The sequence below is a fragment of the Streptomyces sp. NPDC048277 genome (genome assembly GCF_040652235.1).
Lineage (GTDB): Bacteria > Actinomycetota > Actinomycetes > Streptomycetales > Streptomycetaceae > Streptomyces.
Window position 1 is genome coordinate 96,768 of the sequence record NZ_JBEZLQ010000024.1, and the last position, 57,296, is coordinate 154,063.

The window sequence follows — 57,296 nt, forward strand, 5'->3', positions numbered from 1 at the left end:
TTTGTTGTTGTTCCCGCCTCCGCCGTTGTTGTTGTTATTGTTGTTGTTGTTCCCGCCTCCGCCGTTGTTGTTGTTATTGTTGTTGTTGTTCCCGCCTCCGCCGTTGTTGTTGTTATTGTTGTTGTTGTTCCCGCCCCTGCCGTTATTGTTGTTGTTATTGTTGTTGTTCCCGCCTCCGCCGTTGTTGTTGTTATTGTTGTTGTTGTTCCCGCCCCTGCCGTTGTTGTTGTTGTTATTGTTGTTGTTGTTCCCGCCCCTGCCGTTGTTGTTGTTATTGTTGTTGTTGTTCCCGCCTCCGTTGTTGCTCGGCACCGCCACGTGAGCGACTGTCGGCGTCGGGGCCGCGAAGGCGGTGGAGGGGGCCAGAGCGCCTCCTGCGGCCAGAGCCGCCGACGCGGTCAGCACCGCGGTACGCTTTGCGATCTTCTTGAGCATGGTGATCCCTTTTCGATGGCCTGACGACTCGATTGAGCCGCGTCGATTCGCCCGCGATCAGCCCCCGAAATCTCGGGACCGGCAATTTCTGCCGAAGTCGTCCCGGAGACGCTGGTTCGATACCCGCAGACCGGTAATCCCGGCTGCGAGACACATTCGCCAGCATGCCCCTCCCGCAGTCGGGGGCACATCGGGTGGACACCCCAAGTTCCACCCCGTCACACCCCATGTCCCGGTCCGGAATTCCCCGCATCACCCCACCTGCCGACCTGTCCCGATCGGTCTGGATCTTTTGCGCGGCTGCGACCGCGGAGGGAAAATGGCTGGTGATGGACCTGCTAGAGCGAGAGGCCGTACTTCAGGACCTCACCGGTCACCTGCAGGAAGCCGTGACCGGCCCAGGACGACTCGCCCTTGTGCGCGGTGAGGCCGGCATAGGGAAGACGAGCGTCGTCAACCGTCTGGCCCAGCTCGCCGATCCCCGGACCCGGATACTGGTCGGCGCCTGTGACCCACTGGCCACACCTCGTCCCCTGGGCCCTCTGATGGACCTGGCCCCGCGCCTGGGCGAGGCGGTGCGCACGGCCCTGAGCGGCGCACTGTCCGGCACCTGCCGTTCCGACGAGGTCTTCGACTGTCTGCTCGCCGATCTGAGCTCGTACCCCAGCCTGCTGGTCGTGGAGGACGTCCACTGGGCCGACGAGGCCACGATGGACCTGCTGCGCTACCTGGCCCGGCGCCTGCCGAGCGTTCCGGCGCTGGTGGTGGCCACCTACCGCGACGACGAGGTCGGCCGTACCCACAACGTGACCGCTCTCCTGGGCACCCTGGCCGGTTATCCGTGGGTGTACCGCCACGACCTGACCCCGTTGAGCCGTCGGGCCGTGGCCCGCCTGGCCGGCGGACACACCGTCGACGCCGAGCAGCTGTACCGCGTCTCCGCCGGCAACCCGTTCATCGTCACCGAGATCCTGGCCGCGCCTGCGGAGTCCATCCCCGCCACGGTGCGCGAGGCCGTCGCCGGCCGCCTGGCGGGCCTGTCGGCTGCGGCGCGCAGGGCCGTCGACGTGCTGGCGGTCCTGGGGCGCCGGGCCCCGCTGCCGCTGCTGGCCGCCATGCTGCCCGCCTCGGAGGAGGCGCTCGACGAGGCACTGGCCGGTGGAATCGTGCGGACCGACGGGCAGGTGACCGAGTTCCGCCACGAGCTGACCCGGCTGGCCGTGCTGGATTCCGTGCCCGCCGCCTATCGTCTGCTGGTGCACCGGCAGGTGCTGGCGGCGATGCGGTCCCGCCCGGTCGCCGCGGACGATCTGACGCTGCTGGCCGACCATGCCGAGGGTGCCGGGGACCCGGCCGCCGTACTGGAGTACGCACCCGCCGCGGCCGCCCACGCCGCCGCGTTGGGCGCGCACCGGGAGGCAGCCGCCCAGTACGCCCGCGCCCTGCGCTACGCCGACCTTCTGCCGCTCGACCGAAGGACCTCTCTGCTGGAGGGCCATTCGCAGGCCTGTCTGCTGTCCAGCTGGCTGGACGAGGGGATCGCCTCCCGTCGTGAGGCGGTGACACTGCGCCGTGCCCTGGGCGACCGGCTGCGCGAGGGCGAGGACCTGCGCTGGCTGTCGTGCTGGCTGTGGCCGTTCGGGCGGACCGTCGAGGCCGGACGGACCGGCCTGGACGCGGTGCGGGTACTCGAAGGGCTGGGGCCGAGCCGGGAGCTGGCCCGGGCGTACCTGAACCTCTGCCAGCTGGCCTGCTACGAGCACGAGGAGGTGCGGGTGACCGCCGCCTACGCCGAGAAGGCGATCGCTCTGGGCGAGCGCTTCGGCGATACGGGGGTGGTCACCCAGGCCCGTTTCCATGCCGCGGCGGCAGGCATGCTGAGCGAAGGGTCCGGCTGGGAGGACTGCGAACAGGCGGTCGCCTGCGCGATGGCGCAGGACCTGCCGGAGGACGCGGGCTTCCTGGCGCTCATCATGTGCTGGTTCACCGCGCTGCAGCGCGATGCCGCCCGGACGGCCGCGGCCGTGAACCGGGCGGAAGCCTATTGCCTCGATCACGATCTGCTGTCCTACCTGCTGTGCACGAGGGCCTGGGGCAGCTGGGGACTGCTGAGCCGGGACCGGTGGGCCCAGGCCGCCCATGCCGCGCAGGAGGTCCTTTCCCATCCCAGCTCACCGCCGGTCGTCCGGGCCCTGGCCCTGACCGTCCTGGGCCTGGTGCGGGCCCGCCAGGGCAAAGCCGACGCATGGCCGCTGCTGGAACAGGCGGCGAGCCTGGTCGACTCGGACTGCCTGCTCGACACGGGGCTGGGGTGGGAGGCCCGGGTCGAGGCGGCCTGGCTGGCCGGCGACCACGAGCTGGTGCGGACGGAGGCACAACGCGGTCTGGACGCCCTGGCGGAGCGCAGCCATCCCTGGCTGTCCGGGCCCCTGGCCTGCTGGATCCGCCGCGCCGGAGGAGCACCCCCGCAGGTGCCCAGCGCCGGACCCTACGCGCTGGAACTGGCCGGCGACTGGGCCGGCGCGGCGGCCCAGTGGGACCGGCTCGGCTGCTCGTACCAGGCCGCGCTGGTCCGGCTGTCCGGCGACGCGCCGGCGCTGCACCAGGCGCTGGCCGCCTTCGAGGCCCTCGGCGCCCGGCCGGTCGTGGCGCGTACCCGCGCCGTGATGCGCAGCCGCGGTGTCCGCCCGGTCCGGCGGGGCCCGCGGGCGGCCACCCTGGCCAATCCGTACGGGCTGACCATCCGGGAAATGGATGTCCTCAAGTTGCTGAACGAGGGCCTGTCGGACGCCGAGATCGCCGCCCGCCTCTACATCACGCCCAAGACCGCCGGGCACCACGTGGGCGCGGTCCTGGCCAAACTCGGCGTCCACTCCCGTCAGGAAGCCGCCCGTAAACTCCACGATTCAAAACGCTGACAGGTCTCCCGAAAGGGGAGGGCGAGAATGCGGAAAACAGCCTTGCTGAGCGCCAGCCTTGTGACCGCGGTCTTCTGCTGCTGTACGGCGCTTTCCCCGTCGGCACTTCAGTGTTATGCGACACACCGCAGTCCGGACGTGATCGTGTGTTACCGGAATTCATGGAAGGCCGAGTACAGGCACGGCGACATGGTCTATGTCCCCATCCTCATCCAGGTGCCCACGCCCGCCCATCCGTCCCCCGTGACGATCGTCGACAGCCTGAACGACATCCGCCCCAGTCAGACATGAACAGAGGGCCCGTGGATCTCTCCACGGGCCCTCCGACTTACTGTGCACTCGGCAGGATTCGAACCTGCAACCTTCTGATCCGTAGTCAGATGCTCTATCCGTTAAGCTACGAGTGCTTGTTTTTTTGTTTCTTGCCTTCGCTTTCGGCCCTTCCGGTCCGCTCGCGGCGACAGGAAGAACATTACATGACTGCCGCCGCCATGTGAAATCCGTTAGGTGCACCCCTTGTGACCTGCGGAAACGCCGCATCCTGGGGGCCGCGCACGGAGCGGCGGGGCGCACGCGGGCGCCAGCGCGGGGTTCGGTGCGCCCACGACGTGACGGTGCTTCAGCCCTCGGCGGACGTGGGGGACGTCGCGGCCATGAAACGACTCAGGGAGTCCAGCGCGAAATCACTGGACTCCCTGAGTCGTGTGGCGGAGGCGGAGGGATTTGAACCCTCGATGGGCTTTAAGGCCCAAACCGCATTAGCAGTGCGGCGCCATAGACCGGACTAGGCGACGCCTCCAGCACAGCCGCCCGCGTGAGCGCGAGTGGTGCGTGCAGATGATGACACAGTCGAGCGTGCTGTCACCAATCGGCTCCCACGGTACTAGCCAGCCGGGCCGCAGGGCAAAGCCCTTCCCGTCGGCGGGGGCGCCACGCAACGTCCGGCCGGGCGCCGCGTTGGGCAGGGCATGTCTCGACTTTCGCCCCAGATCCCGTCCCAAGTCAGGCCTCAGGGCAGGTCTCGTGCCGCCGTGCGAGGCGTCCTCGGGGCCGTCGCCGCCGTCCTCGGGGCCCTCCCCGCCCAGGCCGCGTCCGCCGCCGTGACGGGCGACCACCTCACCGTCACCGTCCGGCACGCCGGGGACGGGCGCGACGGGACGTACGAGCTGTTCTGTCACCCCGGCGCCGGGAGTCACCCGGACGTGGACGGGGCGTGCCGCGTGCTGGACCAGAACACGCACTGGGGGCGCGACACCTTCGCCCCGGTCGCCCCGGGCACCGCCTGCACCATGCTCTACGGCGGTCCGGCCACCGCCCATGTCACCGGCACCTGGGCCGGCCGCCCCGTCGACGCGGCCTACGACCGCAGCAACGGCTGCGAGATCGGCCGTTGGGACCGCTTGGTCCCTCTGCTGCCCGACCTGGGCTCATGACGGCGGGGAGGGCCCGGCGCACGCAGCTCGGCGCACGCAGCCCGGCTCATCGACGACGGCTCAGGAAACACAGCCCATGAAGCCCGGCTCATAAAGTCGGCACAGATGTTCCATGGCAGAAGCCCCGCTCCCGTAAATGTCTCGCGAAGGTATGGCGGAGGTGAGGCGCGTCGGTCACATGTTCGCCGTCACTTCGTCGTGCGACCTCCCTCTCATCCGGCGCCGCGACCGGAACCCGTGCCCTTAGACTCCCTCGCGTGACACGCTGCGAGCCGATTGGCAAGATGGCACGAGCGGTCGGCAAGGTGCGGTAACAGGGAGGAAGCGTCTCGTGAGCAGCAGGCCATCCCGAGGCGCTGCTCGCCTCGCAGCCATACTGGACGCGCTGCCGGATGCGTTGGTGCTGGTCAACGCCAACGGAACCGTCGTCAACGCGAACACCATCGCCCTGGAGGCCTTCGAGACGCCGGGGACGGCGCTGGTGGGGCGCGGGCTGCTCGATCTGCTGCCGCAGTTCGACTCGCGGCTCATCCCGGGGTCCATGCGGCGGCCCGACCACATGGATCCGCGCGGGCGGACCAAGCCGACCCGGATGGTCGCGCGGCGGACCGACGGGACCGAGTTCCCGGTCGAGGTCACCAGCGCCAACCTGGAGAACGGACAGCAGGCCTACGACGGCTACGGCTACAGCAGCGACGAACTGCTGATGCTCGTCGTGCGCGACCTGACCGGCACCGTCGACACCGAGGCCGAGCTGGCCCGCTCCCAGCGGCAGACCGAGATGATCCTGCGGGCCGCGAGCGAGGGTGTCGTAGGCACGGACACCGACGGCCGGATCGTGCTCGTCAACCCGGCGGCCGCCCAGATACTGGGTTACCGGGCCGGTGAGCTCGGCGGCAAGGAGCTGCACAACCTCGTGCTGCACTCGCGCGCCGACGGCTCCCCGTTCCCGTACGCGGAGTCGCCGCTCGCCGACACCCTGCGCTCCGGGCGCAAGCACCGGGTGCGCGGACAGGTGCTGTGGGCCAAGGGCGACAAGAAGGTTCCGGTCGACCTGACGACCGCGCCGGTGCGCGACGGCGACCAGCTCGTCGGCGCCGTGATGACCTTCACCGACCGGCGGCCGTACGACATGGTCGTCGACGAGAAGGACGCCCTGGAGACGGCGCACGCCGACGAACTGGAGAAGCTCTCCGAGGAGCACGCCTCCGACCTGACCGCGCTGCGCCAGAAGCACGTCACCGAGGTCGAGGAGCTGCGCGAGCGGCAGGCCGAGGAGCTGGCCTCCGGCGAGGAGCGGTACGCGGCCCTCGGCGAGCGCGAGAAGGACCGGTACGAGGCCCTGTCCGGGCGGCACGAGCAGCTGCTGACGCTGCTCGCGCAGTCGCTGCGCGGCCCGCTCGACGAGCTGCGCCGGGAACTGGCCACGCTCGCCGCCGACGACGCCGGGCAGCTGTGGCCCGAGGCCAACCAGGTGCTCCACCACCTCTCGGCCGGCTACTCGCGTATCACCCAGCTCATCGACAACGTGCTCGGCTACCAGGCGCTGGACGCCGGCACCGAGGACATCACCCGCACGAAGGTGATGCTGGACGCCGTCGTCGCCGCCGGTGTGGACGGCGCGGTGGAGCTGATCGGGCCCGGCCGGGTCCAGTTCGCCGTGCACGCGCCGCCCATCGAGGCCGAGGTGGACCCGCAGCGGCTCGCCGTCGCGCTCGCGCATCTGATCGCGGACGTGGCCGGTGTCGACGCGACCGGCAACGCGCCGGTCTCGGCCGGCGGGTACATGGACAACACCGTCGTCGTCGCGGCGGCGCAGCGCGGCGAGGTCGTCCGTATCGAGGTGCGCGGGCCTTATCCCGGAGGCGATCCGGTGCACGAGCCGATCGTGCGCGGGATCGTGCGCGCGCACGGCGGTGTGCTGCAGACCCACGAGGTGCCGGGCATGAGCGGCAGCGCGTTCGTGCTGGAGGTGCCGATCGGGGACGGCGCCGGGGCCGTCCCCCCGCCGGCCGGTATGGAGCTGGAGCTCGCCCCTGCCGTCGAGGAAACCGGTGCCGGTGGGCGGCGCCGGGCCCGGCGGTCCTCCGTGGACGCCTTCCTGGAGAGCGACGTTCCCGGCGAGGGCGGCGAGGGCGAGGTCCCGGTCCCGCCGACCGGGCGCAGGCGTCGGCGTGCCGCCGAGGCGGAGGGCCAGGAGAGCGGGCCCGCCGCGATCGAGAGCGCGGAGTCGGCGTCCGGCGGTACCGGGCGGCGCCGCGGGCGTCCCGGCGACGGTGACGCGGGGGTGGCCGAGGGTGCCGTGGTGACCGCGGCCGAACAGGGCGCCGGGGCCGCCGCATCGGCTACGGGACTGGGCGCCGCCGTTCCGCCGCAGGGCGTGCCCGTACCCGTGCCCGCGTCGGGCCGCCGTGCCCGGCGTGAACCCGAGGAACGGCAGGCACTGCCGCCGGCGCTGCCCGCGGCTCCTTCGACTCCCCCGGCCCCCTCGGCCCCTGCCGAGCCGGCGGCCGACGAGGGCCAGCCCAGCGGGCGTCGGCGCCGTGCGCTGGCGGCAGCCGCCGAGCGGGCCGAGCAGCAGCAGGCGGGCCCCCGCCCGGTCTTCGCGCTGCCGCCCGCCGAGGCCGACCGCACCCCGGAGCCGGCCGAAGCGGCGGGCGACGAGGGCCGGCACGACGCCGTACCCCTCGACCAGGCCGAGGACCACACCCCTCCGCAGCCGCACCCCACCAACGCGCCGACCGGCCGCCGCAGGCGGGCCGTGGGCCAGCCGGCGGAGGCGTCTCCGGCGACTCCGGCCATGCCGACGGTGCCCGCGCAGGCGGCCGCACCGGGCCAGCCGGTTCCGCCTGGACAGCCGGTTCCGCCCGGGCAGTCCGGCCAGGGCATCCCGGCCCAGGTCGTCGCGCCGACCGGTATCCCCGCCGCGGCTCAGGCGGTTGCCGGTCAGCAGCCCGTACCGGCCCCCGTGCCGGCCGCTCAGCCCGGCCAGCCGGTTCTCCCGGCACTGCCGAGCGCGGCCGCCGTACCGGCGCAGGCACAGCCGACGCCGACGCCGACGCCGCAGGGCGTTGCGCCGGCGGTCGCCGAGCCTGCCGCACCGACCGCCACCCCTGCCCAGCCGCTCCCCGCGGAGGCCGCCCCCGTGGCCCCCGTCCCGCAGCAGTGGCCGGGTGCGGACGACGCACCCGCCCCGCAACCCGCGCGTGCCGCGCAGCCGTTGCCCGCCGAGGCGGCGGCGACGCCGGCGCCGGTCGACCCGGACTCCACGCAGGGCCGGGCGTTCAGCGTGCGGACGCTGGGGCAGGGGGTGCCGTTCTCACGGCAGGCCGCGCAGGTGCAGCAGCCGACGGCCACCCCGCCTCCGAACCAGCCGGGCGGCAACGGACGGCGCCGCAAGCTGGGCACACCGCCGGACCCGGGTCCGCGTGCCGAGCAGCCGCAGCCCGAGCAGTCGGCCCGGCCGCACCCGCCGGCCGAGCAGCCGGTGGCCGCCAAGCCGGTCGCCGCCCAGCCGCTGCCCCAGCCCTCGTTGGCCGGGCAGTCCCGGCTGGTGGGCGCCACCGACGGGGCCGGACGGTCGTACGCGATAGGCGCGCCGGACGTGAACGCCGCCGAGGGCCCCGAGCCGCTGGACGGTCCCGGCGGTGCGATCGAGGTCGCGGACCCGCCGCGCCCGCAGCCGATGGACGACGAACTGCCCCCGGAGCCGCTGGACAACCCGCGCCGGCTGCTGGTCTGGCCCGCGCCGGACGTCACCACCCAGCAGGCGCTGAGCGACCGCGGCTACCGGCCGGTGATCGTGAACTCCCGCGACGAGGTCGACGCGCAGATCGCCGCGTTCCCGGCGGCGCTGTTCGTGGACCCGCTGACCGGACCGATCACGCGCACCGCGCTGCAGTCGCTGCGGCAGGCGGCGGTGGCGGCCGAGGTGCCGGTGATGGTCACGGCCGGGCTGGGACAGGCGACGCGCGAGGCGGCGTACGGCGCCGATCCCGCCGTACTGCTGAAGGCGCTCGCGCCGCGCGACAGCGAGCAGCATCCGCCGCGGGTGCTGCTCATCGAGGAGCACGCGGAGATCGCCCTCGCGCTGACGTCCACGCTGGAGCGGCGCGGGATGCAGGTCGCGCGGGCGGCGAGCGACGCGGACGCGGTGACGCTGGCCGGGCAGCTGCGGCCGAACCTGGTGGTGATGGACCTGATGCAGGTGCACCGCCGCCAGGCCGGCATCATCGACTGGCTGCGTGCGAACGGGCAGCTCAACCGGACGCCGCTGGTCGTCTACACGGCGGCGGTCGACCAGGCGGACCTGCCCCGGCTGGCGTCGGGGGAGACGGTGCTGTTCCTGGCGGAGCGGTCGACGAGCACGGAGGTGCAGAGCCGGATCGTGGATCTGCTGGCTCGGATCGGGACGAACTGACGAAGCGCCGTCGGGGAACTGCCGACCGTCGACCGCGGGTCGTACGTGGCTGGTCGCGCAGTTCCCCGCGCCCCTTCAGGGCGCTTACAGGCTGGTGACGTCCAGTTCGCCCTCGGCGTACTGCCTGCGCAGGACCTTCTTGTCGAACTTGCCCACGCTCGTCTTCGGCACCGCCTCGATCATCGTCCACCGCTCCGGCAGCTGCCACTTCGCGATCTTGCCCTCCTCGGCGAGGAAGGCGCGCAGGGTCTCGAACGTGGCCGTGGAGCCCTCCCGCAGGACGACCGTGGCCAGCGGGCGCTCGCCCCACTTGTCGTCCGGTACGGCGACGACCGCCGCCTCGGTGATGTCGGGGTGGGCCATCAGCGCGTTCTCCAGGTCGACCGAGGAGATCCACTCGCCGCCGGACTTGATGACGTCCTTGGCGCGGTCGGTGAGGGTGAGGAAGCCGTCGGGGGAGATGGTGCCGACGTCACCGGTCTTCAGCCAGCCGTCCTCGCTGAACTTGTCGGCGGGGCGCAGGGGTTCGCCGTCGGGGCCGTTGTAGTACGCGCCGGCGATCCAGGGGCCGCGTACCTCCAGTTCACCCGCCGACTCGCCGTCCCAGGGGAGGCGTTCGCCGTCGGGGCCGCTGAGCCGGGCCTCGACGGAGGCCGGGAAACGGCCCTGCGTGACGCGGTACGCGAACTCCTCGTCCGTGCCGATCGCATGGGCCGGCGGCCGGGCGATCGTGCCGAGCGGGGAGGTCTCCGTCATGCCCCAGCCGTGGTAGACCCGCATGCCGATCTTGTCGAAGGCGGCCATGAGGGAGGGCGGACAGGCCGCGCCGCCGATGGTGACCTGGGTGAGGGAGGAGACGTCCCGCGGCCTGGCGGTGAGTTCGCCGAGCAGGCCCTGCCAGATGGTGGGGACGGCGGCCGCGTGCGTCGGGCGCTCGCTCTCGATCATCTCGGCGAGCGGGGCCGGCTGGAGGAACCGGTCCGGCATGAGCATGTTGACGCCGGTCATGAAGGTGGCGTGCGGCAGGCCCCAGGCGTTGACGTGGAACTGGGGCACGACCACCAGGGAGGTGTCCTGGTCGGTCAGGCCCATCGACTGGGCCATGTTGACCTGCATGGAGTGCAGGTAGATCGAACGGTGGCTGTACACCACGCCCTTGGGGTCGCCCGTGGTGCCGGAGGTGTAGCACATGGCGGCGGCCTGGCGTTCGTCCAGCTCCGGCCAGTCGTACGTCGTCGGCCGGTCCGCGATCAGTTCCTCGTACTCGTGCACGCGCGCGGTGGCACCGTCGAGCGGGGTGCGGTCGCCGGGGCCGGAGACGACGATGTGCTCCACCGTCGGCAGCTGGGGCAGCAGCGGGGCGAGCAGCGGGATCAGCGAGCCGTTGACGATGACGACCTTGTCCGCCGCGTGGTTGACGATCCACACCAGTTGTTCGGCGGGCAGCCGCAGATTGAGCGTGTGCAGGATCGCGCCCATGGAGGGGATCGCGAAGTACGCCTCGACGTGCTCGGCGTTGTTCCACATGAGAGTGGCCACCCGGTCGTCGCTCTGCACCCCGAGCTCGTCCCGCAGGGCGTTCGCCAGCTGTACGGCACGGACCCCCGCCTCGGCGAAGCTGCGCCGCTGCGGCTCGCCCTCACCGGTCCAGGTGGTGATCTGGGACCGTCCGTGCACCAGCACACCGTGCTCAAGAATGCGGGTCACGGTCAGCGGTACGTCCTGCATGGTGCTCAGCACGGCGTCCTCCCGGGGGCGTCATTGCCTACTCGGCGGTATCAGGGCTGCGCTGATTCTGCGCACATACCGGGCGGTATGTCACTAGGAGAAAGACAACAAAGCCTGTCCGTCCGCTATCGGGCGAGTTCCAACTCGGGGTCCTCGCGCAGTTTTCCGAGCGCACGGGACACCGCGGACTTCACCGTACCCACCGACACCCCGAGCACCTCGGCCGTCTGCACCTCGCTCAGGTCCTCGTAGTACCGCAGCACGACCATCGCCCGCTGCCGCGCGGGCAGCTTCATGATCGCCCGCCACATCGCGTCGTGCAGTGCCTGCCGCTCGGCCGGGTCGTCCCCGCCGGGCACCGGCTCCGGCTCGGGCAGCTCGTCGCAGACGAACTCGTCGACCCGGCGCTTGCGCCACTGCGAGGTCCGCGTGTTCAGCAGGGCCCGGCGCACATAGCCGTCGAGCGCCCGGTGGTCCTCGATCCGCTCCCAGGCCACGTACGTCTTGGCGAGCGCGGTCTGGAGCAGGTCCTCGGCATCGCTCGGGTTCGCGGTCAACGACCGGGCGGTACGCAGCAGGACCGGCTGGCGGGCCCTGACGTACGACGCGAACGACGGATACGGCCGGGTGTACGTGGGGGTCCCCCCGCGCGAGCGAAGCCGAGCGTGGGGGAGGGTCTGCCGTGCCGAGACAGCGGCGTCCGAAGCGCTGGTGCAGACGGGTGTGGTCATGGCTCCACGCTATGAGCGAGCGGTGTTCCGGCGGATCGGCCGCAGGTCCCGAAGGAGACTCCCCCTCAGGTTGTAGGGGTGGGGCTGGCTACACCTCCTGAAGGTGGAGTACGGGGGCGGTACTCCTGCGGGTTTACCCCTGAGGGAGCAGTACGACGGTGGCCGCGGAGCCGGTCCGCCGGGGCCACGGAGGCAGTCCTCCGTGGCCGTTCGCTCAGTTGTCCGAGGTCAGGACCAGCCCGGACGTCGGTACGCCCGTGCCCGCCGTCACCAGCACCCGCTCCGCCCCCGGTATCGGGTTCACGGCCGTGCCGCGCAGCTGCCGTACCCCCTCCGCGATCCCGTTCATCCCGTGCAGGTACGCCTCCCCGAGCTGTCCCCCGTGCGTGTTCAGCGGCAGCCGCTCCTCGGCCACGAAGTCCGCCGCCTCCCCCGGTCCGCAGAAACCGAACTCCTCCAGCTGCATCAGCACGAACGGAGTGAAGTGGTCGTACAGGATGCCCACGTCGATGTCGGCCGGGGCCAGCCCGGAGGTGCGCCACAGCTGCCTCGCCACCACGCCCATCTCGGGCAGCCCGGTGAGGTCGTCGCGGTAGAAGCTGGTCATCTGCTCCTGGGCCCGGCCCGCCCCCTGTGCGGCCGCCGCGATCACGGCCGGCGGCCGCGGCAGCTCGCGCGCCCGCTCCACCGACGTGACGACGAGGGCCTGTCCGCCGTCCGTCTCCTGGCAGCAGTCCAGGAGACGCAGCGGCTCCACGATCCAGCGCGAGGCGGCGTGCTCGGCGAGGGTGATGGGGCGGCCGTGGAAGTAGGCGGCGGGGTTGGTCGCCGCGTACTTCCGGTCGACGACCGCCACCTGCCCGAACGCCTCCGGGGTCAGCCCGTAGGTGTGCAGATAGCGCTGCGCCGCCATCGCCACCCAGGACGCCGGGGTGAGCAGTCCGAACGGCAGCGCCCAGCCGAGCGCGGCCCCCTCCGCCGACGGCTCCCGGTGCTGCACCCCCGAGCCGAAGCGGCGGCCCGATCTCTCGTTGAAGGCCCGGTAGCAGACCACCACCTCGGCGACTCCGGTCGCGACGGCGAGGGCCGCCTGGTGGACCGTCGCGCAGGCCGCGCCGCCGCCGTAGTGGACCCGGGAGAAGAACGACAGCTCGCCGATCCCGCAGGCCTGGGCCACGGTGATCTCCGGGCTGGTGTCCATCGTGAACGTCACCATCCCGTCCACGTCCGCCGGGGTCAGCCCCGCGTCGTCCAGCGCGGCCCGCACCGCCTCCGCCGCCAGCCGCAGCTCACTGCGCCCCGAGTCCTTGGAGAACTCGGTCGCCCCGATCCCGACGATCGCCGCCCGCCCGCCGAGCGAGTCCCGGCCCCGCACACTCATGAGTCCACCTCGTCGGCGACGGTGACGGCCACCCTGCCTTCGGTGAAGGCGACGGTCACCGTGCCGGTCACATGCTTGCCGATGGCGTTGGCGCCGATCACCCGGACCGTCGCCGTACCCGCCGTCTCGTCCAGCTCCTCGATCCGGCCGGTCAACACCATCGTGTCCCCCGGATAGTTGGGCGCCCCGAGCCGGATGGCGACCTTGCGGAGCTCTGCCGTCGGGCCGAAGCAGTCGGTGATGTACCGGCCGACCAGGCCGTTCGTCGTCAGGATGTTCATGAAGACGTCCGGTGAGCCCTTCTGCCGGGCCAGCTCGGCGTCGTGGTGCACGTCCTGGTAGTCCCGGGACGCGATCGCCCCCGCCACGATCAGCGTCCGCGTGACCGGGATCTCCAGCGGCGGCAGCTCGGTGCCCACGCCCGGTCGGCTCGTCTCAGTCCCCATGTGCGATCAACTCCCCCAGTTCCTGGAGCACTTCGCCCCCGCTGCCCAGATACGCGTCCAGCTGGCGCCCCCACAGGAAGTGCCGGTGCACCGGATGCTCGACATCCGCGCCCGTGCCGCCGTGCAGATGCTGGCCCGTGTGCACGACCCGCTGACCCGCCTCGGACGCCCACCAGGCGGCGGTCAGCGCATGCGTGGCGTACGGCAGCCCCGCGTCCCGCCGCCAGGCCGCCTCGTACGCCGTCACCCGTATCGCCTCGGTGTCCATATGGGCGTCCGCGGCCCGGAGTTGCACCCCCTGCCGGGTGGCGAGCGGGCGCCCGAACTGCTCGCGGGTGTTGGTGTGCGCCACGGCCCGGGCGAGGGAGCCCGCGCAGACCCCGGCCTGGAGTCCGGCGAAGGCGGTACGGGCGGCGGCAAGGACGTCGGCGTAGGCGTCGGGAGCCGAGCCGAGGGGCTCGGCGGGAGCCTCGTGGAGCGTGAGCCGGCCCGCCGACCAGGGCGCGGTCAGCTCGACCTCCCCGACGCCGGTGCCCTCACCGACCGGCACCAGCCACAGCCGCCGTTCGGTGTCGGCGACCAGGACGTGTGTGGCGTCGCGCAGCCACGGGACGACGGGTGCGGTGCCGCTCAGCCCGCCGCGCGCGGAGGGTCGTACCGCCGCCTGTGCCGGGAACGCGCCGGTCACCACCACCGACCCGTCGGCGATGCCCGGCAGCAGCCGCTCCCGCTGTTCGCCGGTGCCGTGCGCGGCGATCGCCAGCTGCCCGTACACACAGCTCGCCGCGAACGGCACCTGGGCCGTGGTACGGCCCTGTTCCTCGAGGAGCAGCACCAGCCCCAGCAGCCCCAGTTCCTCCACCGCGGCCACCAGCCCGGCCGCGGTGAGGGCCTTCCACAGCTCCGGGTCACTGCCCGTGCCGACGGCACGCAGCCGCTCATGGGTGGCGAGGTCGGCGAAGATCCTGGCGGCCAGGTCACGGGCCTCGGCCTGGGCCTCGGTGGGCGTGAAGTCCATGTCAGGCCTCCCCGTCGAGAACGTCGACGACCCGGAAGACGGGCAGGGTCAACGCCCCGTCCTCGTCCTCATGGCGGCGGAACTCCACGCGCACCGGGAGCCCGATCCGGACCTTGTCGTACGGCACCCCGACCACGTTGCTCACCATCCGCACGCCCTCGGCGAGTTCGATCAGGCCGACGGCGTAGGGAGGGTCGAAGGCCGGGAAGGGCGGGTGGTGCATCACGACGTACGAATAGACCGTGCCCTCGCCGGACGACTCGACCGTGTCCCAGTCCAGGGAGCCGCACGCGTTGCACCCCGGCAGCCAGGGGTGGCGCAGGGTGCCGCAGTCGGCGCAGCGCTGGACGAGGAGGCGGCCCTCGGCCACGCCCTCCCAGAAACCGGCGTTGTCCCGGTTGACCACCGGGCGGGGGCGCCGGGCCTTCTTGGCGGGACGCTTCCGGCTCGGCGCGTACTTGAGGACGCGGAAGCGGTGGGTGCCGACGAGGTCGTCCCCGACGCGGACGTCCGTGCGGGTCGTGACGAAGTAGCCCGTGCCCAGCTTGGTCGTCTTCCGCTCCGACACCGACTCGATCACCGTGTCGAAGGCGACCCGGTCGCCCGGCCGCAGGGGCTTCAGGTACTCCTGTTCGCAGTCGGTGGCGACGATCGAGGTGCAGCCCGCCTCGTCGAGCAGGGTGAGCAGTTCGTCGTACGCGCCCGTGCGCCCCACGTGTCCCGACAGGCCGCCCATCGTCCACGCCTGGAGCATGGTGGGCGGGGCGATCGCCTCCGGGCCCTCGTACGCCGGGTTGGTGTCGCCCATCGCCTCGCACCAGTGCCGGATCATGGGCAGGTTGACCGGGTCCTTGCCCATCCCGGAGACGGCGGCCGGCTGCCCCTCGTACACCTTCAGCCGCGCTCCCAGCTCATCGCTCTCCCCGGTCACGGCCACCACCCCTCCCTGTCCTCCGCATCCCGAGCCGCATCGTCGCGACGATCTCCCGCTGCACCTCGCTCACCCCGCCCCCGAACGTGTTGATCTGCGCCGCCCTGTTGAGCCGCTCCAGCTCGCCGTCCCCGAACACTCCCGGCGAACCGGACCGGACCAATGCCGTCTCGCCGACGATCTCCTGACACATGCGATACGTCGCGACTGCCGATTCCGTTCCCGCGAACTTCACCCCGCTGGCCTCCGCGGGGGCCACCCGGCCCGCCCCGACATCCCCCACCAAACGCCAGCTGAGCAGGCGGTTCGCCGCCAGCCGGGCATGCGCTTCGGCCAGCCGAAAACGAATCCAGGGCTCGTCAACCCGGCGCCGCCCCGTCACCGGATCGGGGGTACGGGCGGCGGTGAGCGCGGCCTCGTAGAAGTCCTCGGCCTGCATGCCGGTGGCGGCGAGCGCGACCCGTTCGTGGTTGAGCTGGTTGGTGATGAGCGACCAGCCGTCATGCTCGGCGCCGACCAGGTTGCCGGCGGGGACGCGGACGTCGTCGTAGTACGTCGCCGTGGTGATCTGGCCGCCCACCGTCTCGATCGGGGTCCAGGAGAACCCCGGCGCGTCCGTGGGGACCAGGAGGATCGAGATGCCGCGGTGCTTGGGCGCCTCGGGGTCGGTGCGGCAGGCCAGCCAGATCCAGTCGGCGTGCTGCGCGCCCGAGGTGAAGATCTTCTGCCCGTCGATCCGCCAGCCGTCGCCCTCCCGCACCGCCCGGGTGCGCAGCGAGGCCAGGTCGGTGCCGGCGGAGGGCTCGCTGTAGCCGATGGCGAAGACCAGGTCGCCGCGGAGGATGCCGGGCAGGAAGCGGGCTTTCTGCTCCTCGCTGCCGTACTTCATCAGCGTGGGGCCGACCGTGTTCAGCGTGACCATCGAGACGGGGGCGCCCGCCCGGTACGCCTCGTCGAAGAACACGAACTGCTCGTCGGCGCCCCGCCCTTGGCCGCCGTACTCGACGGGCCAGCCGAGGCCGAGCAGGCCGTCCGCGCCGATGCGGCGCAGCAGGGCACGGCGTTCCTCGGGCGTCTCGGGGGCCGGGGACGGGATCAAGGACCGGAAGTAGGCGCGGAGTTCGGCGCGCAGCCGCTGCTGGCGTTCGGTGGGGGCCAGATGCATGGTTTCTGACTGTCCGTCAGATAAGGCTCACTGTCAAGGTCGAACAGGGCTGCACGGGTGGGCTGTCGTCACCGATCGACACAGGGGCCGGAAAACGCCTGCGCGGCGGTGCCGAAGCACCGCCGCGCGGACGCACTGCCATCCCCACAGACCACCCCCAGGGGCTCAGGCGGGGCTCACCACAGGCGGGTGAAGTGGATGGCGACGTTGTCGTTGCCCTGCTGGACGGCCGTCCACGCGGAGCCGTTGACCTGCGCGGTGTTGCTCTGGTTCGAGGCACCGCGGCCCACCGCGTTCTGCTGCGTGGTGGAGGAGTTGCCGTTGTTGTTGTGGCCGACCCCGCTGCCGACGATGCCCGCCACGCCGGCGTTGGCGCTCGATCCGTTGTCCGCGATCGCACCGTTGTCCGCGGCCGCGACACCGGTGAAGAGAGCGGCTGCGAGCGGAAGCGCCGAGACGGCGGCGAGAACGCGGGCGGTACGGATGCTTGCCATGTTGTTTCCTCTCAGAGCCCGGCTGGGCCGCAAGTACGTCAAGTACGGCTGTTTCCGAGGTAGTTGGCCGACCGCCTCGGTGGTTGTCATCGACGTCGCGAGATCAGAATTGCCCACCCGACCCCCGGCGAACCAGACCGGAAGGCATGATTCGCCCTCAAGCGTGATGACAAGTCGATAAACCCCTTTCACCATCTTTAGTCGACTTACCTACCAGTCGTGACCAATCGGGACATCGCCCCCCTCAAGCACCCCAAGGGGAGAACCGTTCCGGCACCGATATCGGGCCAAGCCGCCGCCCCCGGCGTGTCACGTCGGCCCCCTCTTCCCTTTTTCGAACGCACGTACGAACATGGAGGCATGGCCACCACCGACCGGCAGGCCACGACGCTGGCCCTCGCACACGCCCTGTCAGCCGCCGAGCGCGGCCTGGCCGTCATCCCCCTCTCCCGGACCAAGCTCCCGGCCCTGCGCTCCCCCCACCGCCCCTCGAACGACTCCCCGCACAGCCCTTCACCCGACTCCTCGCACCGCGACGCCCCGGAACCGGCCACTCCGCCCTGCCACGGCGAATGCGGCCGCCCCGGCCACGGGGTGTACGACGCCACCACCGACCCGGCGCGCATCCGCGAACTGTTCGCAGCGGCGCCCTGGGCGACCGGCTACGGCATCGCCTGCGGGCTGCCCCCGCACCGCCTCATCGGCATCGACCTCGATGTGAAGGCCGGCACGGACTCCACCTCCGCCCTGCGCGAACTGGCACTGCGGCACCTGTTCACCATCCCGCCGACGGTCGTCGTGCTCACGCCGAGCGGCGGCCGCCACCTCTGGCTGACCGGACCGCCGGACGCCGTGATCCCCAACTCCGCGAGCCGACTAGCACCCGGCATCGACATCCGCGGCGCCGGCGGCTACCTGGTCGGCCCCGGCTCCCGTACCGACCACGGCGTCTACGCCACCGCCCCCGGCACCGCACACCTGGTCCCCGCCCCCTGCCCCCCGGCCCTCCTCCGCCTCCTCCTCCCGCCGCCGCGGCCGCCGCACCCCGCGACCCACCCCTCGGTCGGCAACCGCGGCCAGGGCCTGGTCCAGTTCGTCCTCGCCGCCCACGAGGGCCAGCGCAACACCCGCCTCTTCTGGGCCGCCTGCCGTGCCTACGAGAACGGCATCGGCCGGGCCCTACGGGCACCCCTGATCGACGCGGCGGTCCACACGGGACTGACGGAACACGAGGCCCGCGCGACGATCGCGTCGGCCGCGCGGATGACGGGCCACCGGCCGTGAGCGCCTGGGGGCAGGCTCCGCTGCCGCATGTGTAAGGGGCGCCTCTCCTGGCGAGGCGCCCCTTACACAGCTCACGAAAAGTCGTACGCGGCCCAGTCGGTGACCCGGACGTATCCGAGGCGTTGGTAGAGGGCGTTGCTGGTGGGGTTGGACAGGTCCGCGAACAGCACGACGTCCCTCGCACCCGCGGCCAGCGCGGCGCGGCTCACCTCCGCCGTCACGGCAGCCGCGTAGCCACGACCGCGCAGGTGGGCCGGGGTGTAGACGACGTCCACCTGGATCTGGCCGCCGATCAGCGGGTTCAGGCCCGCGACGGAGACGGGAGTGCCGTCCGGGGTCTCCCAGAGCGTGTAGCACTTGTCCGCGAAGCGCGTGCCGGCCCAGGTGCCGGCGTCGACGGAGACGTCCTCCCCGACGGCCTTGGCGAACTCGCCGCACCAGAACACGGCTTCCTGGAGGTCCCGCTCCCCCAGGACACGGCCGCGGCCCGCCGGCGGCGGCTCCGGCGGGGTGAGCGTGCCGAGGCGGTACAGACACAGCCGCGGGTCGCGGAGCGTCGGCGTCGCGCCGGTGTGCCGCTGCCAGGCCTCGGCGAAAGCGGTGGCCGTGCCGTGGTCCGCACTGACGGAGGGAACGGATTGCCCGAGGGCGGCCAGACGGACGGCGAGGGAGTCGGCCTGCTCAGGCGTGAGCGGGGAGAGGCCAAACCCACGGGGCGGGAGACGGTAGAAGGTGGCCTGGACCTCGCCGGCCCGCCCCAGCACGCCGAAGACGGGCACTCCGGTGCCGAACGCGGCCGCACCACGCGTCCGCACCCTCTCGGCCCAGGTCAGCTGCATGACATGCGGCCCGGGCCGGGCCCGCAGAAAGCCCCCGGCCCGGACCAGAAAGTCCTCGACGTCTTCGGTCAAGTACCAGTCGGCTGAACGCATGCCCGATGCTTTCCCATGCCGAAGGCGTGCGTCCAGGCCCTTGTGCGGTGGGTGTGGGATGTCCACTGCCCAGGCCATCGAACCCGGGCTTACAGCTCGAACGCACCGTTGGCTCGGTACGCCCGCCGCGTCCAGCGCTCACGCGGTCAGCGTGAGCACAGGGGCAGTCGACCGTGCCCCGGTCACCCATATCCACCAGCCGCGCCGGCCGATGTTGTGGGAGGCGTTCAGATCCGCGTGCTCGACGAAGCCGCAGGACCTGCAGACGAAGTCGATCAATGTGGTGACAGCGAGAGCATTCCTGGCTGGTGCACGAGGCATCGACATACACCAGCGGGACCCCGCAGACAACAACCCTCTACGCAGAAGAGGCGCCCCCCGTCAAGGGACACCTCTTCTGACCAGCACGTCTACGACCTGTGCGGAGGCGGTGGGATTTGAACCCACGGTGACATCGCTGCCACGACGGTTTTCAAGACCGTTTCCTTCGGCCGCTCGGACACGCCTCCCCGCGCCGACCGAGATCGGCGCGGGGAACAGAGTAACCGGTTCCTGCGGATGGGTGGGGGTCAGTTGTCGCCGACGCGGGAGCCGAGGGTGAGGGTGACCGTGTGTTCGGTGCCGCTTCGCTTGTAGGTGATCTGGACCTTGTCGCCGGGCTTGTGGGTCCAGATCTCGCCGATCAGGGTCGGGCCGCTGTCGATCACCGAGTCGTCGAGCTTGGTGATGACGTCGCCGGGCTTGAGGCCGGCCTTGTCCGCGGGGCCGCCGGACTCGACCGCGGCCGAGCCGCCCGAGCCGGAGTCGGTGATCTGCGCACCACCCGTCGAGTCGTCCAGGGACACCGACGCACCGATCTTCGCGTAGACCGGCTTGCCGGTCTTGATCAGCTGCTGGGCCACGTACTTGGCCTGGTTGATCGGGATGGCGAAGCCGAGGCCGATCGAGCCGGACTGCCCGGTGCTGCCCAGGCTGCCGCTGGAGGCGGACTGGATCGCGGAGTTGATGCCGATCACCGCGCCGGAGGCGTCCAGCAGCGGGCCGCCGGAGTTGCCCGGGTTGATGGAGGCGTCGGTCTGCAGGGCGCTCATGTAGGACGCCTTGCTGTCGGTGCTGCCGTCGCTGGAGGCGACCGGGCGGTTCTTGGCGCTGATGATGCCCGTGGTGACCGTGTTGGACAGGCCGAAGGGGGCGCCGATGGCGATGGTCTCGTCGCCGACGGCCACCTTGTCGGAGTCGCCCAGGGCGAGCGGCTTGAGGTCCGACGGCGGGTTCTTGAGCTTGATCACCGCGACGTCGTAACCCTGCGCGTGGCCGACGACCTCGGCGTCGTACTTCTTGCCGTTCGGGAACGTGGCGGTCAGCTTGCCGCCGTCGAGCGAGTCCGCGACCACGTGGTTGTTGGTGATGATGTGGCCCTGGGTGTCGAAGACGAACCCGGTGCCGGTGCCGCCCGAGCCACTGGTCGACTCGGACTCGATGGTGACCGTGCTGGGCAGCGCGCCGGCGGCGACCGCCGCGATCGTGCCGGCGGCGCGCTTGACCTGGGTGGCGCCGGCGTCGGAGGACGCGGAGACGGTCGTGGAGCCGCTGTTGTCGTTGTTCTTGGCCAGCGTGTAGCCGAGGCCGCCGCCGAGGCCGCCCGCGACCAGCGCGGCCACCAGGACGGCGGCGATCAGACCGCCGCGTCCGCTGCTCGTCTTCGGAGCGGGCTGCGGCTGCTGGTACGCCTGGTGCGCCTGGTCGTAGGACGAGCCCCAGCCGGCGCCTGAGCCCGCGCCGGCGTCCGCGTAGGAGGGGGTCACCGGGGGCGGGGGCGGCCAGGAGCCCTCGGGGGCCTGCGGCGGGGGCCCGTAGGGGTCGCCCGCGGGCGCACCGGGGGTGCCCTGGGGGGCCGGCGGGATCGGTGCGGTCGGCGTGTCCCCGTCAGACGCGGCCGGCTGCGGGGGAGCAGCGGGAGACGCCGGCGGCACAGGAGGTGCGGACGGGGCCGGGGGTACCGGGTTGCCCTCGTTCTCGGTGCTCACAGCTTTTCTCCTCGGTCCACGGCTGTTCTTCTCGGTCGCACTCGGTCACGCTCTTTCACGCTTGCTGTCGGTCCGGCGCGATTCAGCTGTGCATGTGCTTTTGTATGCCGTCAGCTTTTCCCACAGGCCGTCAGAGCACCATAAGCGGTGGCTGTGGGTACACGGACAACCTTTATATAGGGCCTGTCCGACAAAAGTTCCCTTTGCTGGCATCGGGGATGCCCCCAGGCACCCCCGCTCGGTGGCACCATGTCGCGGTGACCCACGCACCACAGCACCGCATCCAGGTCGTCGCCCATCGCGGCGCCTCCGAAGAGGCCCCCGAGCACACGCTGGCCGCCTACAAGAAGGCCATCGAGGACGGCGCCGACGCCCTTGAGTGCGACGTACGCCTGACCGCCGACGGCCACCTGGTGTGTGTGCACGACCGACGGGTCAACCGTACGTCGAACGGACGCGGTGCGGTGTCGGCCCTGGAGCTGGCGGAGCTGGCCGCGCTGGACTTCGGCTCGTGGCGGAAGGGCCCGGCCTGGCGGGGGCGGGACGAGGAGCCCGACTGGGAGTTCCGGCCCGAGGACCGCGCGGACACCGCCGTACTGACGCTGGAGCGGCTGCTGGAGCTGGTCGCGGACGCCGGGCGGCGGGTGGAGCTGGCGATCGAGACCAAGCACCCCACGCGGTGGGCGGGGCAGGTCGAGGAGCGGCTGTTGCTACTGCTCAAGCGGTTCGGGCTGGACGCTCCGGCCACGGCGGCCGAGTCGTCGGTGCGGGTCATGAGCTTCTCCGCGCGGTCGCTGGCCCGGGTGCGGGCGGCCTCGCCGACCCTGCCCACGGTCTATCTGCTGCAGTTCCTCTCGCCCCGGCTGCGCGACGGCCGGCTGCCGGCCGGGGTGCGGATCGCGGGCCCCTCGATCCGGATCGTGCGCAATCATCCCGCGTACGTGGAGCGGTTGAAGCGGAACGGCCACCAGGTGCACGTGTGGACGGTGAACGAGCCGGAGGACGTGGATCTGTGCGTGGACCTCGGTATCGACGCGATCATCACCAACCGGCCGGGGGCCGTGCTGCGGCGACTGGGCCGGTGAACCGGGGCTCGCCCTGACCCGTCCTCAGATAAAAAGTCACGTAAGGACGCTCCCGTACCTCTTGACCCGACAGCTCACTCACACCATTCTCACTTCTCGGCCACACCATCGAAATCAAGCCACCCGAAGCCATACGCGGGGATATGGCGACGAACCCGTCACAGGGAGTGCTCCGGCGCGTTCGGTACGTATTCGTTCGTTGCGAATGCGTCACCGGACATTCATTGGCCGGTTTCCGGTTCAGGCCAATGGGGCATCCACACCGTGGCGTGGGGCAAAGGAGGTCTCGGGGGTGGCGTTGGTGGTGGCACAGGAGGTGCCCACGTCGTCGAGCATGGCCGTACCCCATGGCCCTGCGGGCGTGGGGAAGGCGAGACACCGTATGCGCGATCAATTGCGCACGGGTGGCGTATCGGAATCGGTCATCGACGACGCCGTACTAATCCTTTCCGAACTTTTGAGCAATGCCTGCAAACACGGGCGCCCCTTGGGGGACGCGCTGGCCGGGGACGGCGACGTCCGGGCCGCGTGGCGGGTGGACCCGCGCGGCCGGCTGATCGTCGAGGTGACGGACGGCGGCGGCCCGACCCGCCCGGCTCCCATGACCCCGTCGGTGACGGCGCACGGCGGCCGCGGGCTGAACATCATCACGGCCCTGGCCGCGGACTGGGGGGTCCGGGACGACGCCCGGGGCGAGGTGACGGTCTGGGTCGTGGTCCACGAGGACGCGACCGCCCCGGATGTCGTGAACGACCGGAACGCCTTCACCGCGCGCGTCATGGCCCCCTCGGCCCCGGAGATGGCCGGTCTGGACTTCGCGGACGCGTTCGAGGACCTGGACTGAGAGGACCTGGACCGAGAGGACCTGGACCGAGACGCGTTCGACGACCTGGACCGATTCGACGCCCCGGCCCCACCGGGACACGCGGCACCGGCTCCGTCCACAGGCGCCCGGCACGGGCGTACGGCCCGTGTCGGCGCCGTTGTCCACAGGTTCCCGTGGTCCGAGGCGTGAACGGCTAGGCTCCCGCCAGTACGAGACGAGCCGTAACCGGGAGACACCCAGATGGCCAAGAAGCGACCCCAGACGACGGCCACGCGGCCGCAGCTCAGCGACGAAGAGATCCCGGTTGTCGGTGCCCGTGAGCCCTGCCCCTGCGGCAGCGGCCGGCGCTACAAGGCGTGCCACGGCCGGGCGGCCTCGCACGCGGCGACCGAGCTGGTGCACCGCCCGTTCGAGGGGCTGCCGGGCGAGGGCGACTGGGTGGCGCTGCGCGAGCTGGTGCCCGCCGCCACGGTCGAGCTGCCGCTGAAGGGCGGCCTGCCCGAGGGCGTCCCGTCGGTCACGCTCGCGACGGTGCTGCCGATGGCCTGGCCGGCGCTGCGCCGCGACGACGGCTCGGTCCTCCTCGGCCTGCAGAACGACACGGCGTCCGGCGACATCAGCCGCGACCTCGCCGACACCCTCCAGCGCGCCCTGGCCGCCGAACCGGGCACCCCGGTGCAGGGCCGCCGCGCCCCCGCCGACAGCCCCCGGCTGCAGGATCTGCTCGACCCCGAGGGCTCGTTCGAGCCAGTTGTGCACGACGGCTTCGAGTTCTGGGTGCAGGACGCGGAGAACGCCACCCCGGATGTGACCGCCTCCCTGGAGCGGGCCAACGCGGCGGCCATCCCGACGGTGAAGCTGACCGGCGTCGACTCGGCCTACTGGTGCGAGACGCCTGAAAAGAACCATCTGCGGTGGGTCATGCCGTACGCCGAGGAGCAGCTTCTGGACGCTCTCGCGCGGCTGCACGCGGCGGGCAGGTCCGGCCTCGGTGAGGGCACCCGGCTGGTCGGTTCCTTCCGCGCCCACGGCCTCACCGTGCCGGTCTGGGACCTGCCGAGCGGGGTCGGCGCGGAGGACGTGGAGAAGCCGGCCGCCGAGTTCGCGGAGCGGCTCGCGACCGCTCTGGCCTCGGACGCACCGCTCACGCCGGACGAGCGGCGGGCCCGTGGCGGGCTGACCAACCGACAGGTCACGCTCAGCTGACGAGCGGCGCGGACGAGGGGTCGCGGCTGACCGACCGGTCAGCCGCCCCGGGCCCGTCGGCTCGGGTGACTCCTGTCACAACTTCCCTACACGGCAAGCAAATACGTGTCCGAATAGCCGAGATCGAATTTGCGAACCGCCGATCTCTTGTTACCGTCTCAGTAGCCCGGTTGCTGGTGCATCCCCCGTCGCCAGCAACCGGGCCTTTTCATGCCCGCGTCCGGTGTACGGACCGCAGCGATACGTCAACTCCCGCTTGGCCCATCGGAGTTGCTCCCCGACGACTCCCCCGGACCGTTCCCGGACGAGTCCCCGGAGCCCTTCTCGGGGTTGTTCCCCGCCGAAGCCCGGGAGCCGTCCCCGGCCGCCGTCCCGGAGTCGCTCCCCGCGTTGCTCCCGGAATTGCTCCCGGAGCGCAGCAGCAGCGGTCCGCCGCCGTCACGTGCCGCGAACTCCGCGACGGCCGTGTAGGCGTCGAGCGTGCCTCGCGTGTGCTCCCTGGGCGTCTCACAGGTGGTGGGCTCGTCGTCGGCATCGGACTCGCAGTGCGTCTGCACGGTGCGGCCGGCCGGGCCCATGAGGCTGAGGACGGCCTCCAGGGCCGCCCCGGTGGCATTGCGGTAGTAGGTGCGCGCCCAGGTGTCCGCGCCCTGGGTCATCACACAGGTCTGTGCCTCCACGCCGTCGGGGGAGGTGAGTTCGGGACCGCAGCGGGCGGCCGTGGCGAGGCCCAGGCCGAGCACCAGGGGGGAGCGGGCGGGGGCCCGCAGCTTCTGGTCGTCCTGCCGCGCCGGGTGCACGGCGGCGTCGCCCACCTGGCCCGCGGACGCCACGGTCAGCGGCAGCGCGACCGCGCACACCATGACGCCCGCGAGGGTGAGCAGACGCAGTCGGGGGTCCGGGGGCTGCCCCCCAGAATTACGCAGCATGTGCGGAGGGTAACCAGCGGGGCCCGGGAAGCCGGGTTCTCGCGCCCGACACCCTTACAACTCGGGTGCGCTCACACCCGTACGGGTGAGGGCGTCGACCACGGCGTCCACCACGGCCTCCACATCGGGCACCCAGGGCTTGGCCGAGCCGGGCAGCGGGGCGCGCTCCCAGCGGATGGCGCCGTGCCCGGTCTCGGAGGGAGGCAGGGCGAGATAGCCGCCCTGGCCGTGGAAGCGGAGCGAGCCGGGGACGAAGTCCTTGGCGTACAGGAGCTCGCCCAACTGCTCCATGGAGTACGGCTTGACGAGCAGCGCCCAGCGGTTGGGCGCCGCCACCACCGGGCCGAGGCGCATGCCGCGGCGGTCGAGCAGGGTGAGGGCGTGGGAGGCGGCGAGGGCGGGCAGGCTGACCGCGCAGGGTGCGTTCCCGCCGGAGGCTCCGGTGGCGAGGATGATCGGCGCGGTCGGCCGGTTGCCCCACCACCAGCGGACCATCCGCTCGTCGGTGGTGGCGGCGAGCAGGCCGGGGTCGAAGGGGTGCGCACCGGGCACCGTGCACTCCGGGTCGGGGCAGGCACAGCGGGCCCGGCCCTGCGGGTCCGGGGCCACGCCCGGGAGTACGGGCCACTGCCATTCCGCCGCGAAGGTCAGGGCCGCGCCGAGAAGCTCAGGCCCCTTGTCGTTCCGCCTGGACAGGAGCCTGCGTCGCCTTCCGAGGATCTCGCGCATGAGCGCTCGTTCCTTTCCGTTGCACCGCTGGCAACACCGTGGACCACATCACAACATGTGTCGATCACTTCACTGTGCGTACCTGTTGGCGCATCACACCCCTGCGCTGGGCAAGGGGAACCCCATGGGGTCGAGCGGGGGCCGCGCCCGCGTTCAAGCACTGTGTCGTACTGCTGCTCGTACTGCGTCTATCAAAAGCACGGCCACGGCGTGGGGGTGGCGAAGTCTGGCGTTTTGCCGTTCCGAGTGTTTCTCTCCGCCTCCGCCACGGGAGGATGGGGCACGGTCGTCGGTGGTTAAGACGCCCGGGTCCGTCGCCAGGTTCCGGGTGCTCCCCAACCACCCCTGGCCTTCACCGAGTACGTACCCATCACGACCGCTGTGACGCTCCGTGGAGCAAGGCCAGTCGACCGCAATGAACCGATACCCGAGTCAGTTTTAGGCCAACTTTGCATTTACGCAAGCCGTCCGGGAGAAGCCCCCAAGAGGCCCACGGACACCAGGAATCCCAGCAGGACAATGCTGGACATCCCCTCACGAGTGCGTGTACATGTGGAGACACTGCCAGCGGCGCAGAAGGACATGGGGGTTTGCGATGCTTTTGAGCAATACGCACAGGTCTGAAAGCCGGACGCGATGAACGCCCCGCACCCTCCGAAAGTGGCTGGAATCGATTCAACGGTTCCCACACCCGCACACACTGTCGCGCCCGTTCCCCCTGCCCCGGGCACACCTCCCGTCCCGAAGCCCCCCGCCGCCCCGGCGCCCGGCGCCGTCCTCCAGGACCGGCTGGCCGGCTGGGTCTCCGACCTCACCACCCTCCATGAACTGACCGAACGGCTCGCCCGCACCGACGGGCTGGAGCCCGCCCTCCAGGAACTGCTGCGCGCCGGTGCCGCCCTCGTGGGGGCCCGGCGCGGTCTCGTGGCGCTGGAGCCGGCCGACGGACTCGGCCCGCACACCACGATCGGCCTCGGCCTCGGCCGCGCGGACCTCGGCCACATGGAGACCGTCCCGCGCGGCGCGCTGCCGTACGACACCGGTGGTACCGCCGCCGAGATCGTGCACGCCGACCTGTTCGCCGAGGACTGCCTGGACCCCCGCCACCGCGAGGTCGCCGTCCGCCTCGGCTACGCCGCCAGCTACGCGCTCCCCCTCACCACCGACGCCGCCGCCCGCCTGGGTGCCGTCGTCTGGCTCTACGACGAGCCGGCCGAGCCGAACGAGCGGCAGCGCCACCTCATCGGCCTGTACGTCCGCCACTCCGCCGAACACCTCGCCCGGCTGCTGGAGGTCGAGCGCACGCGCGCGTGCATGGCGACCATCGCCGAGGAGTTGCTCCCCTCCCGGCTGCCCCGGGTGGCCGGCGTCCAGCTCGCCGCCCGGCACCGCACCGGCCCGCGCGGCGGCGGCGACTGGTACGACGCGCTGCCGCTGCCCGACGCGGCCCTCGGCCTCGCCGTCGGCTCGGTCACCGGCTCCGGGCCCAGCGCGGTCGCCGCCATGGGCCGGCTGCGCGCCTCCCTGCGGGCGTACGCGGTGATGGAGGGCGAGGACCCGGTCGCGGTCCTGTCCGACCTCGAACTGCTGCTGCGGCTGACCGAGCCGGCCCGTTCCGCCACCGCCCTGTTCGCCTACTGCGAGCCCGCGCTGCGCAAGGTCACCCTGGCCGGGGCCGGGCACAGTCCGCCGCTGCTGATCGGGGAGCGCCGCACCGAGTTCGCGGAGACCTCCGTGTCCGCACCGCTGGGCATGCTCGCCTGCTGGGAGGCGCCCAGCGTGGAGATCCAGGCCGAAGCAGGGGAAACCGTTCTCTTCTACACCGACGGGCTGCTGCACCGCACCGGCGACCCCATGGACCGCGCCTTCGCCCGGCTGCACACCGCCGCCGCGAGCATCCCGCGCACCCTGCGCCGCGACCCCGGGGCGATCGCCGACCACGTGCTGCGCACGGTGCTGCCGGACGGGCTGGACTCGGCCGACAGCGAGGAGGACGTCGTTCTGCTGGCGGCCCGCTTCGACTGATCGGCCGGTCGGAAAGCCACGTCACACGGCCATGGGTCCCCGGTCCCTGGGACACCGTTCGGTACGACCGTACGATGGACGGGATCCACAGCAGTGTCGAGGAGGATGACCGTGGCCGACGAGCTCCCGGAGACCCCGGAAGAGAGCGAAGAGCCGATCAAGCAGCGCAAGAACGGCCTGTACCCGGGCGTGTCCGACGAGCTGGCCGAGAGTATGAAGTCCGGCTGGGCGGATACCGAGCTGCGCGACCTCAAGCCCGTCGAGCAGGCCGAGCACACCGCCCGCCGCCGCGCCGAGCTGTCCGCCCGTTTCCCGGGCGAGCGTCTGGTGATCCCGGCCGGGAACCTGAAGACCCGCTCGAACGACACGGACTACCCGTTCCGGGCGTCGGTCGAGTACGTGTATCTCACCGGCAACCAGACGGAGGACGGTGTCCTCGTCCTGGAGCCGAAGAACGGCGGCCACGACGCGACGGTGTACCTGCTGCCGCGCTCCGACCGCGAGAACGGCGAGTTCTGGCTCTCCGGGCAGGGCGAGCTGTGGGTGGGCCGGCGGCACTCGCTGACCGAGTCCGAGGCGCTCTACGGCATTCCCGCCGCGGACGTGCGCGAACTCGCCGAGAAGCTGCGTGAGGCCACCGGCCCGGTGCGTCTCGTGCGCGGGTACGACGCCGGCGTCCAGGACGCGCTGACCGACAAGGTCACCGCCGAGCGCGACGAGGAGCTGCGGGTCTTCCTCTCCGAGGCGCGGCTGGTCAAGGACGAGTGGGAGATCGGCGAGCTGCAGAAGGCCGTCGACTCCACGGTGCGCGGTTTCGAGGACGTGGTGAAGGTCCTCGACAAGGCCGAGGCCACGTCCGAGCGCTACATCGAGGGCACGTTCTTCCTGCGCGCGCGGGTCGAGGGCAACGACATCGGCTACGGCTCCATCTGCGCGGTCGGCCCGCACGCCTGCACGCTGCACTGGGTGCGCAACGACGGGCCGGTGCGCTCGGGCGACCTGCTGCTCCTGGACGCGGGTGTCGAGACGCACTCGCTGTACACGGCGGACGTCACCCGCACGCTGCCGGTCAACGGCACCTACAGCGAGCTGCAGAAGAAGATCTACGACGCCGTCTACGACGCCCAGGAGGCCGGGATCGCGGCGGTGCGGCCGGGCGCGAAGTACCGCGACTTCCACGATGCCGCGCAGCGGGTGCTGGCCGGGCGGCTCGTGGAGTGGGGGCTCGTCGAGGGGCCGGTGGAGCGGGTGCTGGAGCTGGGGCTGCAGCGCCGGTGGACGCTGCACGGCACCGGGCACATGCTCGGGCTCGACGTCCACGACTGCGCTGCCGCGCGGACCGAGACGTATGTGGAGGGCGTCCTGGAGGCGGGGATGGTGCTCACCGTCGAGCCCGGGCTGTACTTCCAGGCCGACGACCTGACCGTGCCGGAGGAGTACCGCGGCATCGGCGTGCGGATCGAGGACGACATCCTGGTGACCGAGGACGGGAACCGGAACCTGTCCGCGGGGCTGCCTCGGCGGTCGGACGAGGTCGAGGCGTGGATGGCTTCGCTGAAGGGCTGACGTGGTGATGTGAAATGGCCGGGTACCTGGGTGGGTGCCCGGCCATCGTTGCGTTCTGCGGGTACGTGGGGGTTGCTCGCGCAGTTCCCCGCGCCCCTGACGGGGCGCTCCAGATAGGGCGTTACAAAGCGGGCAAGGCGTCCAGGAACAGTGCGCCTGCCATCAGGCCCGCGCTGCCCCTCGGGCTCCAGCCCCGTTCGTGCAAGTCCGCGTCCAGAGCCACCAGCGCCTCGGCTCCCGCCTTCGTCGCCGTGCCGCCCGCCTCCAGTACCCCCCGCGCGCCCGCCTGTACGTGGCGCAGGCCGAACGGGCCGGCCTCGTAGAGGAGTTCGGTGTCCTGGAGGGTGGACATCACGGTGAGCAGGGCGTCGAGACGGGCCTGGTTCTCGGTGGCGCCCGCCTTGCGGGCCGTCACCAGTGCGTCCAACGCCCTTCGTACATGCGGGAATCCGGCCCTGGCCTCGCCACGGGCGCCCGCCGCGCCGTACTTCGCGGAGATCGACGAGCCCCGGGACGGGCGCCTGGGGGCGCCCTTGTCGTTGAAGGCGGCGATCTTGCGGGCGTTCGCGGCGATCTCGCGGGCCTTGGCCGTGCGGTCCAGGGCGGCCGCGGCGACCAGTAAGCCGAGCGCCCACAGGGCGCCCTTGTGGCCGCCGCCGGCCAGGCCGACCGAGTGCTCGGTGCACCGGCCGATCGCGCCCAGTTCCGCCCGCAGCACCGGCGTGGGTTCGCCGGTACGGCGGGCGGAGGCGGCCATCGCCGCGAGGCCGGGCGCCAGCGCCCTGGCCGACCAGCGCAGACTGTCGTGCTCCCGACGCGTACTGCGGGCGTCCAGGTCACGCGGGTCGGGCAGCCCCGGCTTCGGGGCCAGTGCCAGCTGACCGGTGAGCGCGGCCACCGCGGCCTGCGCCAGCGCGTCGTCCTCGCGGCTTGTCATGTCCCTTACCTTATGAGGAGGCGGAGGCCGAAGGGGAGGCGCTGTCGCTGGGAGCGTCGCTCGGCGGAGTGCCCGTCGGTGCGTCGCTCGGCGGGGTGCCGCCGCCACCGCTGCCGGCGCCCGTGCTCTCGGCGTCCGGGTCGATGGCCAGGGTCAGGAAGCCCTTGTAGCCCTTCGAGGGGTCCTTCTTGTGCACGGCTTCCAGGGTCAGCAGACCGCTGGAGGCGCCACCGCCGTCGTACACCATGTCGTTGGCGAGGGTGGTGTAGCTACCGGTGTGCTTCGAGTAGGGCTCGAGCGTGAAGATCTCCTCGGCGACGGCGTCGGCGAAGAACAGCTGGCCGGTGTAGTTGACCGTGCCGCCCTCGTAGGTGCCGTCCTCCTTCGCACCGCCCGTGTGCACCTTCACGTGGATGTGGCAGGTGCGCGGGGTGTACCAGCCCGGGAAGATCGTCTCGAACTTGACGACCCCGTTGGCGTTGGCGATCTGGTAGCCGCGCAGGTAGGTGTTGTCGTTGGCGGAGTCGCCCTCCTCGCTCTCCGCGGGGGCGGAACCGCCGGGGTTGGCGGTGGTGTAGCCGGAGTAGTAGCCCCAGGCGTCGCAGTGCCAGATCTCGACCGCCGCGCCCTTGACCGGGGTGCAGCCGTCGGTGGCGTCGACGACGGTCAGGCGGAGAGTCAGCGGAACGCCGGCCTTGCCCTCGGTGATGTCCTTGCGCACCAAGGCACCATCGAGGTAGTACGGGCCTTCCGTGACGCTGCTCATCAGCGTCATGCACTCACTGCTGGTGGAGCTCGCGGAGGCCGTGGCGTCCGCGGCGGTGCTGTCGGTCGTGTCGGCGAAGGCCGACTGGAAGCCGGCGACCGCGAGGCCGCCGGCCGCCACCGTGCCGCCGGACACCACGAGGGCGCGACGGCGGGTGATCGACGTGTCTTTGTGGTTTCCCGTCATGGTCGACGAAGCTAGGAACGCCGTTTGTCAGCGGCATGGGCAGGGGCTGGGAAAGAGCTGTGAACGCCCAGGAAGCTGAATCAGACGGGAAGCCGCTGGTCACAACGCCGGGGCGCGGTCGTGCAGGATCCGCTGGAACAGCCGGCTGTCCCGCCATTCTCCATTGATGTGCAGATACTGCGGCGCATCACCGATCGTCTCGAATCCGCATTTCTTCAGCACGCGTTGTGACGTTGTGTTGTCGATGAGGGTGGACGCCTCGATCCGGTGGAGTCCGACGATCTTCCGGGCCATCTCGCAGACCCGCTCCAGCGCGGCCGTGGCCAGCCCGCGGCCCTGCTGATCGCCGGCCACCCAATAGCCGACGTAGGAACTGCAGAAAGGGCCGAGAGAAATCCCGGAAAGGGTGATCGCACCGACGATCCGGCCGTCCTGCTCCGACTCCATGACCAAGGGGACCAAGTTCCCGTCGTCGGCCTGTCGTAGCAGGCCATCGATGCGCTCGATCTGGCCCTCGACGGTGAAGAAGGACTCTGGTCTGACCGGTTCCCAGGGTTCGAGATGCCTTCTGCTGGCGACGTATGCGGCGCTCAGCGCTTTCGCGTCGCCGATGGCAATGGGACGCAATATCACGCCAGGTCCGATGACGCTTTCTTTAAGCTTTCTGAGAATCATGCGCGCACCCTAGCGCGGGTGTTATGCACTCGGGAGAGTCATGCCGAAAGCAGAGAAGGATCTTTCTTCCACTTGAGGATCTTGTCGAAGCTGACCACCGTGCCGCCGCGGCCCGGTTTGTTGCCGATGTGGACGTGATCGGCGAGTTCTCTGATCAGACAGAGCCCCCGCCCGTGCTCGGCGTCGGGCCGGGCGGGTCTGATGTCCTGGGTGCGGGTGAACCCCGCACCGAGCCCCGGGCCGGAGTCGGCCACTTCGATACGGCACTTCTCGCCGTCCAGATAGGCGGTGACCCGGTACGCCTCCGAGGTGCGGCCGGCCCCGCCGTGCTCCACGGCGTTCGCGCAGGCCTCGCTGAGGGCGACGGAGAGGTCGTAGGAGATCTCGGGGTCCACGCCCGCCGTCTCCATCGTGCCGATCAGCAGCCGCCGGGCGAGCGGCACGCTCGCAGCCTCGCGCCGCAGATGGAGTGACCACCAGATGCTCATACTCCAGCCTCCTGGCCGCGGCTCGACATACCGATACCTATTGCCACCCGTGCGCGTGTGTAAGCACTCCGTTCATGTGAGAACGCCCATCCGGGGGATGCGCGCGGGGAGGTTTCGGTGTATGAGCGGGCGGTTCGGCGCAAGAGCGATCTTCCGCTTCTTCCTCTCGTTCACCTCCTGTACGCCCTCTTGCCGCCCCCTCGGTCGCCTTTCGCTTCCTTCCGCTTTCTTCCGGCACTCCGGTTCCCCGCCGCTCGCCCTCGCTCCTCCGCCGTGCCGCTCCCCCCTCATCACCCGCCTCCCTTCGGGTTCTTCCAGCGTTTCCGCTCGTAACGGAATCTTCCGGACCTGGCGCATGGCGGGCGGGGGCCCAGTGCGATGATGAGCGCGCCATGACTGCCCCCCGCCCGCGCACGGCGCGCACCGGAAGCGGACTGCGGCTCCTGCGGGCCGCGGTGTTCGCCGCGCTCTGCGTCGTGCTGGCCGCGGCGGGGCACACGCTGGCCTCCTGCGCGACCGTTCCGCTGTGGACACTCGGCGCGGGCTTCCTGGGCACCCTGGTGCTCGTCGCCCCGCTGACCGGCCGGGCCCGCACGCTGCCGGGGATCGTCGTACTGCTCGCGGTCCTGCAGACCGTGCTGCACACACTGTTCGGTCTCGGGCAGCACGGCGGTACGGCGATGGCCACCGGCTCCTCGATGTCCTCCGGCTCCTCGACGGCGATGGGCGACGCGGCCCTGGTCCAGCGGGCGGCCGAGCTGCTGTGCGGGGCCGGGGCGGCGCAGATCAGCCCCGCCCACGCGTACCGGATCCTCTCGGCCGCGCATCTGAGCACCTCCGCCTCGGCCATGGACATGAGCGGGATGGCGCACGCGTCGGACGCCACCGGGTCCTCCGGTTCGCTGCTGCCGTCCGTGCCCATGCTGCTCGGGCACCTGCTCGCGGCCGTCGTGGCCGGGTGGCTGCTGCGCCGGGGCGATCTGGCGTTGCTGCGCCTGCTGGACCTGTCGGCGCACGGGGTCGCCGAGGGGGCGCTCGTCCGGTCCCTGCGCGGGGCGCTCACGCTGGCGTGCGCCCTGTGCGCCGGGCTCGTGGCCGTACCCGAGGCACCCGCGCACAGCCGTCGTAGCGCCTGGGACCGACCGCCCGCCCCGCACACCGTCACACTCCAGCACTCCGTGATCCGGCGCGGCCCGCCGATGACCGCCGCACTCGTTCTCGCCGCCTGACACGACGCGACCAGAGCACTCCCCGGAGTTCGTCCGGAGGGGCCTGCCGCCGTCGTGCGGCACACGCGCGTGCGTGCGTTTTCGATGGTTCTCGTCCCATGGCTCTCGTTCCATGGGTTCTCGTTCCATGAGTTCTCGCCGCACGCCCCCTCAACGACAGAACTCACTCGGAGTGGAGTGCTCCCTGCCATGAAGCCTTCTCGTATCGCCGCCGCTGCCGCCGTCGCGGGCACCGCCGTCCTGGCCGTCTCCTCGCCCGCGTTCGCGCACGTCAGCGTGCAGCCCGAGGGCACCGCCGCCAAGGGCGGTTACGCGGTCATCGACTTCAAGGTCCCCAACGAGCGCGACAACGCCTCGACCACCAAGGTCGAGGTCAACTTCCCCACCGACCACCCACTGGCCTCCGTGATGCCGCAGCCGATGGCCGGCTGGAAGATCGAGGTCACCAAGACCAAGCTGGCCAAGCCGCTGGAGATGCACGGCGAGCAGATCGGCGAGGCGGTCACCAAGGTCACCTGGACCGCCACCGACGGCAAGGGCATCGGGGCGGGCTACTTCCAGAAGTTCCCGCTCTCCGTGGGCGCCCTGCCGGAGAACACCGACGAACTGGTCTTCAAGGCGATCCAGACCTACTCCAACAAGGAGGTCGTCCGCTGGATCGAGGTCCAGCAGGACGGCCAGGACGAGCCGGAGAACCCGGCGCCCGTCCTCACACTGTCCGCCGCCACCGCCGACCACCACGGCTCGGCGACCGCCGAGGACACCGCGGCCAGGACCGAGACCACGGCCTCCTCCGACTCCGGCTCGTCCGGCGGCAGCGACACCACCGCCCGTGTCCTCGGCGTCGTGGGGATCGCCGTCGGCGCGGCCGGCGTCGCCTACGGCGTCCTCGCCGGCCGCCGCCGGTCCACCGGCTCCGAGGCCTGAGCTCCGCCTCCGTAACGCGCACAGGGGGGCGTGCGAGGCTGTGGTGGCCGTCGTGGCTCCCACGGCCCTCGTACGCTCCCGGTGCGCGCCGGATCTCTCACATCTGGGACATTTTTCTATGCGCAAGAAGACGTTCGCCGCGGCCGCCCTGCTCGCCGCCGCCACCCTGACCCTCTCCGCCTGCGGCAGCGGCGACGACAGCACGTCACCCGTCACCGTGGTCTCCGGGGACACCTCGAACAAGGCCGCGACCGTGCTCGACCAGCCGTTCGAGAAGCCGGACCTGGTGCTCACCGACACCCACGGCAAGAAGTACGACCTGCGCGCGGAGACCAAGGGCCGGCCGACGCTGGTCTACTTCGGCTACACGCACTGCCCCGACGTCTGCCCGCTGACCATGAACAACATCGCGGTCGCCAAGAAGGCGCTGTCCAAGGCCGACCAGGCGAAGCTGCGGGTCGTCTTCGTCACCACCGACCCGGCCCGCGACACCCCCTCCGAGCTCGGCAAGTGGCTCAAGGGCATCGACCCCCAGTTCATCGGCCTGACCGGCGACTTCGCCACCATCCAGGCCGGAGCCCGCACCCTCGGCATCTCCATCGAGCCGACCCACAAGGACAAGAAGACCGGCAAGGTCGTCTCGGTGCACGGCACCCAGGTCATGGCGTTCTCGCCGAAGACCGACGGCGGTTACGTCCTCTACGGCGAGAACGCCACCGTCGACGACTACACCAAGGACCTCCCGAAGATCATCAAGGGAGAGAACCCGTGACGCCCGGGAACCGTCTCGCCCTGACCGGGATGGCGATGACGGGGGTGCTGGCCCTGGCGGGCTGCGGCGGTTCGGGCTCCTCGGCCGCGGAACTGTCCGTCGGCGCCTCCTACATGCCCCAGCCGGTCTCCGCCGACATGGCCGCCGGATTCCTGACGATCACCAACAAGGGCGGCACGAAGGACGAGCTGACCTCCGTCACCAGCGGCTCCGCCGGTGAGATAACCATGCACGAGACGAACGGCGGGGCGATGGAGGAGGTCAACTCCTTCGAGGTGCCTGCCCACGGTCAACTCGTGTTCAAAAGCGGAGGCAACCATCTGATGTTCGAGAAGCTGAAGCGACAGCCGAAACAGGGCGACACGATCACCCTGAAACTCAAGTTCGCCGAATCCGGTCCGCTCACCGTCGAGATGCCGGTGAAGTCCGCCACGTACAACCCGTCGACCGGACACTGAGGGAGGGACCGACCTTGACGCGGACCATCACCCCCCGCCTGCGCACGCTGGTGCTGCTGTTCCTCGCCGTCACCGGCGCGCTGCTCGCCGGCGCCGGGCCGGCCTCGGCGCACGCCGCGCTGACCGGCAGCGACCCCGCCCAGGGGGTGGTGGTCCCGAAGGCACCCGACCAGGTCTCGCTCACGTTCTCCGAGAACGTGTCGATGAACGACAACTCCCTGCGGGTCCTCGACCCCAAGGGCAAGCGCGTCGACGCGGGCAAGCCGACCAACCTGAGCGGCACGACCTACGCCGTACAGCTCAAGAGCGGGCTCGGCACGGGCACGTACACCGTCGCCTACCAGGTCGTCTCGGCGGACAGCCACCCCGTCTCCGGCGCCTACACCTTCTCCGTCGGTTCGCCCTCCAAGACCGTCGCCTCGGTCGGGGACCAGGCCGCGGGCGGCGGGGTCGTGGGCTGGCTCTACGGCTTCGGCCGGTACATGTCCTACGCCGGGTACATCGTGCTCGTCGGCGGCGCTGCCTTCGTCCTCGCCTGCTGGCAGCGCGGGTCCGGGGTGCGGGCCATGCAGCGCCTGGTCGTCGGCGGCTGGCTGACGCTCACCGCGGCCACCCTCTGGCTGCTGCTCCTGCGCGGCTCCTACACGACCTCCGGCAGCGTCGGCGACATCTTCGACCTGAACCTGCTCGGCCAGGTCCTGCAGACCAAGACCGGCGCCGCCCTGGTCTCCCGGCTGCTGCTGCTCGCGGCGGCCGCGCTGTTCATCGCCGTGCTCTTCGGGGCCTACGACAAGCGTGAGGACGGCGAGGAGAAGCGCGACCTGACCTTCGGGCTCGCCATCGGCGGGACTGTCGTGGCCGCCGGGCTCGCGGCGAGCTGGGCCATGGCCGAGCACGCCTCCACCGGGCTCCAGCCGGGCATCGCGATGCCGGTCGACGTCATCCACCTGCTCGCCGTCGCCACCTGGCTGGGCGGGCTCACCGCCCTGCTGGTCGCCCTGTACCGGGCGCCCGCCGACACCCCGGTCGAGTCCACCGCCGTACAGCGTTTCTCCCGGGTCGCCTTCGGCTCCGTGCTCGCCCTGGTCGCCACCGGCGTCTACCAGTCCTGGCGCCAGCTCGGCTCCTGGTCGGCGTTCACCGACACGGCCTACGGACAGCTGCTGCTGGTCAAGATCGGGCTCGTGGCGCTGATGGTCGGCATCGCGTCCATCTCGCGACGGTGGACGGGGCGGCTCGTGGACACGGCCGTGACGGAGACGGAGACGGAGGAAGAGACCGAGGCGGAGTCGGAGTCGGCGGAAGAGGCAGAGGAACAGAAGGAGACGGTCAAGGCGTCCGCCGCCGTCAAGGAGGCGTCGGCCAAGTCCGCGAAGTCCGGCGTGTCCGGCACGTCCGGCACCGGCGTCTCCGGAACGGACGTGTCCGCCGGGGAGGGTTCCGCCGACGCCGGTCCCGCGCGTGCCGCGCAACTCGCCCGGCAGCAGGCCGCCATGGACACCGCCCGGCAGAAGCGCGTCCGCGACGCCGATCCCCACCGCTTCGGGCTGCGCCGCTCGGTGCTCGCCGAGGCCGGCGTCGCCGTCGTCCTGCTCGCGGTCACGACCGTGCTGACGCAGACCGAGCCGGGCCGTACCGAGCAGGACGCCAAGGCCGCCACCGCGGCGGCCTCCTCCTCCACGTCGTCGGGCTCGTCCTCGGGGGCGCTGACCCTCGACATGTCCTTCGACACCGGCGGCAAGGACGGCAAGGGTGTCGTCCGCGTCGACCTCGACCCCGCGACCGTGGGCAGCAACGAGATGCATGTCTACGTCCAGCGGCCGAACGGGCGGGCCTTCGACATCCCCGAGGTGAAGGTCTCCTTCACCCTCGCCGCCAAGAAGATCGGGCCGCTTCCCGTGGCCCCCGACCACGTCACCACCGGGCACTGGGCCGCCAACGGCGTGCAGATCCCCATGGCCGGCGACTGGCAGGTCGCCGTCACCGTGCGGACCTCCGACATCGACCAGGTGACCGTCTCCAAGAACGCGCAGATCGGCTGAACCGCACCATGGCTGAACCGTCCCAGTCCCTTCGTACACCGGCCCCCGAGGAAGGCCCGTCGGCTCCCCCCTCCGGGGGCGTCAGCCGGCGCGCACTGCTCGGCACCGCCGGGGCCACCGGGCTCGCACTCGGCGCGGCCGGCGCGGGTGTCGGCTACGCGGCCGCGCCCGCCCAGGCCACCCCGCTCAGCTCGGTGGGCTCCGGCCGGGCGATGTTTCACGGGAAACATCAGCCGGGCATCACCGAGGGCCTCCAGGCGCGCGGCCACCTCGTCGCCTTCGACCTGGCGGCCGGCGCCGGCCGCACGGAGGCCGCCGCGCTGCTGCGCCGCTGGTCGACGACGGCCGGGCGGCTGATGGCGGGCGAGCCGATGACGCAGGACGACACGGACGTGGCCCGGGACGCCGGTCCCTCGTCACTGACGATCACCTTCGGCTTCGGCAACAGCTTCTTCGCCCGTACCGGCCTGGAGAAGCAGCGTCCGTCCGCCCTGGATCCGCTGCCCGACTTCTCCTCCGACCAACTCGACAGGGCGCGCAGCAACGGCGACCTGTGGGTGCAGATAGGCGCCGACGACGCCCTGGTCGCCTTCCACGCCCTGCGCGCCCTCCAGAAGGACGCCGGCAGCGCGGCCAAGGTGCGGTGGCAGATGAACGGCTTCAACCGCACTCCCGGTGCCACCGCCCACCCCATGACGGCCCGCAACCTGATGGGCCAGCTGGACGGCACCCGCAATCCGAAGCCGACGGACTCCGACTTCGACAAGCGGATCTTCGTGCCCTCCTCGGGCGAGCCCGCGTGGATGGCGAACGGCTCCTACGCCGTCGTACGCCGGATCCGCATGCTCCTCGACGACTGGGAGAAGCTGTCGCTCGCGGCGCAGGAGAACGTGATCGGGCGGAAGAAGTCGAACGGGGCACCGCTGTCCGGGGGCACCGAGACGACCGCGATGGACCTGGAGAAGGCCAAGGCCGACGGCGAGTACATCGTCCCGATCAACGCCCATGCCCGGATCACCCGGCCCGACCAGAACGGGGGCGCGGCCATCCTGCGCCGTCCGTTCTCGTACCACGACGGCATCGACGCCGACGGGACGCCGGACGCGGGGCTGCTCTTCGTCTGCTGGCAGGCGGACCCGCTGCGCGGGTTCGTGCCGGTGCAGCGGAAGCTGGACCGCGGGGACGCGCTGTCGCAGTACATCCGGCACGAGGCGAGCGGACTGTTCGCGGTGCCGGGCGGGGCGGCCGACGGGGAGTACGTGGGACAGCGGCTGCTCGAAGGGTGATCTCCGGTTACCGAAGTGATTTCTGATCACTATTGGTGCGATTCCGTATTTCAAACCACCCGGTCGAGTGGATCCGATGAGACAAGTGAGCCTGGCTCCCCCGCGGCCATTAGGGTGAGGGACATGCCAGCGAGCTATGCGTATCTCGGTCCCGAAGGCACCTTCACCGAAGTCGCCCTGCGCACGCTTCCGGAGACCGCCACCCGGGAGCTGATCCCGTACGTCTCCGTGCAGTCCGCGCTGGACGCGGTGCGCAACGGCGAGGCCGAGGCCGCGTTCGTGCCGATCGAGAACTCCGTCGAGGGCGGGGTCACCACGACCCTCGACGAGCTGGTGGCGGGCAAGCCGCTGATGATCTACCGCGAGGTGCTGCTGTCGATCACCTTCGCACTGCTGGTCCGGCCCGGCACCAAGCTCTCCGAGATCAAGACGGTGACCGCCCATCCGGTCGCCCAGCCGCAGGTCCGCAACTGGCTGCGGACCCACCTCCCGGAAGCGGTCTGGGAGTCCGCCGCCTCGAACGCGGACGGCGCCCGCCTGGTCCAGGAGGGCCGCTACGACGCCGCGTTCGCCGGTGAGTTCGCGGCCGAGCGGTACGGTCTGGAGGCCCTGGAGACCGGGATCCACGACGCGGAGAACGCGCAGACCCGGTTCGTCCTGGTGGGCCGCCCGGCCCGGCCCGCGGCCCCGACCGGCGCGGACAAGACCTCGGTCGTCCTCTGGCAGAACGACGACCACCCGGGCGGGCTGCGCGACCTGCTCGGCGAGTTCGCCACCCGGGGCATCAACCTGATGCTGCTGCAGTCCCGGCCGACCGGCGCCGGCATCGGCAACTACTGCTTCTGCGTCGACGCCGAGGGCCATATCTCCGACCGGCGGGTGGCGGAGGCCCTGATGGGGCTGAAGCGGATCTGCCGCCAGGTGCGGTTCCTGGGCTCGTACCCGCGGGCGGACATCAGGCCCGGCGAGGCCCCCGAGCCGACGCTGCCGGGGACGTCGGACGAGGAGTTCGTCGCGGCCTCGGACTGGGTGGCGCGCTGCCAGGACGGCCGCTTCTAGCCAGTCGTACCCTCATATATTCGTTATCCACAGGGGTTATCCACAGGTGCCCTTCTCGACCTGGGGACAAGTCGACAGCGACGCATGAGTCTGTCGACAAATCGGTCTACGGCCCCTCGGGGCGACCATGATCGCCCGCATCACCCTTCGTCCACCTGTTTCCCATGGTTCATCTTTTGGAGCGACGCCTTTCCACTCGAAAGTGGGTGTTGCCCTGGTTTGAACCGGGAATTCCTCTCTTCACATGGCGCTTGCGGAGTGATCAATTCCGAAGTCCACATCTCTTCCACACACCCTGTGGATAACTCTCGCGGGGGTGTGGATACCTGTGGACAACCGCACCCCCAAGTCCCGTTCTCCACAAGGAAATCGAGTCAACCGCAGACCGCGGGCTTACCCCGTCCCAGGGAGTGAGACACTTTTTATTGACACGCTCGGCAATTCCCCCATAACGGAACGTAAGCCGCGATTCGGAACACGTGTGAATAGTGGTTCGTGGGGGGCAACCCCGCACCGGTAGCCTTGGCTCTGTGATTGACCTTCGCCTGCTCCGTGAGGACCCCGACCGTGTGCGCGCGTCCCAGCGCGCCCGTGGAGAGGACGTCGCGCTCGTCGACGCCCTCCTCTCCGCCGACGAGCGGCGCAGGTCGTCCGGCGTCCGCTTCGACGAGCTGCGCAACGAACAGAAGCAGCTCGGCAAGCTCATCCCCAAGGCCTCCGCCGACGAGAAGGCCGAGCTGCTCAAGAAGGCCGAGCAGCTGAAGGCCGACGTCAAGAGCGCCGACGCCGAGCGCGACGCCGCCGATGCCGAGGCCCACGAGCTGCTGCTCAGGCTCGGCAACCTCGTCCACCCCGACGTGCCCGTCGGCGGCGAGGAGGACTTCGTCACCCTGGAGACGCACGGCACGATCCGCGACTTCGGCGCCGAGGGCTTCGAGCCCAAGGACCACCTGGAGCTGGGCCAGCTCCTCGGCGCGATCGACGTCGAGCGCGGCGCCAAGGTCTCCGGCTCCCGCTTCTACTTCCTGACCGGCGTCGGCGCCCTCCTGGAGCTCGCGCTCGTCAACGCGGCGATCGCCCAGGCCACCGAGGCCGGCTTCACGCCCATGCTGACCCCGGCGCTGGTCCGCCCCCAGTCCATGGCGGGCACCGGCTTCCTCGGCCAGGCGGCCCAGGACGTCTACCACCTCGACAAGGACGACCTCTACCTGGTCGGCACCTCCGAGGTACCCCTGGCGGCGTACCACATGGACGAGATCATCGACGCCGAGCGCCTCCCGCTGCGCTACGCCGGCTTCTCGCCCTGCTTCCGCCGCGAGGCCGGTTCGCACGGCAAGGACACCAAGGGCATCTTCCGCGTCCACCAGTTCGACAAGGTGGAGATGTTCTCCTACGTCGCCCCCGAGGACTCGGAGGCGGAGCACCAGCGTCTGCTCGCCTGGGAGAAGCAGTGGCTGACCTCGCTGGAGCTGCCGTACCGCGTGATCGACGTCGCCACCGGTGACCTCGGCGCCTCGGCCGCCCGCAAGTTCGACTGCGAGGCGTGGATCCCGACGCAGGGCAAGTACCGCGAGCTGACGTCGACGTCGGACTGCACCGAGTTCCAGTCCCGTCGGCTGTCGATCCGCGTCCGCGACGGCAAGCAGGTCAAGCCGCTGGCCACGCTGAACGGCACGCTGTGCGCCGTACCGCGCACGATCGTGGCGATCCTGGAGAACCACCAGCTGGCCGACGGCTCGGTGCGCGTGCCCGAGGTGCTGCGTCCGTACCTGGGCGGCCGGGAGGTCCTGGAGCCGGTGTCCCGGTGAACTTCCCCTACGGGCTGATCGCCACCGACCTCGACGGGACGCTGCTGCGCTCCGACGAGTCGATCTCCCAGCGCACCCGCGATGCGCTCGCCGCGGCCACCGCGGCGGGCGCCGCGCATATCGTCGTCACCGGCCGCGCGGTCCCCTGGACCCGGCACATCCTCGACGACCTCGGCTACGAGGGCCTCGCCGTCTGCGGCCAGGGGGCGCAGGTGTACGACGCCGGGACGCACCGCCTGCTGACGTCCGTGACGCTCGACCGGAAGCTGGCCGGGGTCGCCCTGGCGAAGATCGAGGCGGAGGTCGGCCCGCTGTACCTCGCGGCGAGCCGCGACGGCCTCGACGGAGACGTGCTGGTCGGTCCGGGGTACGCGGTGGCGGGGAAGCTTCCGGCGACACCGTTCACGGACGTGGCGGACCTGTGGGCGGCGCCGCTGAACAAGATCTACATCCAGCATGCCGAGCTGTCCGACGACGAGCTTGCGGAGGTCGCCCGGCAGGCGGCCGGTGGCTTCGTCACGGTGGCCATGGCCGGCGAGGGCATCGTGGAACTGCTCCCGCTCGGCCTGTCCAAGGCGACGGGGCTGTCCCTGGCCGCGCGCCGGCTGGGGCTGAAGGCGGCCGACACGATCGCCTTCGGCGACATGCCGAACGATGTGCCGATGTTCGCGTGGGCGTCGTACGGGGTGGCCATGGCCAACGCGCACGAGGAGCTTCGCTCGGTGGCCGACGAGGTGACGTCTTCCAACGAGGAGGACGGGATCGCGGTGGTCGTGGAGCGTCTGCTGGGTTGAGGCGGTGGGGTGGCTGCGGGCCGGTGGGGGCTGGTCGCGCAGTTCCCCGCGCCCCTAGGGGCGCTGTGGCTCAAGTGTCTTCCATAGCGCGGAGGATGCACGGATCGAACGTGCGCGGGCTTTCCAGGCCCGACCACGGCTTAGCAAGCCGGTGCCTTACCACTCGGCCAATCCTCCGGGTGGGCGGCCCACGCGAGAGCGACCATCGCGTGCTCGAAGCGGCCGCCCCGGGCAGCTACATGGCGATCCGCCGCGGGCTGCCCTGACGGGAGCGGGACGTACTGCCGTGCATGGACATCGTCCGGCTCCTCTCCCAGATGGTGGGGTGACACAACAACTGTGCCTGTACGCCGAGTTCGATGCCACTCAATTAACGTGAGGTGAGCGCCCCTCAGAGGCGCGAGGAACTGCGCGACCGGCCCCCACCGGGCCCGCAGTCACCCCACAACCTCAACGGCGCCACCACTTGCGCCGCGCCTTGCTGAAGAACCACCCCGCCGGCGCCTCGTCCGACCGCCACGGCTGAGGCTCCGGCTGCTCGGCCTTCCACCGCGCCGCCAGCATCCGCGCCCGCGCGGACGGCTCCGACGTCTCCGCGGACCGTATGAACTCCTCGTCCAGGACGAGGTCGTTCCACTCGTCAGCCATCCCCGCGCCTCCTACGCAGCATCCCCTTTGACCCAGTGTGACCTGACGGGGGTGAAGCCCCCGTCAATAAGGCGGGCGTCTACTCCTCGCCCGCGAGCGTCAGCGAGCGGAGCTTCTGTCCCGCGTACCAGGTCGCCAGCACGGTCACCGCGATCAGCAGCACCGTGGCCGTCGTCAGCGACACGTCGGACGTGACCAGTTCACCGCCCGTCACCTTGTGGGCGACCGCCAGGGACCACTGCTGGACGCTGAGCGTGCGCGCACCCGGCACCAGGGAGCCGAACAGGGCCTCCCAGACGAGGGCGTAGACGAGCCCGAAGACCACCGCGTGCCGCGAGACCGTGCCCAGGAGCAGGAAGAGCGCGGCGTAGGCGATGGAGGCGACGAGCGCGGCCACCGTGTAGGCGACGGCGATCTGCTGGCCGTTGCCGTTGAGGATGAAGCCCGCGATCAGCGTCGGCAGGGCGGAGAACACCATCGTCACGGCGATCGCCACGATCAGCTTGGTCATGATGATCGTCGGCCGTTTGATCGGCTTGGACAGCAGGTACACCACCGAGCCGTCGTCGATCTCGGGGCCGATCGCGCCCGTGCCGGCGATGACACCGATGAGCGGCACCATGGTCGCTAGGGCGAGGCCGCCGAGCAGGTCGGAGGCCGTCTGGTCGTCGGCGCCCGCGAGGCCGCGGACGACGACGGAGATCGCGATGAGCAGCAGGGGCAGGATGCCCAGGATGAGGGCCCGGCGACGGCCGAGCAGGGCCCGGTAGGTGAGCCGGGCGACAGTGGGGTCGTACATCTTCGGCCTCCTACGCCGCGACCAGGTACGAGAACACGGATTCGAGGGACTCGTCGGACGGCGAGACCGTGAGCAGCCGGATGCCGTGGTCGCGGGCGACCTTCGGCAGCAGGGCGGTGAAGCGGCCGAAGTCGACGGCCTGGATGCGCAACGCGCCCTCCGTGACGTCCACTTCGATGCCCGAGGTGGAGGGGTCGGCGATGAGGGCCGCCGCGAGCGCGCGGTCGTCGCTGGAGCGGACCAGATAGCGGTGCGGGCGGTCGGTCATCAGACGGCGGATCTTGCGGAAGTCGCCGCTGGCCGCGTGCCGTCCGGCGACCACGACCTCGATGTGCCAGGCGAGTTGCTCGACCTCTTCGAGGATGTGGGAGGAGAAGAGCACCGTGCGGCCCTCGTCGCCCATCTTCCGCAGCAGGTCCATCAGCTGCATGCGCTGGCGCGGGTCCATGCCGTTGAAGGGCTCGTCGAGGAGGAGCAGGGACGGCTCGTGGACCAGGGCGGACGCCATCTTCACGCGCTGGCGCATGCCCTTGGAGTACGTCGAGATCTTGCGGTCCTGCGCGTACTCCATCTCGACCGTGGCCAGGGCCTTCTGGGCCGCCTTGGCGCCGAGGCCGTGCAACTCGGCGTTGGCGACGACGAATTCGCGGCCGGTGAGGAAGTCGTACATCGCCTCGCGCTCGGGGACGATGCCGATGTGCTTGTAGATGGCCTCGTTGCGCCAGGTCGGCTGCCCGTCGAGGGTGACCGTGCCGGTGGAGGGGGCGAGGAAGCCGCCCATCATGTTGATGAGGGTGGACTTCCCGGCGCCGTTCGGGCCGAGGAGACCGGTGACTCCGGGGCCGATGGTCATGGTGATGTCGTTGACGGCGACCACGTTGCCGAACCAGCGGGAGACGTGGTCGATGGAGAGCGTGGTCACAGTCCCACCTTCTTGTAGCGGCGCAGCAGGAGGCCGTAGCACGCGGCGATGAGGCCGAGGACGACGAGCAGGTACACCGCGCCCTGGGCGTGGGAGGGTCCGCCGTCGCCCGGGAAGGTGTTGGTGCCGCCGAGGAGGGAGCTGCTCAGGCCGCCGATCAGGGTGACCGGCGAGAACAGGCCGATCCACGGGATGGCGCCGGTGCTGCCCCGCCCGTCGGCGATGGCCTGGAGGGTGGAGACCGCGCCGTAGGAGATGATCAGTACGGCGATCACGGCGGCGATGCCGAAGCCGCGGCGCGGGGTGACCGACGCGATGACCAGGCCGATGCCGGCGAACAGCAGGGACAGCAGGGCCACCGAGACCAGTCCCTGGCCGAACCCCTTGCTCTGGTGGGCGAAGTCCATCTTGGCGAGCAGGGCGCCCACGTACAGCACGACCAGCGGGGCGCCGGTGAGGACGAACATCGCCGAGGCCAGGGCGGCGAACTTGGCCTGGACGTAGTCGGCGGTCTCGATGGGCCGCGAGAAGTACAGCGGGATGGTCTTGAAGCGCAGGTCGCGGGAGACGGCCTGGGGCGCCTGCGAGGCGACGTACAGGCTGATGACGGCCTGCATGATGATCGCGTACCGCGTGTAGGACACCGGCAGGTCGTGCGCCTTGGTGGCGACGGCGACGGCCACCATGATGGCCGCCGGCACGCACATCACCGCGAACAGCAGCATCGGCAGCACCTTGGACTTCACCGAGCGGCCGAGGCCGTAGGAGCCGCGCAGGGTCTGCGAGTACAGGGAGCGGCGGGCGTAGGCGCGGCCCAGGCGCGGGCCGTCGTAGCCGCGGTAGCCGATGTCGTGGATTCGGGACTGGTCACCCGCGGGGGTGGCCAGGGGCTGCTCAACCGCCATGGACGGCCGCCTCCTTCCGCTGCTCGTCGCTGGTGGTGAACACCTCGGAGATGTGGTGCCGGCGCTGCTCCATGCGCACCAGGCCGAGGCCGAGGTCGGCGACGACGTCACGGACGAGGTCGTACGTCTCCTCGCCCTGGGCGGTCAGCAGCAGGATGTGGCCGGCGCCGGGCAGGCCGCCGCCCTCGTTGTCCGTCTCCACCCCGCGCGCGTGGAGCGCGTCGCGCACCGCGCGGGTGCCGTCGGGGTGCGCGTCGCTGTCGGTGACCTCGAGCGCGAGGGTGGTCGTGCTCTGCGTGAAGTCCGTGGTGGAACTGGAGCGCAGCAGCTTGCCGCCGTCGACGACGACCACGTGGTCGCAGGTGCGCTCCAGTTCGCCGAGCAGGTGCGAGGTGACCAGGACCGAGATGCCGAAGTCCGTGTGGATACGGCGGATCAGGCCGAGCATGTCGTCGCGGCCGACCGGGTCGAGGCCGTTGGTCGGCTCGTCGAGGAAGACCAGCTGCGGGTCGTGCACCAGGGCCTGGGCGAGCTTCACGCGCTGCTTCATGCCGGTCGAGTAGCCGCCGATGGGGCGGTACCGCTCCTCGTACAGGCCGACGTGGCGCAGGGTGTCGGCGGTGCGCTCGCGGGCGGCGGTGGGCGGCAGGCCGGACATGCGGGCCATGTGCACGACGAACTCGGTGGCCGAGACGTCGGGCGGCAGGCAGTCGTGCTCCGGCATGTAGCCCACGCGCTCGCGGATGGCGGCGCCCTTGGTCGCGACGTCGAGGCCGAGCACTTCGGCGCGGCCCTCGGTCGCGGGGGACAGACCCAGCAGGATCTTGATCAGGGTGGACTTGCCGGCGCCGTTGGCTCCGACGAGTCCGGTCACACCGGGTCCGATGTCCACGGACAGCCGGTCGAGCGCGGTCACCCGGGGGAACCGCTTGCTCAGGCTTTCGGTCGCGATCACAGTCACATCGTCGAAGGTAGTGACCTGGACCACGGCCGGTCGTCAGACCCGAGAGCCGTCTTCGCATCACTCTCGAGTATTACGGAGCCCTAGGGGATCCCCTGCTTGAGAGCTACACAGAGTTATCCACAGGCCCTGTCCCGCCTATTGACGCCGCCTCTAACAACTGTCACATTCACCAGTGCCAAGTTACGGGCACGTACCGCAGTCGACGGGGACGGGGACGGGGCGGATGACGACGGCAGTGGCATCGAAGGAAGAACGCGCCACGGAGCTCCAGGGTTTCCGGCGGGTGCAGCGGCTCGCATACGAGTGCGCCGAGGCGGTCGCGGCCCGGCTGGAGCCGGGGATCACCGAGCGCGAGGCGGCCCGGATGCAGCGCGCGTGGCTGCGCGAGAGGGGAGTGCGGGACTGGTTCCACCTCCCCTTCGCCTGGTTCGGCGACCGCACGGCCTTCGCGAACTTCCGGATACCGCTGCAGTTCTTCCCGACCGACCGCCGGCTCGAGCCCGGGATGCCGTTCATCCTGGACCTGGCCCCGGTGTACGAGGGGTTCACGGCGGACATCGGCTACTCCGGCTCCCTCGGCGTCAATCCGCTCCAGGACCGCCTGATGGCCGGCCTGGAGGCACACCGCGAGCTGATCCTGCGCGAGGTGCGCGAACGGCGCCCGCTGCGCGAGATCTACGAGGACGTGGACCGCCTGATGGTCCGCCAGGGCTACGCCAACCGGCACCGCGCGTACCCGTTCGGCGTGATCGCGCACAAGGTGGACCGGGTGAAGCAGCGCCAATGGTCACCGCATGTGTTCGGGTTCGGCACCCAGTCCCTGAAGGGCCTCGCCGCCGACGCGCTGCACGGCCACCGCGAGGGCTGGTCGCCTCTGTGGTCGCCGTACCGCTTCTCCGACCACCCGCCCCGGCCGGGCCTGTGGGCGGTCGAACCGCACCTCGGCTTCCGGGGCACGGGAGCCAAGTTCGAGGAGATCCTCGTGGTCGCCGACTCCCGGGACCCCGAGCAGAGCGCCTTCTGGCTGGACGACGATCTGCCGCACGTGCGGCGCTGGGCGGAGGACAAGTGACGGCACTGCAGGGCGCTCGCGAGCGCCGGGTGCGGACCGGCGGCATCGACCTGTGCGTGGCGGAACTGGGGGACCCGGCACAGCCGACGGTCGTCCTCGTCCACGGCTACCCGGACACCAAGGAGGTCTGGTCCGAGGTCGCGAGCCGCCTCGCCGGCCGCTTCCACGTCGTGCTGTACGACGTCCGGGGCCACGGCCGCTCGACCGCGCCGCAGCCGCTGCGCGGCGGCTTCACCCTCGCCAAACTCACGGACGACTTCCTGGCGGTGATCGACGAGGTCAGCCCGGACCGCCCGGTGCACCTGGTCGGCCACGACTGGGGCTCGGTGCAGTCCTGGGAGTTCGCGACGGTGGGGCGCACGGAGGGCCGTATCGCCTCCTTCACGTCGATGTCCGGACCGTCCCTGGACCACTTCGGCCACTGGATCAACGCGCGCGTGAAGCGCCCGACACCCCGCAGGGTCGGCCAGCTCCTCGGCCAGGGCGCCAAGTCCTGGTACGTGTACCTGCTGCACACGCCGGTCGTCCCCGAACTGGCCTGGCGCGGCCCCCTCGGCAAGCAGTGGCCGAAGATCCTCCGGCGGGTCGAGAAGCTCCCGTCCGGCGACTACCCGACGGCCTCCCTCCCCTCCGACGCGGCACACGGCGCCTGGCTGTACCGCGACAACGTACGGTCCCGGCTGCGCCACCCGCGCGAGGACGCGTACGCGCACGCGCCCGTGCAGCTCATCACGCCCCTGGGGGACGCGTTCCTCTCCGAGCGGCTCTACGACGACCTGGAGCGCTGGGCTCCGCGGCTGACCCGGCGCACCCTGCCCGACAAGCACTGGATCCCGCGCACCCGGCCGGACCAAGTGGCGGCCTGGATCGAGGAGTTCGTGATGTCGGTGGAGGACGGCCGGAGCGCGGAGCCGAAGCCCGCCGACCGCCATGCCCAGCGGTTCGGCGGCCAGTTGGTCCTGGTCACGGGTGCGGGCAGCGGTATCGGACGGGCGACGGCGTTCGCGTTCGCGGAGGCGGGCGCGCGCGTGGTGGCCGTGGACCGGGACGGGGAGGCCGCGGCCCGCACCGCCGAACTGTCCCGGCTGGTCGGCGCGGCGGACGCGTGGGCGGAGACGGCCGACGTCTCCGACGAGCAGGCGATGGAGAAGCTCGCGGAGAAGGTCCACCGTGCGTACGGCGTCGTGGACGTGCTGGTCAACAACGCGGGCATCGGCCTGTCGGGCTCGTTCTTCACGACGACGGCGGAGGACTGGCGGCGGGTCCTGGACGTCAACCTCTGGGGCGTGATCCACGGTTGCCGGCTCTTCGGGGCGCGGATGGCGGAGCGGGGCCAGGGCGGTCACATCGTGAACGTCGCATCGGCCGCGGCGTACCAGCCCTCGCGGGCACTGCCGGCGTACAGCACGTCCAAGGCGGCGGTCCTGATGCTGTCCGAGTGCCTGCGCGCCGAACTCGCCGCCCAGCGCGTCGGCGTGACCGCGATCTGCCCCGGCTTCATCAACACGAACATCACGTCGACGGCCCGCTTCACGGGGGTCGACGAGGAGGAGCAGCGCCGGAGGCAGCAGCGCTCCGCGCGGCTGTACGGGATGCGGAACTACCCGCCGGAGAAGGTGGCTTCGGCGATCCTGGAGGCGGTGGAGCGGAACAGGGCGGTGGTGCCGGTCACGCCGGAGGCGAGGGGGGCGCGGTGGCTTTCGCGGGTGGCGCCGGGGGTTTTGCGGCGCATCGCGAGAGTGGAGCCGAGGTTGTGAGGGCGTAAGCCTGGACGTCGTACGGCTGCGGGCGCGTGGGGGCTGGTCGCGCAGTTCCCCGCGCCCCTAGAGGGGCGCTATCGCCGCGGGCAGTCGTGCCGCTGGGGCGGCACGGGTGGGCGCAGCGGCACCCTGCAAGCGCCGGCAAGCGAAACCCCCCGCCCCACCCCGCCCGCACCAGCCAAGGAGCGCGCACATGACCGACCCCCCACCCCACAACGCCTACCGCATCGAGGACTTGGCCCACCTCTCCCAGACCTCTGTCCGCACCATCCGCGCCTACCAGGACAAGGGCCTCCTCCCCCGCCCGGAACGCCAAGGCCGAGCCAATCTCTACTCCGGCATCCACCTCACCCGCCTCCACCAGATCGCCGACCTCCTCGCCCGCGGCTACACCCTCGCCTCCATCAAGGAGCTCCTCGACGCCTGGGACACCGGCCGCGGCCTCGCCGGTGTCCTCGGTCTCGTCACCGAGGCCGAGGGCCCCTGGACCGACGAGGAACCGGCCCGGCTCTCCCGCGCCGACCTCGACGCCCGCTTCGGCGGCACCCCCGACGACACGGCCGTGGCCGAGGCCGTGGAACTCGGCGTGCTGGAGCCCGTGGACGGCGACCCCGACTCCTTCCTGGTCCCGAGTCCCCAAGAACTCACCGTGGCCGCCGAGTTGCACGCGGCCGGGGTTCCGATCGCCGCGATCTCCGATCATCTGCGGGAGTTGAGGGTCCAGGTGGAGCACATAGCGGCCAGATTCCTGGAGTTCACCACCGAGCACGTCTTCGCCCGCTACCTCGACGACCCCGACCACCGCACCGACGCGAAAGCGGCCGAGGCGGCCTCGCTCGTACGGCGCCTGCGCCCGCTCGCCCAGCAGACCGTGGACGCCGAACTTGCCCGCGCCATGCGTCTGTTCGCGACCCGGGAGGTGCGCAGGCAGCTCGGGGCGGGGGAGCGGCCCAAGACCCGCGCGGAGACGCGTACCGTGTCCCTGCCCGCCGAGACGATTCAGGCCGTACAAGGCCTTGTTGGCCCGGACCACACCGCCGAGTTCATCGCCCTGGCCGCCGAACGTGAGGCTCGGGCCCGCCGCTTGGACGCTCTGACCTCACATCACCACCCTGTTAACGATCTTGACGAAACACCGTGAATCGCCCAGCAGTTGTCCACAGTGCGCCCAATTCCCCTGTGGATAACCGCACTTGCTTGTGGATCAAACCTCCGGCAAAAAATATCTGCGTGATCCGCGTCTCTCCCGGCACCCTGGTGGCATGAACGTGAGACACAAAGAAGGAGGGTGGGACGAGCGGCGCACCGTAAAGGTGTCGAAGTACCTCTCGAAACACCTGCGCCACCAGCCCGAACGCATCGGCCTCACCCTCGACCAGGCCGGCTGGGTGGAGATCGACACCCTGCTCGCGGCGGCAGCGGCGCACGGCTTCCCCGTCACCCGCGAGGAGCTGGACCACGTCGTCGCCGCCAACGACAAGCAGCGGTTCGCGATCGAAGGCACCCAAATCCGTGCCAGTCAGGGGCACAGCATCGACGTCGAGCTCGGACTGCCCCCGGCGACCCCGCCGTCGTATCTCTACCACGGCACCGCCGCCCGGAACCTGGACGCGATCCGGACCGAGGGCCTCCGCCCTATGAACAGGCACGACGTGCATCTGTCGGCCGACCGCGAGACCGCCACCCGGGTCGGTGCCCGGCGCGGCCGCCCGGTCGTGCTGTCGGTCGACGCGGGCGCGATGCACCGGGACGGCCATGTCTTCCACATCAGCGCGAACGGCGTGTGGCTGACACAGTCCGTACCGCCGGACTACCTGCGCTTCCCGGATCCGCACTGACCCGGCATCATGAGTGGTATGGACCATTTAAGGGACCCGAAGTACCCGGAGCACCTTCCGACCACCGAGGCGGCCGTCACGGCGCTCCGCGCGATCGCCGCGGAGTACGGCCACGAGATCGAGGTGACGCACGACATCGGCGCCGACCGGACCTCGCGCCGCAGCGCGGCGGGCTTCGGCGTCACGCTCGACCCGGACGGTTCGCTGCCGCACGAGGCGTACGCCGAGTTCGGCGGGCTGCCCCGGGTGAGCGTGCGGCTCTACCCGGACGACGACGCGCTGATCATCGTCGAGGGCGTCGAGTGCCACGACGTCCCGCGCGACGACGTCCCCGCGTTCCTGCGCTCCGTCTTCGGCGGCCTGGCCCACGTCCGGTCCCGCCGCTTCCCGCCCGCGGCCTGGCTGCTCGTGCCGCTGCCCGGGGACCGGACGCACAAGGAGTACCTCACCGTCGGCCTGCTCACGCCGTGGCTGAGCAGCCGCATACGGTGACCGTTTCGTCCGTCGTCGGCGCGTCCCCTTAGTCTCGGACGCATGAGTCTGCGCCTGAGCACCGTGATCCTGCCGTACCGCCGCTGGAGCGAGGGCGGCCGTTCCGCCTGGACGCGGGCCGAGGAGCTGGGCTTCCACACCGCGTACACCTACGACCACCTGTCCTGGCGCAGCTTCCGGGACGGCCCGTGGTTCGGTGCGATCCCGACGCTGACCGCCGCCGCGTCCGTCACCGACCGGCTGCGCCTGGGCACGCTCGTCACCTCGCCGAACTTCCGGCATCCGGTGCCCCTCGCCAAGGAGCTGATCTCGCTCGACGACATCTCCGGCGGCCGCGTCACCCTCGGCATCGGCGCGGGCGGCAACGGCTTCGACGCCACCGCGCTGGGCCAGGAGCCGTGGGCCCCGCGCGAGCGTGCGGACCGGTTCGCCGAGTTCGTGCCGTTGCTCGACCGGCTGCTCACCGAGGACTCCGTGACGTACGAGGGCGCGTTCTACTCGGCCCACGAGGCGCGCGACATCCCGGGCTGTGTGCAGCGGCCCCGGCTGCCCTTCGCGGTCGCGGCCACCGGCCCGCGCGGGCTCAAGCTCGCCGCGCGGTACGGCCAGGCGTGGGTGACCACCGGCGACCCGAAGCTGTACGAGAACGGCACTCCCGAGCAGTCGGTCGAGGCGCTGCGCGGTCAGCTGGGGAAGCTCGGCGAGGCCTGCGCGGCGATCGGCCGGGACGCGACGGAACTGGACAAGGTCCTGCTCACCGGGTTCACCCCGGACCGCGGCCGCCCGCTGGAGTCCCTGGACGCCTTCGTGGACTTCGCCGGCCGCCACCAGGAGCTGGGCTTCACCGAGCTGGTGATCCACTGGCCCATCCCCGACTCGGACTTCGCGGCCGAGCAGAAGGTCTTCGAGCAGATCGCCATGGAGGCGCCGGCCCAGCTGGGCTGAGCGCCGGTCCGCGCCGGCGGCCGGGGCGCGGCTTCCAGGACGCTGCGGAGTCGTCTGTGTCTCATCTGTGCACCGTGCCGCACTGCCGTGCGGGCATATGCGCGAGAATGGCGCGGTGACCTCAGCGACCCGACAGCCCGAGACCCCTGCCTTCGCGACCCCGCCCCGGCTGATCGCCACCGATCTCGACGGCACCCTGCTGCGGGACGACAAGTCGGTCTCCCCGAGGACGGTCGCCGCGCTGGCCGCCGCCGAGGAGGCGGGCATCGAGGTCTTCTTCGTCACCGGCCGGCCGGCCCGCTGGATGGACGTCGTCAGCGACCATGTGCACGGCCACGGCCTGGCGATCTGCGGCAACGGCGCCGCCGTGGTCGACCTGCACGGCGGCCCCGGCGCCCACCGCTTCGTGAAGGTGCGCGAACTGGCCCGGGACAACGCGCTGGACGCCGTACGGCTGCTGCGCGACGCCGCGCCCGGCACGGTGTACGCGGTCGAGCAGACGTACGGCTTCCACCAGGAGCCGGCCTATCCCAAGCTGCACATGGAGACACCGGACCATCTGCTGTCAGCCGAGGAGATCCTCGCGGTCGGCGGTCCGAGCACCGGTGAGCCCGTGCTCAAGATCCTCGCCTACCACTACGACCTCGACCCCGACGCCTTCCTCACCCTCGCCCGCCTCGCCATCGGCGACCGGGCCACCGTCACCCGGTCCAGCCCCAGCGCCCTGCTGGAGATCAGCGGGCCGGGCGTCTCCAAGGCCAGCACGCTCGCCCTGGAGTGTGCCGAGCGCGGAATCTCGCCCGAGGAGGTCGTGGCCTTCGGTGACATGCCCAACGACGTCGAGATGCTGACCTGGGCCGGGCGGTCGTACGCGATGGGCAACGCCCACCCCGACGTCATCGCCGCCGCCTCCGGCCGCACGGTCGCCAACAACGAGGACGGCGTGGCGGTCGTGATCGAGCAGATGCTGGCCGCCCGTATCTGAAGCTCCCAGAGGGCGGCCGGCGCGGCGAGCTCAGGAGCCGAGTGGGCCGACGGACCGCCTTCGGACTAGGGAGCTCCCACCAGCGACTCCACCGCCGCCTCGCGCTCCGCCATCTCCCGCAGCGGCCCGGCCACGGCCGCCAGCTCCGTGTAGGGCCCGCGCTGCACCACCCGGCCCCCGTCGAGCACGATCACCTCGTCCACGGCATCGAGCCCCGCCAGCCGGTGCGTGATCAGGAGGGTCGTACGCCCCTCGGTCGCGGCCAGCAGGTCCGCCGTGAGCGCGTCCGCCGTGGGCAGGTCCAGATGCTCGGCGGGCTCGTCCAGGACGAGCACCGGGAAGTCCGCGAGCAGCGCCCGGGCGAGCGCCAGCCGCTGCCGCTGCCCACCGGACAGCCGGGCCCCATGCTCGCCCACGAGCGTGTCGAGGCCCTCGGGCAGCCCGTCCGCCCAGTCGAGCAGCCGGGCCCGGCCCAGCGCGTCCCTCAGGTCCTCCTCGATGGCGTCCTTCCGGGCGAGCAGCAGGTTCTCGCGCACGGAACTGTCGAAGAGGTGCGCGTCCTGGGCGCACAGCCCGACGAGGCGCCGTACGTCGTCGCTGTCCATGGCGTACGCGTCCACACCGGCGAGCGTGTAGGAGCCCGCCTCCGGGTCGAGGAACCGCAGCAGGACCTGGGCGAGCGTCGTCTTCCCGGACCCCGAGGCACCGACCACGGCAACCCGGCGCCCTTCGTGGAGGGTGAGATCGAGCCCGGCGAGCGCATCCCGCTCCTGACCCGCGTACCGAGCCGTCAGGCCCTTCAGTACGACGGGGAAGGGCGTCGCGGGCGCCTGGCGCGGCCGCTCCGGCTCGCCCACGGGCTCGGGGGCGTCCAGCACCTCGTAGATGCGTTCGGCGCTCCTGCGCACCCGCTGGCGGTGCCGTACGGCGAGGGGCAGCCCCAGCACGGCCTCGAAGGCGGCCAGCGGCGTGAGGACGACGACCGCCATCGCCACCCCGCTCAGCCGGCCGTCGGCAACCCCCTGAGCACCCAGCAGCGCGGCGGCCGCGACGGTCAGGCCGGTCAGCAGCGCGGTCAGCCCGTCGCCGAGCGCGGTGGCCGTGGCGCTCCGCGAGGCGATCCGGGTGAGCGTGCCGTCAGCCTGCCGGGCTTCTTCCGTGCGGGCGGGCAGCGCGCCGGCGACTGTCAGCTCGGCGGTGCCGGTGAGCAGGTCGGTCACCCGGGTCGCCAGCAGCCCGCGGGCGGGCGCCAGCCGGTGCTCGGCGCGCCGGGCCACGGCGGAGGTCACCAGCGGAACGCCGACTCCGGCCGCCAGCAGCCCCACCGCGAGCGCGGCTCCGGCCTCGGGCAGCAACCACGCCGTGAACCCCACGGACCCCGCGGAGACGGCCACCGCGGCCCCGACGGGCAGCAGCCAGCGCAGCCAGTAGTCCTGCAGGGTGTCCACATCGGCGACCAGCCGGCTGAGCAGATCGCCCCGCCTGACCGCCCGGAGCCCGGCAGGGGCGAGCCGCTCAAGCCGCCGGTACACGGCGACCCGGGTATCGGCCAGCATCCGCAGCACGGCATCGTGCGACACCAGCCGCTCGCCGTACCGGAAAACCGCTCGCCCGATCCCGAAGGCCCGCGTAGCCGTAACGGCCACCATCAGATACAGCACCGGCGGCTCCTGCGAGGCCCGCGAGATCAACCACCCGGAGGTGGCCATCAGACCGACGGCACTGCCGAGCGCGAGAGCCCCGAGCAGAAGAGCGAGCAGCAGCCGCCCGCGCCGAGGTCCGGAGGCAGCACGGACCCGACCGAGCACACTCCGACGACGCACGCCTCCAGCCCCCACAGCCCCATGCGCCACCCCACCGAGCCGACCAGCCACCTCGCCTTCCAATTGACCGAGTCGGGTGGTGGCTGGGCGAAGGTTCTGGGGGTCCAGGGGGCGGAGCCCGCTGGTGGCCTCGCCGTCGGAAAGCCGTACCACCCGGTCCGCCGCCGAGAGCAACGCCGGCCGGTGCACCACCAGCAACACGGTCCGCCCCTCGGAGAGCCTCCGTACCGCCGCGACGACCTCCGCCTCGGTCGCCCCGTCCAACGCAGCCGTCGGCTCGTCCAGCAACAGCACGGGCCGGTCGGCAAGGAACGCCCGTGCCAGCGCCAGCCGCTGCCGCTGCCCGGCGGACAACCCGGCGCCGTCCTCGCCGAGCACGGTCCCGGCACCCTCGGGCAACGCGTCCACGAACTCCAGCGCCCCGGCGTCCCGCAACGCCCCCCGCACGGCGTTGTCGTCCGCGTCGGGACGGGCCAGCCGTACGTTCTCGGCGATCGTCCCGGCGTACAGGTGCGGCCGCTGCGGCACCCACGCGATCCGCGACCGCCACTGCTCCAGGTCGACGTCGGCGAGATCGGCTCCCCCGATCCGCACCCGGCCCTCCGTCGGCCGTACGAACCCCAACAACACGTTCAGCAGCGTCGACTTGCCCGCCCCGCTGGGGCCGACCAGCGCGACGGTCTCCCCGGGTTCGACGGTGAGCGAGACATCGGTGACCGCGTCCGCCGTGCGACCGGGGTAGCGGACCGTGACCCCTTCAAAGGCCAGAGAGGCGGCAGCAGGCACCTCACCGGCCTCGGACACCGGTATCGGCGTCTCCAGCACCGCGAAGATCTCCTCCGCCGCCGCGAGCCCCTCCGCCGCCGCGTGGAACTGGGCGCCCACCTGGCGCAACGGCAGATACGCCTCGGGCGCCAGCACCAGGATGACCAGCCCGATGTACAGGTCCATGTCGCCGTGCACCAGCCGCATACCGATGGTCACGGCGACCAGCGCCACCGACAGCG

At 71.3% G+C, this 57,296-nt stretch carries 48 protein-coding genes, 4 tRNA genes and 1 pseudogene (1 of these 53 only partly in view); 25 read left to right on the top strand and 28 right to left on the bottom strand.

What is annotated here, in order from left to right; all coding sequences use genetic code 11:
* The coding region (locus AB0D85_RS38850; protein WP_362331227.1) for a hypothetical protein at positions 1-435 on the bottom strand (435 nt) is incomplete at its 3' end.
* 329 nt (positions 436-764) lie between these two features.
* Here AB0D85_RS38850 and AB0D85_RS38855 point away from each other — a divergent pair.
* Positions 765-3,353 (top strand): AAA family ATPase, encoded by a 2,589-nt coding sequence (locus AB0D85_RS38855; protein WP_362331230.1) that lies wholly within the window; start codon positions 765-767, stop codon positions 3,351-3,353.
* A gap of 334 nt (positions 3,354-3,687) precedes the next feature.
* Here the strand turns inward: AB0D85_RS38855 and AB0D85_RS38860 are convergent.
* Positions 3,688-3,760, bottom strand: a tRNA-Arg gene (locus AB0D85_RS38860).
* 298 nt (positions 3,761-4,058) lie between these two features.
* Positions 4,059-4,152: transfer RNA gene (locus AB0D85_RS38865), tRNA-Ser, on the bottom strand.
* A gap of 169 nt (positions 4,153-4,321) precedes the next feature.
* On the opposite strand from AB0D85_RS38865, the gene AB0D85_RS38870 reads away from it, so the two are divergent.
* Positions 4,322-4,786 carry an SSI family serine proteinase inhibitor gene (locus tag AB0D85_RS38870; protein WP_362331233.1) on the top strand — a complete coding sequence of 155 codons (465 nt, stop codon included), beginning with the start codon at positions 4,322-4,324 and terminating at the stop codon, positions 4,784-4,786.
* Between the two features lie 331 nt (positions 4,787-5,117).
* Complete coding sequence (locus AB0D85_RS38875; RefSeq protein ID WP_362331236.1) at positions 5,118-9,206, top strand: PAS domain-containing protein; 4,089 nt, start codon at positions 5,118-5,120, stop codon at positions 9,204-9,206.
* Between the two features lie 84 nt (positions 9,207-9,290).
* Here the strand turns inward: AB0D85_RS38875 and AB0D85_RS38880 are convergent, their stop codons facing one another.
* The 8 genes from AB0D85_RS38880 to AB0D85_RS38915 form a co-directional block, all read right to left on the bottom strand.
* Positions 9,291-10,946 (bottom strand): long-chain fatty acid--CoA ligase, encoded by a 1,656-nt coding sequence (locus AB0D85_RS38880; protein ID WP_362331238.1) that lies wholly within the window; start codon positions 10,944-10,946, stop codon positions 9,291-9,293.
* A gap of 113 nt (positions 10,947-11,059) precedes the next feature.
* Positions 11,060-11,665, bottom strand: a complete 606-nt coding sequence (locus AB0D85_RS38885; protein WP_362331241.1) for a SigE family RNA polymerase sigma factor — start codon at positions 11,663-11,665, stop codon at positions 11,060-11,062.
* A 214-nt stretch (positions 11,666-11,879) separates the two neighbouring features.
* Positions 11,880-13,046 (bottom strand): lipid-transfer protein, encoded by a 1,167-nt coding sequence (locus AB0D85_RS38890; protein WP_362331244.1) that lies wholly within the window; start codon positions 13,044-13,046, stop codon positions 11,880-11,882.
* Positions 13,043-13,492 (bottom strand): MaoC family dehydratase, encoded by a 450-nt coding sequence (locus AB0D85_RS38895; protein ID WP_362331247.1) that lies wholly within the window; start codon positions 13,490-13,492, stop codon positions 13,043-13,045. The genes AB0D85_RS38890 and AB0D85_RS38895 overlap by 4 nt, the downstream gene beginning before the upstream one ends.
* A complete protein-coding gene (locus AB0D85_RS38900; RefSeq protein ID WP_362331250.1) occupies positions 13,482-14,510 on the bottom strand; it encodes an acyl-CoA dehydrogenase family protein in 1,029 nt (342 codons plus the stop codon). The genes AB0D85_RS38895 and AB0D85_RS38900 overlap by 11 nt, the downstream gene beginning before the upstream one ends.
* Position 14,511: 1 nt before the next feature.
* Positions 14,512-15,441 (bottom strand): bifunctional MaoC family dehydratase N-terminal/OB-fold nucleic acid binding domain-containing protein, encoded by a 930-nt coding sequence (locus tag AB0D85_RS38905; RefSeq protein WP_362331253.1) that lies wholly within the window; start codon positions 15,439-15,441, stop codon positions 14,512-14,514.
* A complete protein-coding gene (locus tag AB0D85_RS38910; protein ID WP_362331256.1) occupies positions 15,422-16,606 on the bottom strand; it encodes an acyl-CoA dehydrogenase family protein in 1,185 nt (394 codons plus the stop codon). Before AB0D85_RS38910 ends, AB0D85_RS38905 begins: the two co-directional genes overlap by 20 nt.
* A 176-nt stretch (positions 16,607-16,782) precedes the next feature.
* The gene (locus tag AB0D85_RS38915) at positions 16,783-17,100 is read right to left on the bottom strand and encodes a hypothetical protein (RefSeq protein ID WP_362331259.1); all 318 of its coding nucleotides are present in this window, start codon (positions 17,098-17,100) and stop codon (positions 16,783-16,785) included.
* A gap of 360 nt (positions 17,101-17,460) precedes the next feature.
* Between AB0D85_RS38915 and AB0D85_RS38920 the strand changes: the two genes are divergently transcribed.
* Positions 17,461-18,384, top strand: a complete 924-nt coding sequence (locus tag AB0D85_RS38920) for a bifunctional DNA primase/polymerase (protein WP_362331262.1) — start codon at positions 17,461-17,463, stop codon at positions 18,382-18,384.
* A 71-nt stretch (positions 18,385-18,455) separates the two neighbouring features.
* Here the strand turns inward: AB0D85_RS38920 and AB0D85_RS38925 are convergent, their stop codons facing one another.
* The 4 genes from AB0D85_RS38925 to AB0D85_RS38940 form a co-directional block, all read right to left on the bottom strand.
* The gene (locus AB0D85_RS38925; protein WP_362331265.1) at positions 18,456-19,316 is read right to left on the bottom strand and encodes a GNAT family N-acetyltransferase; all 861 of its coding nucleotides are present in this window, start codon (positions 19,314-19,316) and stop codon (positions 18,456-18,458) included.
* 138 nt (positions 19,317-19,454) lie between these two features.
* The gene (locus AB0D85_RS38930) at positions 19,455-19,643 is read right to left on the bottom strand and encodes a zinc ribbon domain-containing protein (protein WP_362331268.1); all 189 of its coding nucleotides are present in this window, start codon (positions 19,641-19,643) and stop codon (positions 19,455-19,457) included.
* 95 nt (positions 19,644-19,738) lie between these two features.
* Positions 19,739-19,825, bottom strand: a tRNA-Ser gene (locus AB0D85_RS38935).
* A gap of 60 nt (positions 19,826-19,885) precedes the next feature.
* Complete coding sequence (locus tag AB0D85_RS38940) at positions 19,886-21,343, bottom strand: trypsin-like peptidase domain-containing protein (protein WP_362331271.1); 1,458 nt, start codon at positions 21,341-21,343, stop codon at positions 19,886-19,888.
* A gap of 257 nt (positions 21,344-21,600) precedes the next feature.
* Here AB0D85_RS38940 and AB0D85_RS38945 point away from each other — a divergent pair, with 257 nt between their 5' ends.
* From AB0D85_RS38945 to AB0D85_RS38955, 3 genes are all read left to right on the top strand, one after another.
* Positions 21,601-22,428: a glycerophosphodiester phosphodiesterase gene (locus AB0D85_RS38945; RefSeq protein WP_362331274.1), complete on the top strand. Its 828-nt coding sequence runs from the start codon at positions 21,601-21,603 to the stop codon at positions 22,426-22,428.
* A 205-nt stretch (positions 22,429-22,633) separates the two neighbouring features.
* Positions 22,634-23,272 (top strand): ATP-binding protein, encoded by a 639-nt coding sequence (locus AB0D85_RS38950; RefSeq protein ID WP_362331277.1) that lies wholly within the window; start codon positions 22,634-22,636, stop codon positions 23,270-23,272.
* Positions 23,273-23,494: 222 nt separating this feature from the next.
* Entirely contained in the window at positions 23,495-24,460 is a 966-nt protein-coding gene (locus AB0D85_RS38955; RefSeq protein WP_362331280.1) for a DUF5926 family protein, read from the top strand.
* Between the two features lie 380 nt (positions 24,461-24,840).
* Here AB0D85_RS38955 and AB0D85_RS38960 read toward each other — a convergent pair.
* Together AB0D85_RS38960 and AB0D85_RS38965 are read right to left on the bottom strand one after the other, a co-directional pair.
* Positions 24,841-25,389: pseudogene (locus AB0D85_RS38960) on the bottom strand (hypothetical protein); the annotation flags it as partial.
* Between the two features lie 54 nt (positions 25,390-25,443).
* Positions 25,444-26,118, bottom strand: a complete 675-nt coding sequence (locus tag AB0D85_RS38965) for a bifunctional DNA primase/polymerase (protein ID WP_362331283.1) — start codon at positions 26,116-26,118, stop codon at positions 25,444-25,446.
* 636 nt (positions 26,119-26,754) lie between these two features.
* Between AB0D85_RS38965 and AB0D85_RS38970 the strand changes: the two genes are divergently transcribed.
* A complete protein-coding gene (locus AB0D85_RS38970; RefSeq protein ID WP_362331286.1) occupies positions 26,755-28,143 on the top strand; it encodes a PP2C family protein-serine/threonine phosphatase in 1,389 nt (462 codons plus the stop codon).
* Between the two features lie 105 nt (positions 28,144-28,248).
* On the top strand, positions 28,249-29,709 hold the full coding sequence (locus AB0D85_RS38975; RefSeq protein ID WP_362331289.1) for an aminopeptidase P family protein: 1,461 nt from the start codon (positions 28,249-28,251) through the stop codon (positions 29,707-29,709).
* Positions 29,710-29,830: 121 nt separating this feature from the next.
* Here the strand turns inward: AB0D85_RS38975 and AB0D85_RS38980 are convergent, their stop codons facing one another.
* The 4 genes from AB0D85_RS38980 to AB0D85_RS38995 all read right to left on the bottom strand — a co-directional run bounded on the left by AB0D85_RS38980 (position 29,831) and on the right by AB0D85_RS38995 (position 32,761).
* A complete protein-coding gene (locus AB0D85_RS38980; protein WP_362331292.1) occupies positions 29,831-30,646 on the bottom strand; it encodes a triphosphoribosyl-dephospho-CoA synthase in 816 nt (271 codons plus the stop codon).
* A 10-nt stretch (positions 30,647-30,656) separates the two neighbouring features.
* Positions 30,657-31,598 (bottom strand): intradiol ring-cleavage dioxygenase, encoded by a 942-nt coding sequence (locus tag AB0D85_RS38985; RefSeq protein WP_362331295.1) that lies wholly within the window; start codon positions 31,596-31,598, stop codon positions 30,657-30,659.
* A gap of 99 nt (positions 31,599-31,697) precedes the next feature.
* A complete protein-coding gene (locus tag AB0D85_RS38990; RefSeq protein ID WP_362331298.1) occupies positions 31,698-32,273 on the bottom strand; it encodes a GNAT family protein in 576 nt (191 codons plus the stop codon).
* Between the two features lie 38 nt (positions 32,274-32,311).
* Entirely contained in the window at positions 32,312-32,761 is a 450-nt protein-coding gene (locus tag AB0D85_RS38995; protein ID WP_362331301.1) for an ATP-binding protein, read from the bottom strand.
* Between the two features lie 392 nt (positions 32,762-33,153).
* Here AB0D85_RS38995 and AB0D85_RS39000 point away from each other — a divergent pair, with 392 nt between their 5' ends.
* From AB0D85_RS39000 to AB0D85_RS39040, 9 genes are all read left to right on the top strand, one after another.
* On the top strand, positions 33,154-33,990 hold the full coding sequence (locus AB0D85_RS39000) for a hypothetical protein (RefSeq protein ID WP_362331304.1): 837 nt from the start codon (positions 33,154-33,156) through the stop codon (positions 33,988-33,990).
* 189 nt (positions 33,991-34,179) lie between these two features.
* On the top strand, positions 34,180-34,917 hold the full coding sequence (locus AB0D85_RS39005) for a YcnI family protein (RefSeq protein WP_362331307.1): 738 nt from the start codon (positions 34,180-34,182) through the stop codon (positions 34,915-34,917).
* Positions 34,918-35,035: 118 nt separating this feature from the next.
* Positions 35,036-35,689: an SCO family protein gene (locus AB0D85_RS39010; RefSeq protein ID WP_362331310.1), complete on the top strand. Its 654-nt coding sequence runs from the start codon at positions 35,036-35,038 to the stop codon at positions 35,687-35,689.
* A 29-nt stretch (positions 35,690-35,718) separates the two neighbouring features.
* On the top strand, positions 35,719-36,147 hold the full coding sequence (locus AB0D85_RS39015) for a copper chaperone PCu(A)C (protein WP_362331447.1): 429 nt from the start codon (positions 35,719-35,721) through the stop codon (positions 36,145-36,147).
* A gap of 14 nt (positions 36,148-36,161) precedes the next feature.
* Complete coding sequence (locus tag AB0D85_RS39020) at positions 36,162-38,189, top strand: copper resistance protein CopC (protein WP_362331313.1); 2,028 nt, start codon at positions 36,162-36,164, stop codon at positions 38,187-38,189.
* Between the two features lie 8 nt (positions 38,190-38,197).
* Positions 38,198-39,475 (top strand): iron uptake transporter deferrochelatase/peroxidase subunit, encoded by a 1,278-nt coding sequence (gene efeB, locus AB0D85_RS39025; RefSeq protein ID WP_362331316.1) that lies wholly within the window; start codon positions 38,198-38,200, stop codon positions 39,473-39,475.
* Between the two features lie 123 nt (positions 39,476-39,598).
* Positions 39,599-40,534, top strand: coding sequence for a prephenate dehydratase (gene pheA / locus AB0D85_RS39030; RefSeq protein ID WP_362331319.1), 936 nt, complete (start codon positions 39,599-39,601; stop codon positions 40,532-40,534).
* A 530-nt stretch (positions 40,535-41,064) separates the two neighbouring features.
* Complete coding sequence (gene serS / locus AB0D85_RS39035; protein WP_362331322.1) at positions 41,065-42,342, top strand: serine--tRNA ligase; 1,278 nt, start codon at positions 41,065-41,067, stop codon at positions 42,340-42,342.
* Entirely contained in the window at positions 42,339-43,136 is a 798-nt protein-coding gene (locus AB0D85_RS39040) for an HAD family hydrolase (RefSeq protein WP_362331325.1), read from the top strand. The genes serS and AB0D85_RS39040 overlap by 4 nt, the downstream gene beginning before the upstream one ends.
* Before the next feature lie 89 nt (positions 43,137-43,225).
* On the opposite strand, the gene AB0D85_RS39045 is transcribed toward AB0D85_RS39040, so the two are convergent.
* The 6 genes from AB0D85_RS39045 to AB0D85_RS39070 form a co-directional block, all read right to left on the bottom strand.
* A tRNA-Ser gene (locus AB0D85_RS39045) sits at positions 43,226-43,313 on the bottom strand.
* A 273-nt stretch (positions 43,314-43,586) separates the two neighbouring features.
* The gene (locus tag AB0D85_RS39050; RefSeq protein WP_362331328.1) at positions 43,587-43,784 is read right to left on the bottom strand and encodes a hypothetical protein; all 198 of its coding nucleotides are present in this window, start codon (positions 43,782-43,784) and stop codon (positions 43,587-43,589) included.
* Positions 43,785-43,863: 79 nt separating this feature from the next.
* Positions 43,864-44,583: an ABC transporter permease gene (locus tag AB0D85_RS39055; protein WP_362331331.1), complete on the bottom strand. Its 720-nt coding sequence runs from the start codon at positions 44,581-44,583 to the stop codon at positions 43,864-43,866.
* 10 nt (positions 44,584-44,593) lie between these two features.
* Positions 44,594-45,505 carry an ABC transporter ATP-binding protein gene (locus AB0D85_RS39060; RefSeq protein ID WP_362331333.1) on the bottom strand — a complete coding sequence of 304 codons (912 nt, stop codon included), beginning with the start codon at positions 45,503-45,505 and terminating at the stop codon, positions 44,594-44,596.
* Positions 45,502-46,410 (bottom strand): ABC transporter permease subunit, encoded by a 909-nt coding sequence (locus AB0D85_RS39065; RefSeq protein WP_362331336.1) that lies wholly within the window; start codon positions 46,408-46,410, stop codon positions 45,502-45,504. The genes AB0D85_RS39060 and AB0D85_RS39065 overlap by 4 nt, the downstream gene beginning before the upstream one ends.
* On the bottom strand, positions 46,400-47,365 hold the full coding sequence (locus AB0D85_RS39070) for an ABC transporter ATP-binding protein (RefSeq protein WP_362331339.1): 966 nt from the start codon (positions 47,363-47,365) through the stop codon (positions 46,400-46,402). Before AB0D85_RS39070 ends, AB0D85_RS39065 begins: the two co-directional genes overlap by 11 nt.
* Positions 47,366-47,597: 232 nt before the next feature.
* Here AB0D85_RS39070 and AB0D85_RS39075 point away from each other — a divergent pair, with 232 nt between their 5' ends.
* The 7 genes from AB0D85_RS39075 (at position 47,598) to AB0D85_RS39105 (ending at position 54,466) form a co-directional block, all read left to right on the top strand.
* The gene (locus AB0D85_RS39075) at positions 47,598-48,446 is read left to right on the top strand and encodes a M24 family metallopeptidase (RefSeq protein ID WP_362331342.1); all 849 of its coding nucleotides are present in this window, start codon (positions 47,598-47,600) and stop codon (positions 48,444-48,446) included.
* Positions 48,443-50,203 (top strand): SDR family oxidoreductase, encoded by a 1,761-nt coding sequence (locus AB0D85_RS39080; RefSeq protein WP_362331345.1) that lies wholly within the window; start codon positions 48,443-48,445, stop codon positions 50,201-50,203. The genes AB0D85_RS39075 and AB0D85_RS39080 overlap by 4 nt, the downstream gene beginning before the upstream one ends.
* A 196-nt stretch (positions 50,204-50,399) precedes the next feature.
* Positions 50,400-51,347 carry a MerR family transcriptional regulator gene (locus AB0D85_RS39085; protein WP_362331348.1) on the top strand — a complete coding sequence of 316 codons (948 nt, stop codon included), beginning with the start codon at positions 50,400-50,402 and terminating at the stop codon, positions 51,345-51,347.
* Between the two features lie 121 nt (positions 51,348-51,468).
* Complete coding sequence (locus AB0D85_RS39090; protein WP_362331351.1) at positions 51,469-52,044, top strand: RNA 2'-phosphotransferase; 576 nt, start codon at positions 51,469-51,471, stop codon at positions 52,042-52,044.
* An 18-nt stretch (positions 52,045-52,062) separates the two neighbouring features.
* Positions 52,063-52,536 carry a hypothetical protein gene (locus AB0D85_RS39095; RefSeq protein WP_362331353.1) on the top strand — a complete coding sequence of 158 codons (474 nt, stop codon included), beginning with the start codon at positions 52,063-52,065 and terminating at the stop codon, positions 52,534-52,536.
* A 42-nt stretch (positions 52,537-52,578) separates the two neighbouring features.
* Positions 52,579-53,481: an LLM class flavin-dependent oxidoreductase gene (locus tag AB0D85_RS39100; RefSeq protein ID WP_362331355.1), complete on the top strand. Its 903-nt coding sequence runs from the start codon at positions 52,579-52,581 to the stop codon at positions 53,479-53,481.
* 97 nt (positions 53,482-53,578) lie between these two features.
* A complete protein-coding gene (locus tag AB0D85_RS39105; RefSeq protein ID WP_362331358.1) occupies positions 53,579-54,466 on the top strand; it encodes a Cof-type HAD-IIB family hydrolase in 888 nt (295 codons plus the stop codon).
* Positions 54,467-54,531: 65 nt separating this feature from the next.
* Here the strand turns inward: AB0D85_RS39105 and cydD are convergent, their stop codons facing one another.
* Positions 54,532-57,296 carry the 3' portion of a thiol reductant ABC exporter subunit CydD gene (cydD, locus tag AB0D85_RS39110; protein ID WP_362331361.1) on the bottom strand. The gene runs 757 nt beyond the window's last position, so the window shows 2,765 of its 3,522 coding nt (coding positions 758-3,522); its start codon lies beyond the right edge, outside the window — the gene reads right to left on this strand; it ends in the stop codon at positions 54,532-54,534.

Bases quoted from the DNA above. Each gene is read 5' to 3' on its own strand.
- AB0D85_RS38950 (WP_362331277.1), top strand. From the start codon at position 22,634: ATGCGTCACCGGACATTCATTGGCCGGTTTCCGGTTCAGGCCAATGGG.
- pheA (WP_362331319.1), top strand. From the start codon at position 39,599: ATGCCAGCGAGCTATGCGTATCTCGGTCCCGAAGGCACCTTCACCGAA.
- AB0D85_RS38890 (WP_362331244.1), bottom strand. From the start codon at position 13,046: ATGAGTGTGCGGGGCCGGGACTCGCTCGGCGGGCGGGCGGCGATCGTC.
- AB0D85_RS38965 (WP_362331283.1), bottom strand. From the start codon at position 26,118: ATGCGCGAGATCCTCGGAAGGCGACGCAGGCTCCTGTCCAGGCGGAAC.
- AB0D85_RS38925 (WP_362331265.1), bottom strand. From the start codon at position 19,316: ATGCGTTCAGCCGACTGGTACTTGACCGAAGACGTCGAGGACTTTCTG.
- AB0D85_RS38885 (WP_362331241.1), bottom strand. From the start codon at position 11,665: ATGACCACACCCGTCTGCACCAGCGCTTCGGACGCCGCTGTCTCGGCA.
- AB0D85_RS39015 (WP_362331447.1), top strand. From the start codon at position 35,719: ATGGCGATGACGGGGGTGCTGGCCCTGGCGGGCTGCGGCGGTTCGGGC.
- AB0D85_RS38870 (WP_362331233.1), top strand. From the start codon at position 4,322: ATGTCTCGACTTTCGCCCCAGATCCCGTCCCAAGTCAGGCCTCAGGGC.
- AB0D85_RS38985 (WP_362331295.1), bottom strand. From the start codon at position 31,598: ATGACGGGAAACCACAAAGACACGTCGATCACCCGCCGTCGCGCCCTC.
- AB0D85_RS39010 (WP_362331310.1), top strand. From the start codon at position 35,036: ATGCGCAAGAAGACGTTCGCCGCGGCCGCCCTGCTCGCCGCCGCCACC.
- AB0D85_RS38975 (WP_362331289.1), top strand. From the start codon at position 28,249: ATGACCGTGGCCGACGAGCTCCCGGAGACCCCGGAAGAGAGCGAAGAG.
- AB0D85_RS39095 (WP_362331353.1), top strand. From the start codon at position 52,063: ATGGACCATTTAAGGGACCCGAAGTACCCGGAGCACCTTCCGACCACC.
- AB0D85_RS39085 (WP_362331348.1), top strand. From the start codon at position 50,400: ATGACCGACCCCCCACCCCACAACGCCTACCGCATCGAGGACTTGGCC.
- AB0D85_RS38915 (WP_362331259.1), bottom strand. From the start codon at position 17,100: ATGGCAAGCATCCGTACCGCCCGCGTTCTCGCCGCCGTCTCGGCGCTT.
- AB0D85_RS39050 (WP_362331328.1), bottom strand. From the start codon at position 43,784: ATGGCTGACGAGTGGAACGACCTCGTCCTGGACGAGGAGTTCATACGG.
- AB0D85_RS38855 (WP_362331230.1), top strand. From the start codon at position 765: ATGGACCTGCTAGAGCGAGAGGCCGTACTTCAGGACCTCACCGGTCAC.
- AB0D85_RS38895 (WP_362331247.1), bottom strand. From the start codon at position 13,492: ATGGGGACTGAGACGAGCCGACCGGGCGTGGGCACCGAGCTGCCGCCG.
- AB0D85_RS38900 (WP_362331250.1), bottom strand. From the start codon at position 14,510: ATGGACTTCACGCCCACCGAGGCCCAGGCCGAGGCCCGTGACCTGGCC.
- AB0D85_RS38920 (WP_362331262.1), top strand. From the start codon at position 17,461: ATGGCCACCACCGACCGGCAGGCCACGACGCTGGCCCTCGCACACGCC.
- AB0D85_RS39075 (WP_362331342.1), top strand. From the start codon at position 47,598: ATGACGACGGCAGTGGCATCGAAGGAAGAACGCGCCACGGAGCTCCAG.
- AB0D85_RS39065 (WP_362331336.1), bottom strand. From the start codon at position 46,410: ATGGCGGTTGAGCAGCCCCTGGCCACCCCCGCGGGTGACCAGTCCCGA.
- AB0D85_RS38980 (WP_362331292.1), bottom strand. From the start codon at position 30,646: ATGACAAGCCGCGAGGACGACGCGCTGGCGCAGGCCGCGGTGGCCGCG.
- AB0D85_RS38910 (WP_362331256.1), bottom strand. From the start codon at position 16,606: ATGCATCTGGCCCCCACCGAACGCCAGCAGCGGCTGCGCGCCGAACTC.
- AB0D85_RS39100 (WP_362331355.1), top strand. From the start codon at position 52,579: ATGAGTCTGCGCCTGAGCACCGTGATCCTGCCGTACCGCCGCTGGAGC.
- AB0D85_RS38955 (WP_362331280.1), top strand. From the start codon at position 23,495: ATGGCCAAGAAGCGACCCCAGACGACGGCCACGCGGCCGCAGCTCAGC.
- AB0D85_RS39090 (WP_362331351.1), top strand. From the start codon at position 51,469: ATGAACGTGAGACACAAAGAAGGAGGGTGGGACGAGCGGCGCACCGTA.
- AB0D85_RS38930 (WP_362331268.1), bottom strand. From the start codon at position 19,643: ATGTCGATGCCTCGTGCACCAGCCAGGAATGCTCTCGCTGTCACCACA.
- AB0D85_RS38995 (WP_362331301.1), bottom strand. From the start codon at position 32,761: ATGAGCATCTGGTGGTCACTCCATCTGCGGCGCGAGGCTGCGAGCGTG.
- AB0D85_RS39005 (WP_362331307.1), top strand. From the start codon at position 34,180: ATGAAGCCTTCTCGTATCGCCGCCGCTGCCGCCGTCGCGGGCACCGCC.
- AB0D85_RS39105 (WP_362331358.1), top strand. From the start codon at position 53,579: ATGCGCGAGAATGGCGCGGTGACCTCAGCGACCCGACAGCCCGAGACC.
- efeB (WP_362331316.1), top strand. From the start codon at position 38,198: ATGGCTGAACCGTCCCAGTCCCTTCGTACACCGGCCCCCGAGGAAGGC.
- AB0D85_RS39000 (WP_362331304.1), top strand. From the start codon at position 33,154: ATGACTGCCCCCCGCCCGCGCACGGCGCGCACCGGAAGCGGACTGCGG.
- AB0D85_RS38970 (WP_362331286.1), top strand. From the start codon at position 26,755: ATGAACGCCCCGCACCCTCCGAAAGTGGCTGGAATCGATTCAACGGTT.
- AB0D85_RS38990 (WP_362331298.1), bottom strand. From the start codon at position 32,273: ATGATTCTCAGAAAGCTTAAAGAAAGCGTCATCGGACCTGGCGTGATA.
- AB0D85_RS39055 (WP_362331331.1), bottom strand. From the start codon at position 44,583: ATGTACGACCCCACTGTCGCCCGGCTCACCTACCGGGCCCTGCTCGGC.